The 57,671-nt window shown below is 42.0% G+C and carries 53 protein-coding genes (2 of these 53 running past the window's edge); 32 read left to right on the forward strand and 21 right to left on the reverse strand.

Annotation, left to right across the window (positions count from 1 at the left end; all coding sequences use genetic code 11):
• Positions 1-252, reverse strand: partial view of a murein L,D-transpeptidase catalytic domain family protein gene (locus G460_RS0101670; RefSeq protein WP_026953739.1) — the 5' portion only. Its footprint begins 441 nt before the window's first position; only the first 252 of its 693 coding nucleotides appear in the window; it begins with the start codon at positions 250-252; its stop codon lies beyond the left edge, outside the window.
• A gap of 293 nt (positions 253-545) precedes the next feature.
• On the opposite strand from G460_RS0101670, the gene G460_RS0101675 reads away from it, so the two are divergent.
• Together G460_RS0101675 and folE are read left to right on the forward strand one after the other, a co-directional pair.
• Positions 546-956: a 6-pyruvoyl trahydropterin synthase family protein gene (locus tag G460_RS0101675; RefSeq protein ID WP_026953740.1), complete on the forward strand. Its 411-nt coding sequence runs from the start codon at positions 546-548 to the stop codon at positions 954-956.
• Positions 916-1,620 (forward strand): GTP cyclohydrolase I FolE, encoded by a 705-nt coding sequence (gene folE, locus G460_RS0101680; protein ID WP_026953741.1) that lies wholly within the window; start codon positions 916-918, stop codon positions 1,618-1,620. The genes G460_RS0101675 and folE overlap by 41 nt, the downstream gene beginning before the upstream one ends.
• A gap of 95 nt (positions 1,621-1,715) precedes the next feature.
• On the opposite strand, the gene G460_RS0101685 is transcribed toward folE, so the two are convergent.
• Complete coding sequence (locus tag G460_RS0101685) at positions 1,716-2,207, reverse strand: hypothetical protein (protein ID WP_026953742.1); 492 nt, start codon at positions 2,205-2,207, stop codon at positions 1,716-1,718.
• A gap of 202 nt (positions 2,208-2,409) precedes the next feature.
• On the reverse strand, positions 2,410-2,829 hold the full coding sequence (locus tag G460_RS0101690) for a hypothetical protein (RefSeq protein ID WP_026953743.1): 420 nt from the start codon (positions 2,827-2,829) through the stop codon (positions 2,410-2,412).
• 164 nt (positions 2,830-2,993) lie between these two features.
• On the opposite strand from G460_RS0101690, the gene G460_RS0101695 reads away from it, so the two are divergent.
• Positions 2,994-4,130 (forward strand): hypothetical protein, encoded by a 1,137-nt coding sequence (locus G460_RS0101695; RefSeq protein WP_026953744.1) that lies wholly within the window; start codon positions 2,994-2,996, stop codon positions 4,128-4,130.
• Positions 4,096-5,133, forward strand: coding sequence for a phosphotriesterase family protein (locus G460_RS0101700; protein ID WP_245578683.1), 1,038 nt, complete (start codon positions 4,096-4,098; stop codon positions 5,131-5,133). The genes G460_RS0101695 and G460_RS0101700 overlap by 35 nt, the downstream gene beginning before the upstream one ends.
• A gap of 23 nt (positions 5,134-5,156) precedes the next feature.
• On the opposite strand, the gene G460_RS0101705 is transcribed toward G460_RS0101700, so the two are convergent.
• Positions 5,157-6,872 carry a M28 family peptidase gene (locus tag G460_RS0101705; protein ID WP_026953746.1) on the reverse strand — a complete coding sequence of 572 codons (1,716 nt, stop codon included), beginning with the start codon at positions 6,870-6,872 and terminating at the stop codon, positions 5,157-5,159.
• Positions 6,873-7,175: 303 nt separating this feature from the next.
• On the opposite strand from G460_RS0101705, the gene guaA reads away from it, so the two are divergent.
• The 4 genes from guaA to G460_RS0101730 all read left to right on the forward strand — a co-directional run bounded on the left by guaA (position 7,176) and on the right by G460_RS0101730 (position 12,163).
• Positions 7,176-8,705, forward strand: a complete 1,530-nt coding sequence (gene guaA, locus G460_RS0101715; protein ID WP_026953747.1) for a glutamine-hydrolyzing GMP synthase — start codon at positions 7,176-7,178, stop codon at positions 8,703-8,705.
• A 144-nt stretch (positions 8,706-8,849) separates the two neighbouring features.
• On the forward strand, positions 8,850-10,502 hold the full coding sequence (locus G460_RS0101720; protein ID WP_026953748.1) for a type 1 periplasmic-binding domain-containing protein: 1,653 nt from the start codon (positions 8,850-8,852) through the stop codon (positions 10,500-10,502).
• On the forward strand, positions 10,499-11,791 hold the full coding sequence (hemL, locus tag G460_RS0101725; protein ID WP_026953749.1) for a glutamate-1-semialdehyde 2,1-aminomutase: 1,293 nt from the start codon (positions 10,499-10,501) through the stop codon (positions 11,789-11,791). Before G460_RS0101720 ends, hemL begins: the two co-directional genes overlap by 4 nt.
• Before the next feature lie 18 nt (positions 11,792-11,809).
• A complete protein-coding gene (locus G460_RS0101730) occupies positions 11,810-12,163 on the forward strand; it encodes a Spx/MgsR family RNA polymerase-binding regulatory protein (protein ID WP_026953750.1) in 354 nt (117 codons plus the stop codon).
• Here G460_RS0101730 and G460_RS0101735 read toward each other — a convergent pair.
• From G460_RS0101735 to G460_RS0101760, 5 genes are all read right to left on the reverse strand, one after another.
• Positions 12,160-13,542: a c-type cytochrome domain-containing protein gene (locus G460_RS0101735; protein ID WP_051315870.1), complete on the reverse strand. Its 1,383-nt coding sequence runs from the start codon at positions 13,540-13,542 to the stop codon at positions 12,160-12,162. The genes G460_RS0101730 and G460_RS0101735 overlap by 4 nt on opposite strands.
• Entirely contained in the window at positions 13,535-14,407 is an 873-nt protein-coding gene (locus G460_RS0101740; RefSeq protein WP_026953752.1) for a sugar phosphate isomerase/epimerase family protein, read from the reverse strand. The genes G460_RS0101735 and G460_RS0101740 overlap by 8 nt, the downstream gene beginning before the upstream one ends.
• 1 nt (position 14,408) lies before the next feature.
• Positions 14,409-15,908 (reverse strand): DUF1501 domain-containing protein, encoded by a 1,500-nt coding sequence (locus G460_RS0101745; protein WP_026953753.1) that lies wholly within the window; start codon positions 15,906-15,908, stop codon positions 14,409-14,411.
• A 1-nt stretch (position 15,909) separates the two neighbouring features.
• Positions 15,910-18,648, reverse strand: coding sequence for a DUF1553 domain-containing protein (locus G460_RS0101750; RefSeq protein ID WP_051315871.1), 2,739 nt, complete (start codon positions 18,646-18,648; stop codon positions 15,910-15,912).
• 107 nt (positions 18,649-18,755) lie between these two features.
• Positions 18,756-19,703 (reverse strand): NAD-dependent epimerase/dehydratase family protein, encoded by a 948-nt coding sequence (locus tag G460_RS0101760; RefSeq protein WP_026953755.1) that lies wholly within the window; start codon positions 19,701-19,703, stop codon positions 18,756-18,758.
• 139 nt (positions 19,704-19,842) lie between these two features.
• On the opposite strand from G460_RS0101760, the gene kbl reads away from it, so the two are divergent.
• Positions 19,843-21,039 carry a glycine C-acetyltransferase gene (gene kbl / locus G460_RS0101765; RefSeq protein WP_026953756.1) on the forward strand — a complete coding sequence of 399 codons (1,197 nt, stop codon included), beginning with the start codon at positions 19,843-19,845 and terminating at the stop codon, positions 21,037-21,039.
• 75 nt (positions 21,040-21,114) lie between these two features.
• Here kbl and G460_RS0101770 read toward each other — a convergent pair whose 3' ends face one another.
• From G460_RS0101770 to folP, 3 genes are all read right to left on the reverse strand, one after another.
• Complete coding sequence (locus G460_RS0101770; RefSeq protein WP_051315872.1) at positions 21,115-21,837, reverse strand: DUF5715 family protein; 723 nt, start codon at positions 21,835-21,837, stop codon at positions 21,115-21,117.
• Positions 21,838-22,060: 223 nt separating this feature from the next.
• Positions 22,061-22,942 carry a diadenylate cyclase CdaA gene (cdaA, locus tag G460_RS0101775; protein WP_035463734.1) on the reverse strand — a complete coding sequence of 294 codons (882 nt, stop codon included), beginning with the start codon at positions 22,940-22,942 and terminating at the stop codon, positions 22,061-22,063.
• Positions 22,939-23,823, reverse strand: coding sequence for a dihydropteroate synthase (gene folP, locus G460_RS0101780; RefSeq protein WP_026953759.1), 885 nt, complete (start codon positions 23,821-23,823; stop codon positions 22,939-22,941). Before folP ends, cdaA begins: the two co-directional genes overlap by 4 nt.
• 15 nt (positions 23,824-23,838) lie before the next feature.
• Here folP and G460_RS0101785 point away from each other — a divergent pair, with 15 nt between their 5' ends.
• From G460_RS0101785 to G460_RS0101795, 3 genes are read left to right on the forward strand one after another with little or no spacing between them, the layout of a single operon-like run.
• Positions 23,839-24,384, forward strand: coding sequence for a DUF1599 domain-containing protein (locus G460_RS0101785; RefSeq protein WP_026953760.1), 546 nt, complete (start codon positions 23,839-23,841; stop codon positions 24,382-24,384).
• The gene (locus G460_RS0101790; protein ID WP_026953761.1) at positions 24,377-25,477 is read left to right on the forward strand and encodes a BT_3928 family protein; all 1,101 of its coding nucleotides are present in this window, start codon (positions 24,377-24,379) and stop codon (positions 25,475-25,477) included. The genes G460_RS0101785 and G460_RS0101790 overlap by 8 nt, the downstream gene beginning before the upstream one ends.
• Positions 25,474-26,004: a shikimate kinase gene (locus G460_RS0101795; RefSeq protein ID WP_026953762.1), complete on the forward strand. Its 531-nt coding sequence runs from the start codon at positions 25,474-25,476 to the stop codon at positions 26,002-26,004. The genes G460_RS0101790 and G460_RS0101795 overlap by 4 nt, the downstream gene beginning before the upstream one ends.
• On the opposite strand, the gene G460_RS0101800 is transcribed toward G460_RS0101795, so the two are convergent.
• Entirely contained in the window at positions 25,994-27,508 is a 1,515-nt protein-coding gene (locus G460_RS0101800; protein ID WP_035463736.1) for an OmpP1/FadL family transporter, read from the reverse strand. The two genes, G460_RS0101795 and G460_RS0101800, sit on opposite strands and share 11 nt — an antisense overlap.
• 78 nt (positions 27,509-27,586) lie before the next feature.
• Positions 27,587-28,873, reverse strand: a complete 1,287-nt coding sequence (locus tag G460_RS0101805) for a hypothetical protein (protein ID WP_026953764.1) — start codon at positions 28,871-28,873, stop codon at positions 27,587-27,589.
• A gap of 122 nt (positions 28,874-28,995) precedes the next feature.
• On the opposite strand from G460_RS0101805, the gene proS reads away from it, so the two are divergent.
• From proS to floA, 3 genes are all read left to right on the forward strand, one after another.
• On the forward strand, positions 28,996-30,477 hold the full coding sequence (gene proS / locus G460_RS0101810) for a proline--tRNA ligase (RefSeq protein WP_026953765.1): 1,482 nt from the start codon (positions 28,996-28,998) through the stop codon (positions 30,475-30,477).
• Between the two features lie 93 nt (positions 30,478-30,570).
• Positions 30,571-31,029, forward strand: a complete 459-nt coding sequence (locus tag G460_RS0101815) for an NfeD family protein (RefSeq protein WP_026953766.1) — start codon at positions 30,571-30,573, stop codon at positions 31,027-31,029.
• 5 nt (positions 31,030-31,034) lie between these two features.
• A complete protein-coding gene (gene floA, locus G460_RS0101820) occupies positions 31,035-32,042 on the forward strand; it encodes a flotillin-like protein FloA (RefSeq protein ID WP_026953767.1) in 1,008 nt (335 codons plus the stop codon).
• A 181-nt stretch (positions 32,043-32,223) separates the two neighbouring features.
• Here floA and G460_RS0101825 read toward each other — a convergent pair whose 3' ends face one another.
• Together G460_RS0101825 and hemA are read right to left on the reverse strand one after the other, a co-directional pair.
• Entirely contained in the window at positions 32,224-33,780 is a 1,557-nt protein-coding gene (locus G460_RS0101825; RefSeq protein ID WP_026953768.1) for a WG repeat-containing protein, read from the reverse strand.
• A gap of 82 nt (positions 33,781-33,862) precedes the next feature.
• Entirely contained in the window at positions 33,863-35,131 is a 1,269-nt protein-coding gene (hemA, locus tag G460_RS0101830; protein WP_026953769.1) for a glutamyl-tRNA reductase, read from the reverse strand.
• Between the two features lie 188 nt (positions 35,132-35,319).
• On the opposite strand from hemA, the gene G460_RS0101835 reads away from it, so the two are divergent.
• The 15 genes from G460_RS0101835 (at position 35,320) to G460_RS0101905 (ending at position 50,269) form a co-directional block, all read left to right on the forward strand.
• The gene (locus tag G460_RS0101835; RefSeq protein WP_026953770.1) at positions 35,320-35,994 is read left to right on the forward strand and encodes a ComEA family DNA-binding protein; all 675 of its coding nucleotides are present in this window, start codon (positions 35,320-35,322) and stop codon (positions 35,992-35,994) included.
• Positions 35,995-36,029: 35 nt separating this feature from the next.
• Entirely contained in the window at positions 36,030-36,503 is a 474-nt protein-coding gene (locus G460_RS0101840; RefSeq protein ID WP_026953771.1) for a type I restriction enzyme HsdR N-terminal domain-containing protein, read from the forward strand.
• 70 nt (positions 36,504-36,573) lie between these two features.
• Positions 36,574-37,290, forward strand: a complete 717-nt coding sequence (locus tag G460_RS0101845; protein WP_026953772.1) for a Crp/Fnr family transcriptional regulator — start codon at positions 36,574-36,576, stop codon at positions 37,288-37,290.
• Between the two features lie 36 nt (positions 37,291-37,326).
• Positions 37,327-37,839 (forward strand): rhodanese-like domain-containing protein, encoded by a 513-nt coding sequence (locus G460_RS0101850; protein WP_084421129.1) that lies wholly within the window; start codon positions 37,327-37,329, stop codon positions 37,837-37,839.
• 69 nt (positions 37,840-37,908) lie between these two features.
• Positions 37,909-38,667, forward strand: a complete 759-nt coding sequence (locus G460_RS0101855; RefSeq protein ID WP_026953774.1) for a DUF547 domain-containing protein — start codon at positions 37,909-37,911, stop codon at positions 38,665-38,667.
• Between the two features lie 21 nt (positions 38,668-38,688).
• Positions 38,689-40,041, forward strand: coding sequence for an NAD(P)/FAD-dependent oxidoreductase (locus G460_RS0101860; protein WP_026953775.1), 1,353 nt, complete (start codon positions 38,689-38,691; stop codon positions 40,039-40,041).
• On the forward strand, positions 40,038-41,582 hold the full coding sequence (locus G460_RS0101865) for a 4Fe-4S binding protein (protein WP_026953776.1): 1,545 nt from the start codon (positions 40,038-40,040) through the stop codon (positions 41,580-41,582). Before G460_RS0101860 ends, G460_RS0101865 begins: the two co-directional genes overlap by 4 nt.
• Positions 41,575-43,047: a cellulose synthase family protein gene (locus tag G460_RS0101870; RefSeq protein WP_035463739.1), complete on the forward strand. Its 1,473-nt coding sequence runs from the start codon at positions 41,575-41,577 to the stop codon at positions 43,045-43,047. Before G460_RS0101865 ends, G460_RS0101870 begins: the two co-directional genes overlap by 8 nt.
• Position 43,048: 1 nt before the next feature.
• Positions 43,049-43,738, forward strand: coding sequence for a glycosyltransferase family 2 protein (locus G460_RS0101875; RefSeq protein ID WP_026953778.1), 690 nt, complete (start codon positions 43,049-43,051; stop codon positions 43,736-43,738).
• Positions 43,739-43,776: 38 nt separating this feature from the next.
• Complete coding sequence (locus G460_RS0101880) at positions 43,777-44,661, forward strand: hypothetical protein (RefSeq protein WP_026953779.1); 885 nt, start codon at positions 43,777-43,779, stop codon at positions 44,659-44,661.
• Complete coding sequence (locus G460_RS21245) at positions 44,658-46,004, forward strand: glycosyltransferase family 87 protein (protein ID WP_051315873.1); 1,347 nt, start codon at positions 44,658-44,660, stop codon at positions 46,002-46,004. Before G460_RS0101880 ends, G460_RS21245 begins: the two co-directional genes overlap by 4 nt.
• Entirely contained in the window at positions 46,001-46,720 is a 720-nt protein-coding gene (locus tag G460_RS0101890; protein WP_026953780.1) for a hypothetical protein, read from the forward strand. The genes G460_RS21245 and G460_RS0101890 overlap by 4 nt, the downstream gene beginning before the upstream one ends.
• Positions 46,721-46,733: 13 nt before the next feature.
• Positions 46,734-47,471, forward strand: a complete 738-nt coding sequence (locus tag G460_RS0101895; RefSeq protein ID WP_026953781.1) for a DUF6503 family protein — start codon at positions 46,734-46,736, stop codon at positions 47,469-47,471.
• 112 nt (positions 47,472-47,583) lie between these two features.
• On the forward strand, positions 47,584-48,576 hold the full coding sequence (locus G460_RS0101900; RefSeq protein WP_051315874.1) for a glycoside hydrolase family 113: 993 nt from the start codon (positions 47,584-47,586) through the stop codon (positions 48,574-48,576).
• A 280-nt stretch (positions 48,577-48,856) separates the two neighbouring features.
• Positions 48,857-50,269, forward strand: coding sequence for a Gfo/Idh/MocA family protein (locus tag G460_RS0101905; protein WP_026953783.1), 1,413 nt, complete (start codon positions 48,857-48,859; stop codon positions 50,267-50,269).
• Between the two features lie 73 nt (positions 50,270-50,342).
• Here G460_RS0101905 and G460_RS0101910 read toward each other — a convergent pair whose 3' ends face one another.
• Positions 50,343-51,209, reverse strand: coding sequence for a 3-keto-disaccharide hydrolase (locus G460_RS0101910; protein ID WP_035463741.1), 867 nt, complete (start codon positions 51,207-51,209; stop codon positions 50,343-50,345).
• On the reverse strand, positions 51,206-51,991 hold the full coding sequence (locus G460_RS0101915) for an endonuclease/exonuclease/phosphatase family protein (RefSeq protein WP_035463743.1): 786 nt from the start codon (positions 51,989-51,991) through the stop codon (positions 51,206-51,208). Before G460_RS0101915 ends, G460_RS0101910 begins: the two co-directional genes overlap by 4 nt.
• A 118-nt stretch (positions 51,992-52,109) precedes the next feature.
• Here G460_RS0101915 and G460_RS0101920 point away from each other — a divergent pair, with 118 nt between their 5' ends.
• Both G460_RS0101920 and G460_RS0101925 read left to right on the forward strand, forming a co-directional pair.
• Positions 52,110-53,744, forward strand: a complete 1,635-nt coding sequence (locus tag G460_RS0101920) for an AsmA family protein (RefSeq protein ID WP_026953786.1) — start codon at positions 52,110-52,112, stop codon at positions 53,742-53,744.
• Between the two features lie 59 nt (positions 53,745-53,803).
• Positions 53,804-56,059, forward strand: coding sequence for a helix-turn-helix domain-containing protein (locus tag G460_RS0101925; RefSeq protein ID WP_026953787.1), 2,256 nt, complete (start codon positions 53,804-53,806; stop codon positions 56,057-56,059).
• 52 nt (positions 56,060-56,111) lie between these two features.
• Here G460_RS0101925 and G460_RS21250 read toward each other — a convergent pair whose 3' ends face one another.
• From G460_RS21250 to G460_RS0101940, 3 genes are all read right to left on the reverse strand, one after another.
• The gene (locus tag G460_RS21250) at positions 56,112-56,441 is read right to left on the reverse strand and encodes a DUF6984 family protein (RefSeq protein WP_157366845.1); all 330 of its coding nucleotides are present in this window, start codon (positions 56,439-56,441) and stop codon (positions 56,112-56,114) included.
• A 25-nt stretch (positions 56,442-56,466) separates the two neighbouring features.
• On the reverse strand, positions 56,467-56,961 hold the full coding sequence (locus G460_RS0101935) for a hypothetical protein (protein ID WP_026953788.1): 495 nt from the start codon (positions 56,959-56,961) through the stop codon (positions 56,467-56,469).
• Positions 56,962-57,330: 369 nt separating this feature from the next.
• A protein-coding gene (locus G460_RS0101940; protein ID WP_051315875.1) for a DUF1428 domain-containing protein crosses the window boundary here: on the reverse strand, positions 57,331-57,671 show its 3' portion. It continues 55 nt past the right edge of the window; 341 of the gene's 396 nt are visible here — the last part of the coding sequence; its start codon lies off the right edge, out of view; it ends in the stop codon at positions 57,331-57,333.

Consider the following 57,671-nt stretch of genomic DNA (forward strand, 5'->3'; position numbering starts at 1 on the left):
AGGAAGGCTGAAATCAATGACCGTGAGTACTTTGGATTTTAGATTTTCCTTCATTTTGGTCCATCCCTGGAATGCAAGAGCAAAAACTTCTTTGGATGGAAGCGCTCCGTTTTCACTTTTGAGACCTTCATAGACGGTGGCGACAGGATCGGCAGATACTTTACTGGTAATCTCTGTTTTTTCTTTGAAATCTGAACTTGGAATGATTCCTATAAAAAGGAAGAAGGTAATCGCAATTGTTTGGTACAGCATAGATAAATAGGTGATTTTGCAAATTTAGGAGGATATCCCGTGAGTTCAAACGAACTTAACCTCAGTATCTTATGATTATGATCATAAATCTTGTGAAAATAGGCAGGAACCTATTTTAGAGATTTGTTCGTTGTACCTCAAGCAGGGCATTGTAAATTTTGGAAGCAAATTTTATTCTGTATTTTTGCAATCCGAAAATTAATCCCCTGTTTGTCAGGAAGCTCTCTGTAGTGGAACAGTCAAAACAGAAAATAATTCAAACAAAAACAGAAAAGCGGCTGTTTCAGCATTCCATGAAAGTATCAGTTTATAGAAAAGAACATTTCAACGCGGCGCATAGACTTCATAATCCGGACTGGTCCGATGAGCAAAATCAAGCCGTTTTTGGGAAGTGTAATAATCCTCATTTTCATGGACACAATTACGAGCTGATCGTCAAGTTGCGTGGTGAAATAGATCCACGAACGGGCTACGTATATGATATGAAAGTGCTCAGTGACCTGATCAAGGAGCATGTCTTGAAAAAATTTGACCATAAAAACTTAAATCTTGATACCGATGAATTCAAAGATCTTAACCCAAGCGCTGAAAACATTGCAGTGGTTGTTTGGAATATTTTAAGGGAAAAAATTGATCGAAAATTCGAGTTAACGATTCGACTTTATGAAACAGAAAGAAACTTTGTTGAATACGATGGGAATTAAAATCGCCCGGGCATCTGCTGAGGAAATCGGTGATGAGCATGTAGGAACTTCCCTGGAAACACCTCTTCGAGAGGATGCTTTTGAGATGGACGATGAACTCAAGATCGAGTTGATCGAGAAGCACTTCCGAGAAATCATGCATATCATGGGACTTGATCTGACTGATGATAGTCTCAAAGGCACTCCCCATCGCGTGGCAAAGATGTATATCAAAGAGGTTTTTAGCGGATTGAATCCCTTGAATAAGCCTGTAGCCAAGCTTTTTGACAACAAGTACAAGTACAACGAGATGCTAGTGGAGAAGAACATTACCTTCTTTTCGCATTGTGAGCATCATTTTGTGCCGATTCACGGCAAAGCTCATGTGGCTTACATCTCCAATGGATCGGTCATTGGCCTTTCCAAAATCAATAGAATTGTGCAGTATTTTTCTCAGCGTCCTCAGGTTCAGGAGCGCTTGACGATGCAGATCGGTAATGAACTGGTGGAAGCTCTGGGAACCGACGATGTGGCGGTGATCATGGATGCTGATCACATGTGTGTGAGCTCCAGAGGAGTGAAGGATACAACAAGTAGTACGCTGACATCGTTTTATTCAGGAAAGTTTGAAAAAGACGAGCAGGCCAGAAATGAATTCCTGAATTATATCAGTTTGGAAAGATAATCTTGAAAGCGAAACCAACAGAAACCGAGCTGAGAGGCTCGGTTTTTTTATTTTTAGCTTAAGTGATTTTCTTTTTGGCTACCTTCTGAAGTTAGTTATGGAATGGCTACTGGACTATTTTTCTCTCCCTGACTTACTCTTCTAAAAGAGTTGATCAGCATGTAATAGTAAAAAATCCCTGTGGCTACCATCAAAATCAAGTCAAAAAGACCTTCGGAATAGGGGCTTGCATTTGGATTGATCCCCAAAATTCCCAAAGTGATGCCGGCTGGAATAGCTATAAGCAGGCAGAAAATAAATAAGCGGATTCCCGTAACGAAGGACAGAGCGAGAAATCTTTTGAAAAAATCCTTATTGTCTCCAGATTCATTTACATCAAAGGCTTTTTTGGAGCCTATCACTGTGATCACAATTGTGACGAATACCTGAAATAAAATAATGGAAAAGACTGAGGAATCATCACTTCCTAATAAGGGGAAGATTGAATAGAGAACCAAGTTTCCCAATAAATAATTGAAGATTTCTTTATCGGAAACCAGTCCATTTCTCAGGTTTCTTTCTAGTACTTGAATGTCAAACCAAATCATAAAATTAAAGTTTAAATGTTCAAAAATCAGTTTTTAAAAATTCAATACTGTCTTGATTTAAAGGAGCTTATTTCTGCTAAAATAACTCTTTTATTCTATTGAACTAATTGTTTGGACTTTTTGATCACTACTGAGTCGGATTACATCTTTATAAAAATAAGAAATTGAATTTCAGTTTCTTGAAATCAAAAAGATTTTGGTTTTAGTCAATTTTCACCAACAAATACTGGTCTAGATAGGTGTCAGAATCTTCGGATCTGTAGTCTCGTGAAAACTCCAATTTATTGCCCGTTTTGGTCAGTTCGTAGTCTCCTGAAAGAATTAGGCTCCAGTCAAATTCAGCCGTCCAAGGGCATTCGTTGGCAAAAGTAATGGTAGAGCCATTGATGGAATAAGTGCCTCTGCAAAGCGCAGGATATTTGGTGATATCGCTGGATCCGCTCCATTCATTTCCGTCAAAAACCAAAGTGACTTGAGCTATTTCTCCATCTCCAAAAGCTTGAACTCGTTGAAAAGTACCCGAGAAGGTGCCTTGCTGGAAGTTGCTCTTTAGGGAGTCGTCTTCCGAGCAGCTAAAAAAGCATACAAACAGAAGGAGGGAAATTGATGGGAATGATCGCATATGAGGGATAATAGATATGTATATCTGACGAAAGACTTTTTGAATCTGATACAAGCTTGAGAAATTCAGGTGATTACTTTGTTCTGGACGGTTGAATTAAAATAGTTTTAGTTCAAAATTTCCCTAGAATTTCATAAGTTGATTTAGTTTTTAATTCTCATTTTATGAAAAGTCAACTAGTTCTCATTTTTCTTGTTTTGCTTATTTCTTGTGGACAAAAATCACAAGACTCCGTACCCACAGATTATGTGCCTGAACTAGTGGTGGTGGACAGTTTGGTCATCGACCATATGACCGAATTGGTCATGCTGGATATTAAAAATAAGCAGGAGGCGTATTTGTTTTATGATTTCAAAACAGATGAATTGGTTCATGTGGACTCTCAAGGAGAAATTATCCAAAAAGTCAATTTAGTGAAGGATGGAAAAGATACTTACAAGTCACGATATTTTCTAAGCGCTCACTTTCATGATGATGGAGGTTTTTTGATCATCACAAATTCCAAAGCATATTATTACGATGTTGATTTTAATCTACTTAGATCGTCTGATTTAGACTTTTATTTGGTAACTAGTAGTTTTTTAAAGACGAGTGCGCTAGAGATTTTTAATTCTTACATGTATACTTTTTCGGTAGAACGAGCAGAGACCAAATCTATCTCTGAAGGTGAAAATATGAGTACTTCTTATCCATTTCTGGCAAGCCGGGAGAAGGAAACATTTTCAATAATTGCATCTGCTTTTATTCCCGAAACAAGTAAAATGGCGCTTCATCCAGGGAAGTATTTCGCTTTGGATCCATATGTTGAATTGCGAAATGATAAGCTTCACGTCCTCTTTCCGATGTCTCCTGAGTTGTATGTTTATTCATTTCCGGAGTTGATGTTGGAGAAAACAATTTCTTTAAACCCCAATACAGATCACTACAAACAAGCAATGCCAAACAATCCTGATGTGAATTTTGATGGATATTTTGAAAAATTGGCAAGTTCACATTATTTGACTTTCGGCTATTCCAATGGATACCTACTGACACAATATGATGGTGCTGCTCCGCAAGATGAAGTAGAAGCTTTACCGAAAAATGTGTTGGGAGATGCGTATGCAGGTTTGGAACGAAAGTACAAAAGCAGAAGGTTTTATCAGGTTTTTAAAGATGAGCAAAAGATATGGGAAGGAGAGTGGCCAATCAAACTAGAAAAGCAGGATGGGCTGCTTTATTCATACAATGCCAAAGCTGGTGAGGATCCAAGTGCAATTGAAAAAGATGTACAGACACTTTACTTTTATGAACTACAATGATTTCATCTCGATGAGAGCCATTCTTCTACTCTTCTTTTCATTGTGCATTTCTTGTCGGTCCTCCGTAGATCCAGAAAGACAAATTCACACAGTCTCAGGAATGCTTTCAATAGATTCTCTCGGCCTTACCTTGATCCATGAGCATATGCTGGTGGATTTTATCGGAGCAGATTCTGTGTCTCCTTCCAGGTACAATCAGGATGAGGTGATCGAAAAGGTATTGCCTTACTTAGTGGAGGTGAAGAAGCATGGAGTGAAAACAATTTTTGACTGCACCCCATCTTACTTGGGAAAAGATCCTGTTTTGCTGCAAAAGCTCAGTGAACTGTCCGACATACAGCTGATCACAAATACAGGTTTTTATGGAGCTGTAGGAGGTAAGTATCTACCTGAATACGCTTCCAGCGAATCGGCTGAGCAACTAGCCAAGCGATGGACTGCTGAGTTTGAAGAGGGAATAGACAACACAGGAATCAAGCCTGGATTTGTCAAGATTTCGGTTAATGAGGAAAGTCCCCTTCGGGAGATTGATGCGAAACTCGTCAAAGCTGCCGGACTTACCCATCAGCAAACCGGCTTAACCATCGTTTCGCATACTGGAACTTGGTCCACTGCGAAACAGGAAGTGGAAATTTTGGTGGAAATGGGGGTAAACCCTTTCGCTTTCGTATGGGTGCACGCTCAGGCGGAGCAGGACTTTCAGAATTACTTGGAAGCGGCCAAATTAGGAGTTTGGATCAGTTTGGATGGGATTGGCTGGAGTGTGGATGAATACGTGGACCGATTAGTTTTTGCCAAGGAAAATGGATTTTTGGATCGTGTTCTAATCTCCCATGATGCTGGATGGTACGATCCTTCCAAACCCAATGGGGGAGATTTTCAGCCTTTTACCAATATCTTCGAAAAGCTGATGCCAGCCTTGGCTACGCATGGATTTGAAGAAGCCGATTGGGAGATGCTTCTGAAAGAGAATCCGAGAAGGGCTTTTTCAAATCCTCAATAACTCAACACATACATTTTTCAAACCTACAGAGTAAGTATAATTGACTGATACGCGACTTCCAGCTTTTGCTTTGCCAGCTTAATGGATTGCTGCAGTTCTGGCTCTGAAGAAAGATCAGTTGTTGTCTCCAAGGTTTTCAAATAATAGTCTTTCCAAGTTTCCAAAATCAAGGTTTGCTCTGCTGCATCAGCGCCGTTTGCCAGTTCTTTTTTGCTCAGAATAGCTTCCAACTGCAGTCGGGCGATTGCTTTTCCGAGCAGTTCCTGTACAAGTGCATCGCCTGTTTTCGCATCTGCATTCAACAAGGTAAAGGCAGAAACCAAAGCCGCCGTCCCCACATTAACCATCGTTTCGGCAGATACTTTGTCCAGACGGTCATTATCGGTATGGTAAAATTGGTCTGTGAAGTGCCACAGCAGCAAACCCGGAATATCGGCCTGTAAAAAAGGAGTATGATCTGAGCCACCTTCGAATGGATTGGTTTTGACTACCCAATCGGCATGTTTGCCTTGAGCTTCAAAGTTGCTGATGATAAAATCATTGAGGTAATGAGGCTTCATGTCTTCAACCTTTAGCGGTCTGCCACCCCATTCGCTGTGTTTCTCATCTCCACGCGTCCAGATGGCACTCGGATCAGGCATTTTTTCGATTAGAAAAGTCCCTCCTGTCAAGGTTGTGTTTTCTCCAACCATATCGAGAGAAATCCCCCAATTGATCTCGGCCTCTCTTTTTTCCTTTTCTTGAATGTAGCGGCGGGTAGAAATGATCTCATCTCCCCAGAGGAAAGTCAAGGTTCTTTTCAAGTCCAACTCTCCGTTGCTAACGAGATCAGCCGTAATTTTCGCCATTTCCAACTGAGTGCCGACACCAGTGGCATTGTCATTGGCGCCGGGTTCTTGGATATGGGCGGAAAAGACAAGGCTTTCCAGCGGTAATTCAGAACCTTTGACATTGGCGACTATGGTCAGTTCTTCTGATTCATAGATTTTGGTTTGGACTTTTGCGTTTACTTCGACTTTTCCCTTTGCAAGGGCTGCTTTGAGTTTTTCTTTGGCTTCGAAAGAAAGCGCCATCGCCCAAGTCGGCTGATCCGCATCGTAGCGCAAGCCGCGGAATTGGATAGAGGTGATGTTTTTTTCAGGTTGCAAATAGCCAGGCATATCATATGTCAAAGCCCCCAGAGCGCCTTTCTCTAGAATAGCCGATTGCAAGCTTCTGTACCCGACCTGGTCAGAAAAAAGGATTTTTCCAACCAAATCGACCTTATCCAAGTCTTCCTTGCTTACGATGTAAACGACTTCACCCGTCACCCCTCCGGCAGGAGTGGAGCTCGAATACATATAGATCATGTTGCGATTGGTCTCGGAGGAAAGTAGCAAGCCTTCCGTTCCGACGATTTGTAGGGAGGAAGTCACTGGTTCCCAAGTGGGACGGCTCATCTCTCTGGTTTCGATTCTATAGGTCAATCGATCATTTTCACTGGCATTCTCTTCCAATACATAGCCCGCAGCTTCTAGTTTTTCGGCAATTAGGTGAACCGAATTGTTGAACCCTGTATTGCCAGCTATTCTCCAATATTGCTCCACAAAGGCAACAGTCTCGTAGGCCAAGTCTCCTTTAAATTCTGGACGTACCAGTTCGAAATAGGTGTTGGTCAACTTTTGAACGGGCGATTTTTGAGCAATAGCCTGTTGAAAAGTCAAACTTAAAAGCAGGAGAAGGAGGGATTGGAACTTCATGATCTGGGTTTACTTAGTTGGTTTTATTCCCCTAAATACTTATTTATTTTTTGAAAACGGAAAATTTATGTTGATTGTACCTATTCAATGTACCAAGTCCAAAGTACCAAGGAGCGTGACCTAAAAAGTTTAAAGCTTAGATCTTCAACATATCACGTTCACTCTCGAACTATCATCTTCCAACCTTTGAATCAATCTTCCAATCTTGTAATTTTTCAATCTTACAATTGATCTCGCCAAAGATTCTTCTGTAAAATTTTGCAGATCATTTCCTCAGTTTGCTCAGCCTGCTTACCTTTGCGCATGGCAGAACAAATCCTTATCCTAGATTTCGGTTCTCAGTACACGCAACTCATCGCCCGACGAGTTAGAGAGCTGAATGTTTATTGCGAAATCCACCCCTATAATAAAGTCCCAGAGATCAGTTCCGATATCAAAGGAGTGATTCTTTCAGGCTCTCCATGCTCCGTGCGTGATGCAGATTCTCCTGATTTGGACTTGGATGTTTTCCGTGGAAAACTCCCTCTCTTGGGTGTTTGCTATGGTTCTCAGCTTTTGGCTCAGAAATACGGCGGAGAAGTACTTCCATCTGAAATCAGAGAATACGGTCGTGCCAACCTGAGTCATATCGACAATCATTACGATTTGTTGAAAGAAATGAACCACGGTTCGCAGGTATGGATGTCTCACGGAGATACTATCAAGGATCTTCCATCTAATTTCGAAGTGATCGCCAGTACGGACTCTGTTCGTGTGGCTGCTTTCAAAGTGAAAGAAGAAGAAACCTACGGGATTCAGTTTCACCCGGAAGTGACTCATTCTACAGAAGGCAAAAATCTCTTGAGAAACTTTGTAGTAGGTATCTGTGGATGTGCTCAGGACTGGACTTCTGATGTATTCATTGACGCTACTGTAGCCGATCTCAAAGAGAAAATCGGTGCTGACAAAGTGGTGATGGGACTTTCTGGAGGAGTTGATTCCTCAGTAGCTGCGACTTTGATTCACCGAGCAATTGGCGATCAGTTGACCTGCGTGTTTGTGGACAATGGTTTGCTTCGCAAAAATGAATTCGAAGAAGTTTTGGATTCCTACAAGCACATGGGACTCAATGTGATCGGTGTGGATGCCAAGCAGCGATTCTATGATGCTTTGGCTGGAGTGACGGATCCGGAAGCGAAGAGAAAGGCCATCGGTCGTGTTTTTATTGAGGTTTTTGATGATGAAGCCCACAAAATTGACGGCGTAAAATGGCTGGGACAAGGCACCATCTATCCAGATGTGATCGAGTCAGTGTCTGTCAAAGGTCCTTCTGCTACGATCAAATCTCACCACAATGTGGGTGGTTTGCCTGATTTTATGAAGCTTTCAGTTGTTGAGCCTTTGAATACTTTGTTCAAAGACGAGGTTAGAGAAGTGGGTCGTGCACTAGAAATCGTCGAGACCATCATTGGAAGGCATCCTTTCCCTGGCCCGGGATTGGGAATCCGTATTTTGGGTGATGTCACTGCGGAAAAAGTAAAAACATTGCAGGAGGTGGATCATATTTTCATCAAAGGTCTGAAAGATCATGGTTTGTATGACGATGTGTGGCAAGCAGGAGCGATGCTTCTACCGGTTCAGTCTGTTGGAGTGATGGGAGACGAAAGAACCTACGAACGCGTAGTTGCTTTGAGAGCTGTTGGCTCTGTGGATGGCATGACTGCCGACTGGATTCACTTGCCTTATGAGTTTTTGGGCAAAATCTCCAATGATATCATCAACAAAGTGAAGGGCGTCAACAGAGTGGTGTATGACATTTCTTCCAAGCCACCAGCGACGATCGAGTGGGAATAAGATTTCGAAGTACGAAGTGAAAAATAAAATGAAAGCCCGGAGACTCATCTTCGGGCTTTCTTGTTTGAGTATTTTGGCTCAAACTTTGGGTTTGGAAATAATGGCTTAAATTTGCCTCACTTGTTTGACTCACACCCACGATTGATGAGAAAATTAATTTTCCTGCTTCCGGTTTTTTTGATTTGCTTGGAAGCATGGTCCCAGGCTGTTCCGGAAGGGTATCAAAGAGCCCAGGTTTTGTTGAATTCCGGAAGTCATTGGGAAGCAATGAATGCTTTCAAGGCCTTTTTGGATGCAGATAAATATGGCAATTTGGCTAATTACGCGGCATTTCATGGAGCAGAAGCTGCATTGGCCGCCAATCAGCCCAATCAGGCAGTTGATTTTTTACAACCGCTGACCACTAGAAATTGGAAGGAGAAGGATAAAGCCAAGTACCTTTTGTCAAGCGCCTACTTTCAAAACAGTCAAAATCTTGAAGCACTGAGACTGATTCCCCAGATTGGGGACGAAACACTCCAGAGCCAAGCTCAAGATTTATCCTATGAATACCTTTCCAAGGCCAGTCCTGATTTTTTGATTAAAAATTTGAAGGAATTTGAAGCTCAGCCAGCCTATGTGGCGGCTCTTAGCTCGGTTCTTCGCAGTCAAAATATCCTTTCGTCAGAAGAAAAGGCTTTATACTATGAACTGCAGGGGATCGGAGCGAATGTCGGTTCATCTCAGCAAAAAGATGAAGTTTTAGACGTTGTCGTGATTTTGCCGTTTACTGATTCCAATTCCGGTCAGGTTTCTCCGAGTTCATTTACTTATGAGCTTTTTCAGGGGATACGATTTGCAGTGAACAAGCTGAAAAGAGATGGAGTGAAAGTCAGCTTGACGAGCTTTGATTCGCAGCGAGATTTGAATCACGTGAGAAGTGTCCTGCAAGAGCCTGCAGTGGCAAATGCAGATGTGATTCTGGGACCTATTTATCCTGATGAGTCAGATTTGGTCAGTGCTTTTGCGGAGTCAGCGCAGATACCTTTTATTCATCCTCTATCCAATCTGGGAGAGCGATTTGTGGGCAAGCAGTACAGCTATCTTTTCAGGCCTTCAGCTCAAAACCTCGTAGAAGGAATTGTCAATAATCTGAAAGCCAGAAGGTGGGGGCAGAGAGTGGCTGTAGGATATAGCGGAAGCTCAAGAGATGAGAAAATGGCCATGCTACTAAATGAGCGATTGCCTCAAGAAGGGTTTCGATTGGTAGATATGCAGTCATTGAACTCGCGAAATGCGCCTGAGTTTCTTGCGGATTTGGGAGTGAAGCCAGGTGCCGATAGTGCTTCTTTGGACGTGGATCAAGTGATTATTTTGACCGATGATCCGGCTATTGCGCAGCCTACTTTGGCGCTGATCGAGTCTGTGACTACCAGACTTCCCATCTTGGTGATGGACTCATGGTTAGGTTTTAATTTTGCCAATTATGAAATGCTGGAGTTTCCCAATTTTTATTTCATTTCCAATAATACTCCTGGACTGGACAAAGAAGAAATGAAGGTTTTCAAGACGGAGTTTTATAATCGCAATTTGACCTTCCCAAGCATGAATGCGATGCTGGGTCGCGAATTGGTCTATTGGCTTTCGTCAAATCTCAAATCCACCTTTGCTTTTGATCTTCGTAGAAGTCTGGATCAGCAGGTCTTCCAGCCAGGAAAACTTACTTGGGGATTCAACTTCCAAAACAGTAATTCAAATCAGTATGTACCTGTTTTCTCAGTGGAAACAGGAGAATTGAAACCTCTCATAAATCAATGAATATTTCAGTAAGCAAGCGGCTATTTGCCCATGCCCAGAATTTTATCCCAGGTGGAGTCAACTCACCCGTTCGAGCATTTCGGGCGGTAGGTGGAGATCCGATTTTTATCAAAAGAGCGGATGGAGCCTATATCTTCGATGAAGATGACAACCGATACATCGAGCTGATCAATAGTTGGGGACCGATGATCATCGGGCATAATCATACTTTGATTCGTGAAGCAGTCATTCAGGCAATGGAAAATGGGACTTCCTTTGGAGCACCCACTGCCCGTGAGATAGAAATAGCAGAATTGATCATCAATATGGTGCCGTCTGTCGAAAAAGTCAGAATGGTCAACTCTGGAACTGAAGCTACTATGTCGGCAATTCGTGTCGCCAGAGGCTATACCGGAAGGGATAAATTCATTAAAATGGAAGGTCACTATCATGGACATGGAGACTCATTCCTGATTGCTGCGGGGTCCGGGGCCATTACGATGGGGAATCCTGATTCACCAGGGGTGACCAAGGGCACTGCGAAAGATACACTTTTGGCTCCTTACAATTCTTTGCAAGCGATTGAGGAATTGGTGAAAGCCAATAAAGGTGAGATTGCTGCCTTGATTTTGGAGCCTGTTCCTGGCAATATGGGTTTGGTTTTACCAAAGCCTGGATATTTGGAAGGATTGAGAGAAATCTGTACCCGAGAAGGGATTGTCTTGATTTTTGATGAAGTCATGACCGGCTTTAGATTAGCTCCTGGAGGTGCTCAGGAGTTGTTTGGAGTGACTCCTGATATGACTACACTCGGTAAGATCATCGGAGGAGGTATGCCTGTGGGAGCCTATGGTGGTAAAAAGGAAATCATGGATCATGTCTCTCCAGCTGGACCTGTATATCAGGCAGGGACGCTGTCTGGCAACCCGATTGCCATGGCAGCGGGATTGGCGATGTTGAGACATCTGAATGCACAAAATGGAGTTTATCTAAAGCTCAACGAAATAGGAGCCAAGCTTTCTGAAGGGATCAAGCAGATCAATCAAGAATTGGGCTTTCAATATACTGTCACACACTTGGGAAGTATGTATTGTCTCTACTTTACGGATCAGGAGGTGATTGATTTTGAAACAGCCAAAAAATCCGATACGGTTTTGTTTGGGAAGTACTTTCAGGCTATGCTTCGAAGAGGTGTATATCTGGCTCCAAGTCAGTTTGAAAGTTTGTTTCTTTCTACAGCATTGAAAGACGAATTGATCGACAAAATCCTGCTAGCTCACCGAGAAAGTATGGTAGAAATTCATTCTTAAAATAGAAAAAGAGTAATCATGTCAGTAAAAGTTTACGGGATCAAAAACTGTAATACCATGAAAAAGGCCTTCACTTTTTTGGAAGAAAAAGGAGTGGCCTATGATTTTATCGATTATAAAAAGCAAAAGCCAAGCGAGGAATTATTGGAAGGGTTTCTGGAAAAAGTTCCTTTGGAAAAATTGGTCAACAAAAAAGGAATGACATACCGAAAGATGGATGAGGCACAACGAGAAGCTTTGGAATCCAAACAGTCGGCTCTTCCCATTTTGGTAGAAAACTCCAGTATGATCAAAAGGCCAGTGATCGTTTATGGCGATGGAAGTATTACGCTTGGTTTTGATGAAAGCGAGATCGAAAGTCAGCTTTCTTAATATACGATTGTATCTGTAGCCAATTTGGGAAGCAGGTAGTTTCCTCTTTCCAAATAAAAGCTGAATTCTCCGGCCAGTTCATTTCCGGAAGCTGGAGTATCAAAAACAAAAACCTTTTCTAAGCCCGGGTGATTTCGAAGCGATTCCAAGTGCTCCAATGTCACCTGGGTTTTGTTTAAATAGAGATTTTTTAGGTTTTCATTTTTCAACAGCTTTTCCAAACCCTCTCCAGAGATTCCAGTTTCGTTTAATTTCAATACCGTCAAATTAGGAAATCCGACAAGCTCATCGAGACTCTGATCTGTAATTTGAGTTCTTGACAGGTCCAAAAATGCCAATTGCTCCTTTACAGGATTTAGTTTTTCCCAATCTGCATCTGAGAAAGACGATAAGTTGATACAGGAAATCATGATCCAATTGGACTCTTCAGATATTGGTTCGGCGAAAAATCCTGATTCTTTCAAGACATTGAGATTATCCTCCGGCACAGAGCTGACGGCTGTAGTAGGATAGAAAGGAGTTTCCTCTTTCTTGATGAAAGGCTCCAAAAGTTCCGGCTCAATACCGGCATCACCTAGTTTTGATTCGGTAGTGCCTCCTAATGAGATCCAATGTTTGATCAGCTCAATCTCTTCCGAATGCAACTGGCGTTTTTCTTTGGGAGGCATGTGGTCATCATCTTCCTTTGGCAATACGAGTCGTGTGAAGAGTGAACTTTGTTCGGGATTTCCCCCTGTCAATACCAATCCATCTTCTCCACCTTTCAGCAGTGCATTGTATTCGGAGAGATCCAGATTCCCTTTTTTATTCCGTGAATTATGGCAACTACTGCAGTTTTGATTGAGGATAGGTTGGACTACATCTTCGTAATAGACCAGCTCCTCCCAGCCAATTTCCGGGATTTCCAGGCCTTTGTTGGCTGTAGTTTCATAGCCCAAGAAATTTTGGACTTCAGCAGGAAGCGGTTCTATCAAATAAGTTTCACCATGAGTGATATTTCCTCCGAGATGACCGGTGAAAAGCATTAACGCGAAGAGAGCCCCTGACTTTAATTTATAGAATGAGGTAATGGAATTGTACTTGTTGATTTCATAAAAAAGGTAGAAAGAGAAAAGTGCCGTAGTACATCCAAAATAGAAATGAAACTGCACAGATTCCCAGCTGAATCCTTCATACTGATACTGGAGAAAACCTGAAATGGACGACAAAACAGCCGCAATTGCCCCCAGCAAATATGCCAGTCGAATAGAGTCAAGGTGCTTGTTTTCTCCTTTTTTACTCAAGAATACCAAGATGATCCCAAAGGCCAAAAAGCCAATCGGAAGGTGGACCAGGATAGGATGAAACCTTCCAAAAAGGGGAAATACAAAATCAATCATTCAAACTCGCTTTGATCAGATCCTTGATGTAAACATTGGCTGCCCATTGGTCTGCAATCGGAACATTGGAAAACGGCACTGTCGGTAAATAGGGAGGGGGACCAAACTCCGTCGTGATGGTAAAGACATCTCCGGGGTAATTTTGGATGATTTCTTTCCAAATGTCTACATGTACAGCCACCGCCCGATTCCATTCCGGAGCAGCTGGATTGTTGACCTGAGGGCCTTCTGCAAACCCTACTCTAGCGTGAATGTGATCGACCTGTGGGAGAATAGGTTGGAGAAAGGGATCGTTTTTCTGTAGTAGTCTTTCATGGACCACCATCCAATGACTGATATCTAAAGTGAGTTTTAGTTCTGGAAATGCTTCCAACATTTCCAGCGTAGCCGGAAGCGAATAGGAAAATCTTGCTCTATGCGTCTCATGGATCAGCGGAATTCCTGCTTCATCTGCTATTTTCTGACCAGCTTGGAGGAAAGCTAAATTTTGCTCCAAAGTCCAGAAATCATTGCCGGTATGACTATTTACTTTTACAGGATTCCAAGTATGGATGTATTTCAATCCATCTTCATAGGCCTTCAACGCCTCTTCAAATGGAAGACCTTTGTTGGTTCCGTGAAGAAAAATTATTTTTAGATCATATTTTTCTAGACCTGCTTTTAGTTTTTGTCTGGCTTCATCCGAGCCTGGCATCCATACTTCAATACCATCATAACCGGCTGTTTTTGTTTTTGCTAGAAAATCGTCAATCGGAAGCTCATTTCCCCAATCGGTTTGGAAAAAGAGTATTTGCTTTTGAGCAATTGAATTGAATGAAATGGTAATGAAAGTGAATGCTAAAAGCAAAAAGGGTATTCTGGGCATATTAAGCGATGATTTTTCTAATTAATTCTCCTTCTACGTCAGTCAGTCTGAATGGTCGGCCTTGGAAATCATAGGTGAACTTCTCATGGTCAAAGCCCATCAGATGAAGGATCGTGGCATGAATGTCATGGACAGAAACGCGCTCATCAATTCCAGAAAAACCAAAGTCATCTGTGATACCGTAGCTTGCACCTTTCTTTATGCCACCTCCGGCCATCCACATGGTAAAAGCATCTCCATGATGATCTCTTCCCAAGAAACTCTGTTGTTTTCCCTCCCGATTTTCCTGCATGGGTGTTCTTCCAAATTCACCACCCCAAACTACGAGCGTGTCTTCCAAAAGACCTCTTTGTTTCAAATCAAGGAGTAAAGCCGTCATCGGTCTGTCGATCTCCCGGCATTTATTTCTAAGGCCCATATCTACAGAGCCATCATGATCTGTTCCATGTGAGTCCCAGCCCCAATCATACAACTGAACTACTCGGACGCCTTTTTCGACTAGTTTTCGAGCCAAAAGACAGTTGTTGGCAAATGATTCTTTTCCGGGCTGAGTGCCATAGAGTTCATGAATGTATTCAGGTTCATCATTGATGTCCATCACTTCAGGCACCTCGATCTGCATCCTGTAGGCCATTTCATATTGATTGATTCTGGCCAGAATCTCAGGATCTCCGTATTGATTGAATTCTTCCTTGTTGACATCATTGATGGCCGAGATCAGATTTTTCTTCATGTCTCGGGACATACCATCAGGATCTTGGAGATATAGCACTGGATCGCCTTTGGACCTACACTGCACACCTTGATAAACGGATGGCAGGAATCCACTTCCCCAAACACTTTTCCCAGCATCTGGGGTTTTGCCTCCGGAGGTCAACACGACAAAGCCTGGAAGATTTTGGTTTTCTGTACCCAATCCATAAGTCACCCAACTCCCCAAACTAGGGCGTCCCAGTCTTGGACTTCCTGTTTGCATAAAGAGCTGAGCAGGTCCATGGTTGAATTGATCGGTGTGGACAGCTTTGAGGAATGCTACATCATCGATCACTTGGGAGAAGTGAGGTAAGAAATCAGAAACCCAAGCGCCTGATTCACCTTTTTGGGTGAAGTTTGCCTGAGGCCCCAGGAGATTGGGAACTCCACGGATAAAGGCAAAAGTTTTCCCTTCCAACAGTGATTCTGGACAGGGTTGATTATGGTATTTTGCCAGTTCAGGCTTGTAATCAAACAACTCCAGCTGAGAAGGTGCACCGGCCATGTGCAAATAGATGATGGATTTGGCTTTGCCACGGAAAGGAGGTGGGAGAGGAGCCAAAGGATTCAAATCCCGTTGACTCAATTCCAGTCCTTTGGGCTTGGAGTCCAATCCACATCCAAACATCAAGGGAGCTAAAGCCAGACCACCCATTTTGCTGACACAATCCATTAGAAAATGTCTTCTCGTCTTCTTTTCTAGCTGTTGCTGGGAAAGTTCTTGAATTAATTTATCTAAATGCTTCATGTCAAGGTTTCGTTAGGAATTCGTCCAGGTTCAAAAGTGCGTTGGCCACCACCGTCATAGATGCCAATTCCGGATTGATTTTCTCAAAATTGGCTGTCATAAACTCCTGCATGGATTTTGGATTTTGCTCAAATTCTTTCTTGGACACTTGATACAAGTCCTCTAATGCTTCAAGTTTCTTTGCTGAAATCTGGGTTAGCATCAGTTTTTGATAGCCATTAGCAATTCCTTTTTGAGGGTTGGAATCTGATTCGATCATCCATTTCCCTAATCGAGCCGCAGCTTCCAGATAGACTGGATCATTCAAAGTGACTAGGGCCTGTAAAGGAGTGTTGGTTACAATTCTATTGCTCAGGCAAACCTCCCGACTTCCTGCATCAAATGAGATGAAAGAAGGATAAGGGCTGGTTCTCTTTAGGAAAGTATAAATGCCTCTTCTGTACCGATCTTCACCTTGTGATTCATTCCAGGATTCGCCATTGTATACTGTTTGCCAAATTCCTTCTGGCTGAGGAGGCTTGACACCGGGTCCGTACATTTTGCTACTCAAAAGTCCAGAAACCGCCAGGGCCTGATCTCTGATTTGCTCGGCACTTAGTCTGATTCTTGGGCCACGAGCGTACCATTTGTTTTGTGGGTCTTGGCTGTACAATGCTGGCGAAACCGATGAGTTTTGCTTGTAAGTTTCGGAAGTGACGATCGTTTTGATGAGCTTTTTCAAACTCCATTCGTAGTCATTCATCGTCGTCCAAGCCAAATAATTCAGCAATTCTGGATGTGATGGAGGGTCTGACTGGGTTCCCATGTCTTCTATGGAACTCACAATTCCTCTTCCGAAAAGTTGTGACCAGACTCTGTTGACCAAAGTCCTCGAAGTCAAAGGATTTTCTTTGGAAGTCAGCCAATAAGCAAAACCAAGACGGTTTCTAGGCCAATCTGGATCCCAATCATTCAACTCAGAAGGAATGTCAGGGTCGACTTCTTGACCAAGCATCATCCAATTGCCTCTTTCAAAAACCTTGGTTTCCCGTTTCATATAATCAGGATTCTCGATCAAGATCGGAAGCTTGGTTCCATTGTAGGTGAGCAAGGATTCCCATGAGTTTTTTATTTCAGAAAATCCAGCTTGATCTTTCCCCGGCAGACTTGGAACAAAAGCAAACCAAACCAAAGCTGAAGTATTTTGTTGTGGCTTTGCATTGGGACTCACAGCAGAGATGAAAAGATCATTTCTGCCTTGAATTTCTTTGATAGGGAAGGTGTGAATTTCATCACCCCGAGTTTTATTCAAGGTGAATTTGGTCAGGATTTCTCCCTCAGGCCCTCCGATTCGGATGGTAATTTGCGTTCCATTCAAGCCACTGCGATAGTTGAGTAGCATCTGATCTGATCCCTGAGTATCGATATTTCGGAAATAGGCTGATCCTCCATTCCAGAGTCCTAGCCATTTGGTGTCGATCAGTTCGGCTTTATCAAAATCTGTGGCAATGTGCGATTCATACTTCGGTTCGTAGAAAGTCAGGAAGTCTTCTCTCTTTCTAGCAGCTGCTTGACTCTCATTTTCCGCTACCCAATTGACAATTTTGGAGACTTCTGCTTCTCCTTTTACGTCGTAAAATCTCAGTCTCGGCTCTTCGTCGTGGGTATCTTCATCCCGGGTATTGTTGAAAAAGGCCAAGGATTCATAATATTCCTCAAAGCGTATCGGATCATAAGGATGACTATGACACTGAACACAAGCCATCGTCGTACTTTGCCAAACCTCGTAAGTCGTGTTAACACGATCCAAAACAGCCGCTACGCGAAACTCCTCGTCCTGCGTTCCGCCTTCATCATTGTTCATGGTATTGCGGTGGAAAGCCGTAGCTGTGAGTTGCTCCTGAGTAGGGTTTGGGAGTAAATCTCCGGCTAATTGCTCAATAGTAAATACATCAAAGGGTTTGTCCTTATTCAAAGACTGAATTACGTAGTCTCGATATGGCCAGACTGTACGAGATACATCCCGCTCGTATCCCTTAGTATCAGCGTACCTAGCCAGATCTAGCCACCAAGAGGCCCAGTTTTCACCATAGCTTGGCTGTTCTAGAAGATAGTCAACGGCTTCATTGTAGCTGATTTTTTGGTTTTGGTAAAGGTTTACTAACGAATCAGAAGGTGGAAGTCCTGTAATATCCAGCGCTGCTCTTCTCAAAAGTTTATTAGGGTCTTCTTGTGGTGAAAAACTCAGCCCTTGTTCATCCAGTTTTTCGGCAACGTAAAAATCAATAGGGTTTGGAGAGGTTGGAGCTTCATCAGAAGAAAGTCCAGCCTCTAGGATAGAGCTCTGTTGTTCGTGTTTTTGCACTTGTTCATAAGCCCAATGTTTGCCCCAGTTTGCTCCTTGATTGATCCAGTCCTTCAAAAGGTCGATTTCTTCTTTGGAAAGTGCCGGCTTACCATAGGGCATTCTCAGTTCCGGGTCTGGATCTGAAAGCCGCTTGATCATCTCACTATTAGTGGCGTCACCAGGGATAATGGACGGATGTCCCGATTCTGTCACGGCCAGAGCCTCTTCTTCGAAAAGCAGGCTAAATCCACCACTTTTTTTGACTCCTCCATGACAGGAAATACAATGCTTATTGAGAATAGGCTTGATCTCAGTACTGTAATCGACCTTCTTTTCGGGAGCTAGTAGGTAGGCCGCTACTACTCCCAAGATCACCAGTCCAGTCGTAAAGGCTATGGTATTATTTTGGGTCATAAAGATGGATTCTCTTTTCAGGGAACCGAAAAATAGGCAAATTGCCCTAAGTCAAAAAGCTTTTTCAACAAAAAAGCCCGAATTGGTGTTTTCGGGCTTCGTTGCTTTTAAAATTTAAAGTTGGGTAGATTTTCCAAAATATCTTTGGTCATCTCGTCCAGATCAAAATCCGGCTTCCAGCCCCAATCCTTTCTTGCGCAGCTGTCATCGATGCTATCAGGCCAGCTGTCTGCGATACCCTGACGGAAATCAGGTTGGTATTCTATCTCAAAATCAGGATGGAATTTCAAGATGCTTTCATAGATCGCCTTTGGATCAAAGCTCATACCTGAAAGATTATAACTGGATCTGATTTTCACTGATTCTGATGGAGCATGCATCAGATCCAATGTAGCTTTGATAGCATCTGGCATGTACATCATCGGTAGAGAACTGTCTTCCCTTAGAAAGCAGGTGAATTTCTCTCCAGCCAAAGCTTTGTGATAGATGTCTACCGCATAATCGGTCGTGCCACCACCTGGTAGAGATTTGTATCCGATCAGCCCTGGATAGCGAAGGCTTCGCACATCTACACCATATTTTTGGAAATAGTATTCACACCACCTTTCTCCTGCTTGCTTTGAAATGCCATACACGGTATTGGGCTCTTTGACGCAATACTGAGGCGTATTGATTTTGGGTGTATTGGGACCAAATACTGCAATAGAAGAAGGCCAGTAGACTTTTTCCATTTTAAACTCTCTTGCCATTTCCAGCACAAAGAGCAAGCTATCCATGTTGAGGTCCCAAGCGAAAAGTGGTTTTTTCTCTCCCACTGCTGAAAGTACAGCCGCTAGGTGATATACCTGCTTGATCCCTTCTTTTTGGATCAATTCTTTGGCTTTCGCTTGATCCATAATATCCAAAGCCTCAAATCTGCAGTAATCAAATTTTGATCTGGCGGATTCGTGGAGATCTGTGGCAATCACCTGATCCCCACCGTAGATATCACTCAATGATTTTGTCAATTCTGATCCAAGCTGACCAGCCGCACCGATTACCAGTATTTTTTCCATCGAAGGGAGATTAAATAGCCCGACATCCTTCCCGGGCTTTTGTTTATATTTGGATTTGCTTGCGCAAAAGTATAAAAAATCAGAGGGTCAAAAAGTCTTTTGATCTATGGAAACCGAAATTAATTAACCTCTTTTTATCATGTACGATCAGATCAAACCCAAATTGGAAGCAGAAATCCAATCCATCAAAGACGCAGGTCTTTTTAAAAATGAGCGGGTTATCACATCTCCCCAAGCTGCAGAAATCACCATTACAGGCGGTAAATCCGTGTTGAATTTCTGTGCCAATAATTACCTAGGCCTGTCTTCCCATCCCAAGGTGATAGAAGCAGCCAAGGCTGCGATTGACACGCATGGATTTGGAATGTCTTCGGTTCGGTTTATCTGTGGTACTCAGGATATTCACAAGCAATTGGAGCAGAAGATTTCCGAGTTTTTGGGTACAGAAGATACCATTCTATATGCTGCTGCCTTCGATGCGAATGGGGGTGTATTTGAACCCCTATTGGGACCAGAAGATGCGATCATTTCTGATGCTCTGAATCATGCTTCCATCATCGATGGAGTGAGGCTTTGCAAGGCCATGAGATTTCGCTATGAGCATAATAACATGGAGGATCTGGAGACGCAGCTGAAAGACGCAGTTGCCAAAGGAGCCAAGCAAAAAATTATCGTTACGGATGGTGTATTTTCTATGGATGGTACCATCGCGCAATTGGATAAAATCGTAGCTCTCGCCGAAAAATACGAAGCTTTGGTGATGTCAGATGAGTGTCACTCCACGGGATTCATGGGTAAAACCGGTCGTGGTGTACATGAGCATTGTGATGTGATGGGTAAGATGGATATCATCACGGGTACTTTGGGGAAAGCTCTGGGAGGTGCTTCAGGTGGATTTACTTCTGGCAAGAAGGAGATTATCGAATTGCTTCGTCAGCGATCTAGACCTTATCTATTTTCCAATACGCTAGCGCCTTCTATCACTGGGGCCTCAATTGCTGTTTTTGATCTGTTGACAGAGACGACTGAGTTAAGAGATAAGCTGGAGGAAAATACACTTTACTTCAGAGAAAAAATGACTGCTGCCGGTTTCGATATCAAGCCAGGTACGCATCCTATCGTGCCGGTAATGCTCTACGATGCAGTATTGTCACAGCAAATGGCTGAAAAACTATTGGAAAAAGGAATCTATGTGATTGGTTTCTACTATCCTGTAGTCCCAAAAGGACAGGCTAGAATTCGGGTTCAGATTTCTGCAGGACATGACAGAGGACATTTGGATCAGGCAATAGAAGCCTTTACTGAAGTTGGAAAAGAGTTGGGTGTGATTAGTTAAACTCTCAATTGAAGAACATCAAAAAAGCCGGAATTCATTGACTTGAATTCCGGCTTTTTTTGTGAAACTTGAGTACTATCGAACAGTGACGTGATAGCAGCTTTGCTTTCTTTCTTTGATGAAAAAGATTTTATCTTCTTTTTCAAATTCTTTTAGTATGGTTTCCAGCTTGCGCTGTTTTTTGCCATTCCAACTTTTCTTTCCGTTGAATCGAATGTAAGAGATGTCAAAGGAAACTCCATAAGAATGCGAACTGACACCTGATGTGGCGTTTCTATTTCTTTTCCGAAGACTGGATTGCTGCTCAGGAGTACGCGTGACTGAAGTAATGGTGAAATAACTGTCGCCATCGGTTAAAGTCTGGAAGGCTATGCCTAATTCCTCTAAAATTACTTTGGAGTATGGGGTGATGTAAGGATGGCTATGTGTCAGAGGCATTACTTCGTAACCTGTACCTTTGTCTACCAAGACCAGTTTCTCTTCTTCGATCAGGTTTTTGAAATGATTGTTGTCCTCGATTAATCCAAATCCATTATGTTCGGCAGCATACAAGTGCTTGTCATATTCTTTAGTAATCAGATTTTTAGGGATAGGAGGGACGACTCGAGGCATCGGAACTTCTATCTCGATCGGTTGGATTTTTTCTGGCTTTACAGGTGCTTCTGTGACAGAGGTAAGGGTAGAATAGGTTTCTTTCAGTTGTTTTTTCAACTCCGGCATATAGGCTTGGGTGGCCCAAGCTCCGGCTGAAAAGAGTACTACGAATGCTGTAATTTGAATGAAAGGAGGTCTTTTCATTGATTAGTTGAAATCCTAATTATTATTTAGTCAATGATTTTCTGTGTGAAGCAAAGATTAATCCAGACTAGCAATGAGGGATGAAATAGCTGAGAAAAATCCAACTCTCTACAAATAAGAAACGATAACTTGACCTTTTTCTGAGTCAATTCCCAAAAAAAATATCCTTGGGGTCAAAAGATTATATGGGAGGTAAGATAGGGAAGAGGCCTATCTTGTTTAATTAGGAAGTGGGTTTGGTAGTCATGGCCATCTTTCTCCTTTTGTTCATTTCGTAATCAGAAAGATTTTCAAAGCGTGGATCCACATCTACCGTGTTGAGATAATCATTGAGGATTTCCCGAACTTCCTGAAAGGACATATTATGCAGGACTTTTCCATTTTTTGCCATGGAAATCTGGCCAGTTTCTTCGGAAACTATCAAAATAATGGCATCTGTCGCCTCAGACATACCGATACCAGCGCGATGTCGCAATCCAAACTGCGCTGGAACTTCTCGCTCTGTCACAGGGAGGATACATCTGGCTGCTTTGATCTTGCCGTTGTGAATGATCACTGCGCCATCATGAAGGGGACTATACTTATTGAAAATGGAAACCAAAAGCCGCTTGGAAAGCTCGGCATCCAAAATATCCCCACTTTCTGCATAGAACTTCAGCTCTGTGCTTTTTGATATGACCATCAACGCCCCTGTATTGGATCCTGCCAAGGTTTTAGACGCATCGATTATGGGACTGATATTGAATGATTCGTTATCTTTTTTTCTCCAGAAAAACAGAATATCTCTCCAGACATTGTCATCAGACAAAAAGGAGGATCTTCCTATCAGGAGTAAAAACTTGCGAATCTCAGGTGCAAAAATGATAATCGCTGCAATCACCCCTACACCCATGAATTCCCCCAAAATATTGGAGAGGAGCTCCATTCTCAGAGCTCTAACTAATAAATAAATCAGGTAGATGGATAGAAATCCCAAAAAGATCTTGATGGCGACACTTCCCTTCAGCAACTTGTACACCTGATACAATAGGAATGACACCAACGCAATATCGATCATATTGACGATGGATATCTCCAAGAATCCTATTTTAAAAAGTAATGTCAAGCGTAAAGTTGTTTATATAATTTCAGGGTTTCGTTTGCTTCTTTAACGTCATGTACTCTCAGGATGTTAGCTCCTTGGGTGAGCGCCACCATATTGAGGGCGGTAGTACCATTCAGAGCTGCCGTAGGATCGCAATCCAAAAGCTTATAAATCATGGATTTTCTCGAAAGTCCGGCCAAAATCGGAAAACCGAGAGCTTTGAAAATATTTAGATTTTTTAGCAGAAAGTAATTCTGTTCCAGATTTTTTGAAAAACCAAAACCTGGGTCAATAATTACATCTTTGATGCCAAACTTTCTTATTACATCCAGTTTTTCTGCGAAATAGTTCAAAATTTCAGGTAGAAAATCAGAATATTCTGTTTTCGTCTGCATAGTTTGAGGATTTCCTCTCATATGCATCAAGATATATGGCACGTCCAGTTCTGCTACGGTTTCCAACATCTTTGTGTCCATTTGGGCGCCGGAAATATCATTGACCAAATGAGCTCCTGCTTGCACAGCCTGTCGAGCCACCTCAGAGCGAAATGTATCTACAGAGATCAAAACGTTAGGAAATGCCTCCTGAATCCACTCAATAGGTCGGACCACCCGCTCTAACTCTTCCTTTTCACTCACCACGTCGGCTCCTGGCCTACTGCTGTATCCGCCGATATCTAAAATAGATGCCCCATCTTCTATCAGTTTGGATGCCTTTGTCAAGATATTTTCCTGCGAAGGAAGAATTCTACTTTGGTCAAAAAATGAATCCGGGGTGGTGTTTACTATCCCCATTATCTGCGGTTCTTCCCAAACTATCAGCCTTCCCTTGATTTGAAGTGTATATTTTTGAGGAAATAATTTATCTTCGATCACAGAAGAAATGCCGCCGGCGCTGAACATTAAATTAAACTTAGATTGGAAACCAAAACCAGTAACGAATATACGGAAGTTATAGCCCGTTGTAAAGAACTATTTCGCAAGAAAACTATAGATTATGGTACAGCTTGGAGGATTTTGAGACTTTCCTCGATTACAGATCAGGTTTTTATCAAAGCTCAAAGGATTCGTTCTATTCAGGAGAAAGGCAGCCAAAAAGTAGGGGATCCAATAGTGGACGAATTTGTAGGGATCATCAATTACTGTCTGATTGCTCTGCTTCAGATCAGTTTTGCTGAAGATGAAAGGATGGAAATTTCTTTTGAAGATTTGGAGCCAGTTTATGATCGCTGGGTGAAAGATACCAAGGCGCTTTTGGAAAATAAAAATCATGACTACGGTGAAGCCTGGAGAGAGATGCGTGTCAGTTCTATGACCGATATAGTCTTGATGAAGCTTTTGAGAGTGAAGCAAATTGAAGACAATCAAGGAAAAACCTTAGTGTCCGAAGGCATTGAGGCCAACTATCAGGACATGATCAACTACTCCGTATTCTGTCTTATCAAACTCGATTATCATGGTTAAGCAAGTCATCTTATGGATTCTTCGATTGCTAGTCGGGGGATTATTTATTTTTTCTGGACTTATCAAAGTCAATGATCCAGTAGGTGCCGCGATTAAGTTGGAAGAATATTTCGATGTGTTTTCCAACGACATTGCGGGTTTCTTTTACTATCTGAAGCCGTTTGCACTTTACATCGGTGTTTTTTTGGTGGTAGTAGAAGTTGTGTTGGGTTTGATGCTGATATTAGGAGTTCGAAGCAAGCTGACCACTTGGGCATTGGGCTTGATGATCCTGTTTTTTACTTTCTTGACATTTTATTCGGCTTATTTCAACAAAGTGACAGATTGCGGTTGTTTCGGTGATGCTATTAAATTGACTCCTTGGGAGTCTTTCTATAAAGATGTCATTTTGATGATTATGATCGCAGGGATTTTTGTCTTGAGAGACTCTCTCCCAAAATCTTCCCCAACATGGGCAAAATATACAGTAAGGGCGGTCGGGATTATTTGCTTTGCGCTATCTCTTACAGCTATCCGTAATCTTCCTTTTATAGACTTTAGAGCCTACAAAGTAGGTGTAAACATCCCTGAAAACATGCAGCCGTCTGCGCCTCTTCAATATTCCTATGTGATGAAAAAGGATGGCCAAGAGGTGATTTTGGATCAATATCCCACGGACGAAAGTTATGAGTTTGTAGAGATGAATCTGAAAAATCCGGAAAACCTTCCCAAAATCTCTGACTTTGCTGTCTGGAACTCAGAGGGTGATTTTTCTCAGGAAGTTTTTACCGGTAATAAATTACTCATTTTGGTCAGTAACTATGGCAAAATGAGTGATTCTCATCTGGCTGAAATTGATGAATTGGTACAAAGCCTCCATGCTACTCCGATTCAGGTAGTGCTGGCAGCAGCTGCGTCGGAAGACGAGATTCAGCAGTTGATTAGCTCCAGAGGCTGGGATATCTTGGCTCTGCAAGCTGATGCCACCGTCGTGAAGACAATGATCCGGTCCAATCCTGGTATCATGCTGCTAAAGGATGGTACTGTTTTGGCTAAATTCCATCACAACAATACACCGGATGCTTCAGAGGTCTTAGATTTATATATTCCATGACAAAGCAATTGAAGGTGGTACTGGTAGGCTTGCCTGGTTCTGGTAAAAGTACCTTTGGAAAGCAATTAGCAGCAAACTTGGATCTTCCATTTTATGACTTGGATACGTTGATTGAGCAGAGTCATCAAATGAAAATCCCAGATATTTTTTCAAAAATGGGAGAGGGGAAGTTTCGCGAAATCGAAACCGAAACTTTGACCCAGGTCCTGTCTTGGGATCGTTCGTTTGTCCTCGCTTCAGGCGGTGGTTGTCCATGCTTCAATGACAATATGGACCAAATTAACGAACATGGGGTTTCGGTGTATTTGGACGTGCCATTGGAAGAAATCAAAGAAAGACTAGAAGGAGCTCGGGTCCAAAATCGACCAATGTTTCAAGGAATGGAAGGGGGGGAGATTATTCTCAAATTAAAAAGCTTGTTGGCTGACCGGGAGAGTTTTTACAACCAGTCAAAAATAAAGCTCAGCGGATCTGATTTTTCCACTGAGCTTTTGGTTTCCGAGTTGATTCACTTACTTAAAAGCTAAAGCCTAAAGTCAAAACTCCATTGATGATGTTGTTTTGAAGCTCTGTCACAGGACCGATATTGTTGTCTTGGCCATCCAGTACTTGGTAGGAAGTGTAGAGGCCATTGTATTTTTGATTGACTAGGGCAAAATCCGCTGAGAAATTATTCATTTTGAAGCCCAGTCCACCGCTGATTTGTTGGGTACTTCTGTCAAAATCAGAATCAGCATAAGGATCGCCAAAATTCGCATATCCACCTCGAATCCTAAAGGCATTTACCCTGAATTCAGCACCTACGCGATAGTTTACAGTACTGGTGTAATAGGATCGAATCGCCAGGTTGTCTGGACCTTCATCAAAATCATTAGAATTAATTCTCGCTGCACTATAATCTACCCAGTCTACATCAGCTGAGATGAATCCATTTTTTCCCAAAAAGAAAGTAGCACCACCTCCAAGTCTGAGAGGACTGTTTAAATTGTATCGGCCAAGGATAAAGTCCGAGAGAGCTTCTACTCTTCCCAAATTGACATCCTCTTCTTCGAAATAGTAATTGTCATAATTGGCTACCATAGAGGCTTCGTATTCTTCATTCAAAGCATACCAAGTAGGCGTTTGGAAAGTGAATCCCAAATTGACATAGTCGATTGGCTTGTAGATCAACCCTAGGTTTAAATTGAAACCAGCGCCGTTTATAAAGAGATTCTCAGCGACTGTTGAATTAATCAATGGTCCATCTGGGAATTCTTCATTGTATACCTTCATTGATGAAAAGTTCAATGATCTGATTCCTGCGGATCCACCTATGAATAGCTTATGATTGAAATTAGCTCCATAGGAGAAAGTCATTTGACTGGAGGATCCCTCTTGCGTGATGTTTTCATCTTGGAAAGGAAAACCTGTCACGAAGGAATCGTAGGTGTCAGGATTAGGGATAGCGTTTCCATTCTCATCAAAGGCGATAGGGTTGATCTGGTAGGTCAAGTAAGCTAGACCCGTCAGTCCAAATGATTCTATCTGTGATTCTGGAATACCAAAGGCATCCTGCAAATAGAAATCGATGATGGAGGTCTGTCCCAGTTCATCGGAATAAAATCCATACTCTGTATTGAAGTTGGCGATTCTTTGAATGCTGATACCAAAGGAACCTCCTTTGAATGCCCCTCTTTCTAAATCTCCTTTAGGGTTTGCAAATACAACGGATACATTTGGAAGACTGAAGTTGGATGTGTTGTATTGGCCTTTTTGACCTAGATAATAGGTGTCTACACCCCAATCAGAATATCCCAGCGTCACACTGGCTTCAGAATTTCTGAAAAAGCCTAGTCCGGCAGGGTTTCCCGCTATGTTGGATACATCTCCTCCTAAAGACCATTGCGTACCTCCTATGCCCATGATTCTAGCCGAACCTGCTGGCATGCTCTGACTAAATCTCAATGCATCCTCAAAGTATCCGCTTTGTGAATAGCCTATAGTGGAGACCATCATACCCGCTAGGAGTAAAATTGAATTTTTAATTCTCATTAACAAATTGAATTTGATTGCCTATTATAACGATGAAAAAAGGCTGTCAGGTTATTTTTTTGACAAAAAAAAGGGGGATTAGTTCCCCCTTCCTCCTCGTGATCCTGAGGATGAGCTCCTTGAGACTCCGCTACTACCCGAACTTCTGCTTGGAGTGCTGACACTTCCTGAGGAGCTTCTGCTCGGTGTATATGTTCTTGTATTTGGAGTGCTACTTCTATTATAGCTTGGACTGGTTCTGTTGGTCGGAACAGTACTTCTATTATATGAAGGTGAAGTAGATCTTCTGTATGATGGAGACGAAGTAGACCTTCTGTAAGTATCGATGCTTCTTGTATTAGTAGCACCTCTTGTGGTCCTTACACTGGAGTTAGAAGGCATTGCACTTCTAGTTCTCACAGAAGAAGATCTATCCATTGCTGGAGAATTAGTGTTTCTAGAAGATCTTGAAGTCGCAATTCTTGATCTATTAGAATTGTAATAATCATTTTGGCTTGTACCAAAGTCTCTTGAGCTTGTTTGTGCTCTATCAGTTGATACTAGGCTTCTATTTCTAGACGCAGCTACATCTCTTCTAGCCTGAGCTCTAGCGGTGCTTGGCAAAGCGGCAGTTCTAACTGATTTACTACCTGCACTAGCAAGTCCAGCTCCTCTGGTAGGACGGGCGCCGGTTACCACTCTTCTATCGCCATATTCTCCGCCAGGTAATACATAGATTGGATTTCCAGGGTAATAACCCGGATAGTATCCAGGATAATAACCTCCACCCCAAGCATAGCTAGGATAGAATCCACCCCAACCGAATCCAGGTCTCATGAAAGGATTGCCCCATCCGAAACCTAGACCAATGTTGATGCTGAATCCAGGTCTGAAGCCCCAGCTAGGTCCATAAAACGGTGAGTAGAATGGATCATAATATCCAAAACCCCACGGACTAAAACCATACATGAATCCCATGTTGAATGCAAAGGATGGATTTGCCCAAGAATTGGAACCAGAACCTCCGACATAGTAATTATTGTAAACGTCGATATCTGGATCACCATCTGCTACCTCAGATGTTTCGTCAAAATAAACTACTTCATCCCCAGCATCTACATTGTCTGCTTGATATCTGGAGATGTAGTCTGGATTGACATTTCTGCTGGAGAAACTCTCGCCAGATACATCGTTTACAGATGTAAATTCTTGAAAGGTGTCTGGATTATTGTTTTGAACAGCGTATTCCGTAGTTAATTTGGCATCGGAAGCCATGAAATACATGTTATCCTCGGCTCCATTGCTCGCAATTTGCGAAGAACTACAGGAGGCGAGTACAAATGTACCAAGAACTGCCGGTGTGAGTATGATTGATAATTTCTTCATGGTCGAAGTGTGAGTTGATACTTAGTTATACGTCGGTCAGGGTGCAGGGTTATATTTTTACCTTATATTTGCCACGCTCAATTTAGTAAAAATAAAGACATTTCATTTTCAATCAAAATCTAATGAGTAAAGGACTACCTAAACGAAGTGAGGATTACTCTCTTTGGTACAATGAGTTGGTGAAAAAAGCTGATTTGGCGGAAAACTCCGCAGTCAGAGGCTGTATGGTGATCAAACCTTATGGCTTTTCCATATGGGAAAAAATGCAGGCTGAACTAGACCGAATGTTTAAGGAAACAGGTCATACGAATGCCTATTTTCCGCTGTTTATTCCCAAGTCCTATCTTAGCAAAGAAGCCTCACACGTTGAGGGATTTGCGAAGGAATGTGCGGTCGTGACGCACTACAGATTGAAGAATGCAGAAGATGGGTCAGGGGTAGTAGTAGATCCCGAAGCAAAGCTAGAAGAAGAGCTGATCGTAAGACCTACTTCTGAAACCGTAATTTGGAGTACCTATAAAAACTGGATTCAGTCTTATAGAGATTTGCCTTTGCTGGTAAATCAATGGGCAAATGTGGTTCGTTGGGAAATGAGAACTCGTCTATTCCTAAGAACAGCAGAGTTTTTATGGCAAGAAGGTCACACGGCTCATGCTACCAAGGAAGAAGCGATGGATGAAACCGTGCAAATGATGAATGTCTATGCACAGTTTGCTGAAGAATTCATGGCCGTGCCTGTAGTGAAGGGAAGAAAAACTGAAAACGAGAGATTTGCTGGAGCTGATGAGACATTCTGTATTGAAGCAATGATGCAGGACGGTAAAGCACTTCAAGCTGGAACATCTCACTTCTTGGGACAAAATTTTGCGAAAGCTTTTGATGTAAAATTTGCAACCAAAGAAGGTGGCTTGGATCACGTCTGGGGTACTTCATGGGGAGTGAGTACACGATTGATGGGAGCTTTGATCATGGCGCATTCTGATGATAATGGCTTGGTACTTCCTCCGAAATTGGCACCGATCCAAGTTGTGATCGTACCTATTTATAAAGGAGAAGAGCAATTGAATGCTATTTCAGAGAAAGCGCATGAAATGATGGCGGCCTTGAGAAAAGTAGGGGTTTCTGTGAAGTTTGATGATAGAGATACGCACAAGCCGGGTTGGAAATTTGCTGAGTATGAATTGAAGGGAGTTCCTTTGAGAATCGCTATAGGACCAAGAGATCTGGAAAATGGTACAATCGAATTGGCTAGAAGAGACAATCTGACCAAATCAAGCTTTGATCTTTCTTCCGAGCCAATTGAAGTAATGATTCCAAGATTGCTTGACGAAATTCAGCAAGGGATTTATGAAAAAGCCTTGAATTTCAGAACTGAAAAAACTACTGAGGTGAATTCTTGGGAAGATTTCCAGGAAGTTTTGGAAAATAAAGGTGGCTTCGTTTCAGCGCATTGGGATGGAACTTCAGAGACAGAAGATAAAATCAAAGAATTGACCAAGGCTACAATTCGCTGTATTCCTTTGGATCAAAAAGAAGAAGAGGGCGCTTGCATTTTGACAGGTAAGCCTTCCAAAGGTCGAGTCTATTTTGCGAAAGCATATTAAAAACTAAAACCCTGAGAAATCAGGGTTTTTTTATTTCTATAGTTCTCGGTTGATTGCTTTCTTGTATTTTAGGAATCTAATCCCAAAGCCCAGATGACGATACTTATTCTTTCCAGTCTGTTACTCATAGGTTTGATCCTGCTATTAGCAGAGACTCTATTTATTCCGGGTACTACTGTAGTAGGCATTTTGGGACTATTGATCAGCTTAGCTGGTGTTGCGTATGCTTTCATGACTTTTCCATCTTCTGTTGCTTGGTGGATTACGGGAGTAGCGGCAGCATTGAATGTAGCGGCAGTTATATATAGTTTTCAATCTGGAGTTTGGAATAAGCTCACTTTAAAAAATGCCTTGGAAGGAGGTGTGTTTGATGGAAGAACCAAGGGATTAGAAAAAGGAATGGAAGGAAAAGCTATTTCAGATCTAAAACCAATTGGAAAAGGGTTATTTGGAGACTCTATTTTTGAAGTTAAATCAGAATCCGGTTTTATTTCAGTAGATTCGATCATCACAATAATGAAAATTGAAAACAATCAAATTTTAGTTAAGTAAATATTATGGACCCTTCAAGCCCTGTCTTTTTATTGATAATTGCATTTGGAGCAATTTTGGTCATCTGGCTTTTTCTTTACTTTATTCCTGTTGGATTATGGTTCACGGCACTTTTTGCTAAAGTGAAAGTGACAATTGGAGAATTGTTTGGAATGAGGATTAGAAAAGTTCCCCCAAGTGTGATTGTAAACTCTTTAATTACAGCAACAAAAGCAGGTTTGCAATTGACTACAAATGAATTGGAAACTCATTACTTAGCAGGAGGGAATGTCCCAAATGTTATTCGAGCTTTGATTTCTGCGGATAAAGCAAACATTAATTTGTCCTTTAAGCAAGCTACTGCTATTGATTTGGCAGGTAGAGATGTGTTTGAAGCGGTTCAGATTTCTGTAAATCCAAAAGTGATAAATACTCCTAATGTTGCTGCAGTTGCTGCTGATGGGATCCAATTAGTAGCAAAAGCCAGAGTGACAGTTCGTGCAAATATTGCTCAATTGGTAGGTGGTGCTGGAGAAGATACCATTTTGGCAAGGGTAGGGGAAGGGATTGTAACGTCCATCGGTTCTGCAGAGACTCATAAAAGCGTTTTAGAAAACCCTGATAAAATCTCCAAACTGGTTTTGCAAAGAGGTTTGGATGCTGGGACAGCTTTCGAAATTCTTTCGATTGATATTGCAGATATTGATGTAGGAACGAACATCGGCGCGAAGTTGCAAATCGATCAGGCATCTGCTGATTTGAAAGTAGCTGAAGCAAAAGCAGAGGAAAGAAGAGCGATGGCTGTGGCTTTAGAGCAAGAAATGAAAGCGAAAAATGTAGAGATGCGTGCGAAGGTAGTAGAAGCTGAAGCTGAAGTTCCTAAAGCCTTAGCAGAAGCTTTTAGATCTGGTCAACTCGGAGTGATGGATTATTACAGAATGGAGAATATCAAGTCTGACACTTCCATGAGAGATTCCATAGCGAAGTCAGATTCCGATGGAAGAGATTCTAAATCTAAGGGTGATAAAAAGTAACCTATCCTTTGATCCATCATTCTGATTTTCTTTAATAATGGTGGTCAAAGAGGAAAGTAGGAGTTTGGAGGACTGAATCCTCATGACTCCCTTTTAGCCTAGAGCATATAAACATATAAATAGGTGAGATTTAGATAATCTGAAGAGAAGATTCGAGAATTATAGAAGTAGAAAAAGGGGCTTATTGGCCCCTTTTCTTTTTCTTGCCGGTTGTCTCAGGTTCGATGACTAGTACCGGTTCATAGTTACTCTTTACCAGAATTTGACGATTCTGATTGTCCACAATGATCTCTTCATAATCAAAAGGAAGAATGACTTCGCCATCTTCTTGGATCAGTCCGCTTTTCTTGTCTTTGATCGCCAAGACCCAATTGCTTCTCTCGTGTTTCAAGAAGTCATATTCAGGATTGAGAATAACATCTCCATCTGTTCCGAGAAGCCCCACTTTCTCATTGGATTCTACTAAAAACTGACCTGATTCGGTTCTGCAGATTTTAGAGTAGCCTTCTTGGTTTTTGATCTCGCCGACTGTATTGATAAGAAATAATTTATTGTCTTTTTTTCCAACTCCCCAGCCATTTTGAAAAGCCTTAATCTCATCCCATTCTGGATTTAAAAGAATTTGTCCAGAAGCATTGATCAATCCGGAATAAAGTCCAGACTTGATGCTGGCAAGATTTTCGGAAAAAGTCCCAGCATCCTCATACGATGGCTTGATCAACCAATTTCCATCTTTGTCTACATAGCCAAAAGCGCCGTTCTTTTTCGCCGCAAAATAGCCTTGTGCGCCATCATTGATCCATTCCAAACTATCAGTCGGCTGCACAATCCAGCCCTTTTTGCCTAACAGCCCCAGCTTTCCGTCCCGGAATTTGATCTGGTAGAGATCTCTTTCTACCCGATTGACTTCTGTCATCCCTACAGCATCCAGCAAGATCCCATCCTCTTCCATGACTCTACGAAGTTTGCCATGGATGTATTCCAGCATCAGGTCATTTTCGTAGGTGATCTTGTGAAATGAATTGTACCGAATATTTGCTCGAATAGGATCCCCTTCGATTAGCAAGTATTGATCTTGGTCATAGCCATAGTAGAAATTACCTCTGGTATGGGTCAGCTCATCGATGACAGGCTCTAGCACCAGTGTTCCTTCCATATTGATCAGACCAAATCCGGTAGGTGTTTTGGCCAAAATATATTCCCCTTCATTTCCTTCTAGGTACTCAAATGTTTGATCAGGATCTTCTCCCAATGGTAAAAAGTATTCGTTGTTTTTTTGAGCGATTACTTGGCCCACATTGGTGATCTCAGCGGATTGCAATTCTCCCAGATATGTTGTGGTGCCTTTACCGCGTTGGTATAGCCAGTACTCGGAGTCTTTACGAGCCAAAAGAAAATTGAAATAAGTATCTATCTCATCATATTCAAGTTCCAATACTTTTTGTCCGTATTCATGAAAAGCACCTATTCCATTGGGACCTTTGACCAAGATCCATGGTTCTAAAAAGCGATGCACTTCCTGTCCTTCCAGATTGACTGCAGGTTTGAAATCATTGGAAAGAAGGAACAACCCTTCTTCATTTTTGCCGATTTTGACTGATTCGCTGAGAAGTGAGATGGATTGATAGACCAGTCTGGTCTTGAGATTCATCTCATAGTCATAGACCTCGTAGGTTTGGGCTTGGACTAGTGAGGAAATTACAAAGAGGAGTACTAGTAATGGGCTTTTTCGAAACATCGATAATCTTATTAAAGCCCGAATATAAAATGCCCAAAATAGGAATTCCTCTTTTGGGCATTAAAAATCTTTAGAAGGGCCTTTATTTTTCCTCTTGAATCTTATCCAGATCAAAAAGATCCGAAATGAATTCGATCATTTCTTCGGCCTCATCTCGTTTGCATGCAGCTTTGAGTTGGACGACAGGAACTTTGAGGACTTTCTGCATCATGCTTTTGGTGATTTTATCGATCACCTCTATTTCTTTTTCCGAAGCATTTTTCAGAAATCTCGCCAACTCTTCCTGTCTGATTTGCTCGAGTGATTGCTTGAGCTTATTGATGGTAGGGGAGACCATCATTTCTTTTTTCCAGCCGGCAAATTCGACAATTGTCTCCTCGATGATCTGCTCGACTTGAGGGATAGCAGCTAGCCTCTTTTCAAGAGCTTCAGTTGCCTTGCTGGTGATATTGTCTACATTATAAAGTACGACACCCGGGATTTCCTCTACAGATGTCTCAATGGATCTCGGGACAGAAAGATCAACCAACAATTTATAAGATTGAATTTCAAACTGGCTGATGAGTTCTTTTGTGATGAAAGGCTCAGATCGTCTGATCGAGCTTACGATCACATCTGCTTCTTGCATTGCTTGGTGACATTCCTGAAAAGGAACCACCTCAAAGCCCATTTCAGCTGCGATTAGTTCAGCTTTAGATTGAGTTCTGTTAGTGATTTTTACTTTGGCTTCCGGTAGATGCACCATGTTTTTGGCTACATCTTCCCCGATTTCACCTACCCCGATCAACAAAATTCTAGGTTGATAGGTATTGGCAGTGAGGCTTTCGATAAGCTCAATGGCCGCATAGGAAAGGGAGGCTGCACCATCGCGGAACGCAGTTTCCTGAACGATTCGCTTGTTGGTGAAAAAGACCGTATGCATCAATCGATGTAGGAATGGCCCAGCCATATCCAAATCTGCCGAAGCCTGATAAGATCTTTTGACCTGATTGGAGATCTGAATATCTCCCACTACCTGAGCTTCGAGTCCCATCGCTACTCTGAAGAGTCTAAGAATAGCTTCTTGGTCTTTGTCGAAAATCTCGAAATATTCAGAGTAGTTGACTACATCTACAATGCCTTTTTCCAGTCCGATCAATTTGATGATTTCGGCACTCAAGTCTAGCTCATGTCGATAATAGACTTCTGTCCTATTGCAGGTAGATAGGATCAAAGCATCCTGAAGACTAAAAAATTCTTTGAGTTTCAGGAGTATACTATGGATTGACTGATCGTCTAAGGCGATCAATTCCCGGATTTGGACGGGAGCAGTTTTATGAGATAAACTTAGGGCTCTAAACTTGTCTAGCATCATGTTTATTCTTGCAATGCAAATTTAATAGACTATGCACTGGAATAGGCGTTTTGGTCTTGACTTCAGGAAATTTAGAATTTATCTAAATAATCAAGGTCTTATTTTATGCTACAAAGGTGGCCAGAATTGCGTTTCAGTGCCAATATTCTTAATTTATAGCGTATAGTTTTTATCTATTGTTTGCTATGAGAAAGCTCCATCGATTTTTTTATAAGTTGAAGCAAGAGGTAGGGCTTTCCTACCAAGAATCCCGGGGATTTATGGTATTGATTCCAGTTTTGTTCTTATTGCTAATGGGGCAGCTATGGGTGAAAAGTAATGCTTCGCAAAAAAGCTCAATTTCATCCGTGCAATTGGATTATTTGATTGATTCGTTAAATAAGGCAGGTTTTCAACCAATAACTTCACCGCTCCCATTCAACGAAGTCAGGGATACCACTCGTTCCAAGTCTAAGTCAGCACTTCAGAAAATACCATTCTCTCAATCAGATTCTGTGACCTTGCAGATTGTACCGGGAATAGGTCCAGCTTTGGCATCCCGAATTATTAAGTATCGTGAAAGTATAGGTGGTTTTTTTGCACCTAGCCAATTACTGGAGGTGTATGGAATTAGCGCGGAGGTGGAGCAGCGAATGTGGGAGTACTTTGTTTTTGATGCTGTGATCTCCAAGAGATTGAGGATAAATGAACTCGAGACAGCAGATCTCGCAAAACATCCCTATATCGGCTATGGCGAAGCCAAAGTAATAGTAGCATACCGTCAGCAGCATGGACCCTACCTGAAAGCGGAAGATTTGCTACACATCAAAATTTTCACTGAAGAGTGGGTAAAGAAAATAGCACCTTACTTAGAGTTTTGATGGGAGTTTTTTCAAAATACTGAGATATTTGCAGCATGAATTCATCAGATGCAGGAATCAAGCTGCCGCTATTACAACTCCCCGAAATCACACCCACACTCAGCCAAAAAGATGGTAAGGTTTGGATTTTTGACGCTTTGCGAAAAAAAGATTTGGTGTTGACACCGGAGGAGTGGGTCAGACAGCATTGGATTTCTTTTCTGATTCAGCACCAGAGTTTCCCCAAGGGCTTGGTGGGGCTAGAGAAAGGTTTGAAGTACAATCAGCTTCAAAAGCGAACAGATCTGCTGGTCTATGATCAAGAGGGGAAACCCTACTTACTAATCGAGTGTAAGGCACCTCAAGTCAAACTGAGCCAGAGCACGGTGGAGCAGGCTTGCCTGTATCACAGCAGACTCCAAACACGCTTTTTAGTGCTGTCAAATGGCCTGAAACACATTTGCCTTGAATGGGACTCTGAAGTCAACTCATTTAAGCAACTTAAAACTTTCCCTCCAGCCCCAAATTAGTCGTTGATATTTATGATTTTAAGCAGTCATTTTTTAACTTAAAAAAATCGAAAACACTTCTCCTAAACTCATGTCATCGTCCCATTCTAATACACCTTGTGAGCTTTGTGCCAGTAGAAAATATTCGCTAATGGCGGGATTGAGCGACACTCAAATCTGCACCATTTCTGATCATAAAAATTTGATTTCACACCGCAAAGGGCAGGTGCTCTATTATGAAAATACCAAGCCGTTGGGGATTTTTTGTATCAATTCAGGCGTGGTCAAGGTCTATAAAACAGCTTCCAATGGGAAAGAGCAGATTGTACATCTTGCTCAAAAGGGAGATTTTTTGGGTTATGCGGCATTGTTGGGCGAGGAAAACTATACCAATTCTGCGATGATCGTAGAGGATGCGAAGATTTGCTTTATTCCCAAAGAAGCTTTTCTCACCACCTTGATGACTAATTCTGAATTTTTTAAAAGAGTGACTAAGCAGATCTCTCATGAACTCGGTGTCATGGAAGAAAAGCTGACCGATGCCACCCAAAAAAGCGTGAGAGAGCGCTTGGCGTATGTGTTGCTCCATTTGGCGAGCTGCTATGGGATCGAAGGTGGAGAAAGTCAAAAAATCGATTTGATTTTGAGTAGAGAGGAAATTGCGGGAATAGTGGGGACGGCCACAGAATCTGTTATTCGCTTACTTTCTGAATTTAAAAAAGACGACTTGATCGAGTTTGACGGGAAAAAGATCATCATCAAGGATAAGAGAGGCTTGGCAAGACTTTCTGATTTTTATGCAGCCTGAGTAGAACACTCCTAGGTGTATTACAGTTTTCCTTTTATGCTAAAGAATAATCTAGCCCTGTTTACCTCCAAGATCTCCCTGGTGGTACCAATTCTGTTTTTGATTTATTCGGGATTGGCAGCCCAATCTATTCCTTATCAAGCCATGCTCTCTGTACTGTATGAGGATGATTTTCCTGTGATCAAACCAGAAGAAATCAAAGATTTAGGGCAATTTCAGGTATTGGATACGCGAGAAAGGGAGGAATATGAAGTCAGCCATTTGAAAAATGCAACTTGGGTGGGATATGAGACATTTCCAGAATTTGATTCTCAGATCTTGGATAGGTCCAAACCGATCTTGGTGTATTGTACGGTAGGAGCTCGATCTCAGGATATTGGTCAAAAGCTTCAGCAAGAGGGTTTTGAGGTTTACAATCTTTATGGAGGGATTATCCACTGGGTCAATGAAAATCACCCCGTATTTCAAAATTCTTCAGAGACTCGACAAGTTCACACGTATTCACAAGCTTGGGGGATTTGGCTCAGCAAGGGAGAAAAAGTCTATTGATTCAGGTTTTTTTCCCGGATCTCTGCATCTTCATCTGGTTTTCTGCGTAGGTATCAACTATTCAATTTCATGCGTCACCTCTTTTTTTACTTTCTATTTCTGCTTATTGTCTGCTCTTGCCAGGGTCAATCTCTGGGGACAGCCGGCAGTACTCCACCCAATCATTCACTTTGGGATCAGTTGCTTTCTAAGCATGTCAAACCTGGAGGAAGAGTAGATTATGCCGGTTTTATTCGTGACAAAGAGCAATTGGAATCCTACCTGAAGAGTTTGTCAGAAAATGCCCCAGATCGGAAAACCTGGTCCAGAGAGGATCAACTGGCTTATTGGATCAATGCTTACAATGCCTTTACTGTCAAATTGATCGTGGATCATTATCCAATAGAAAGTATTCGAGACTTGGGACCAAAGCTGAAGATTCCGTTGGTCAACGACGTGTGGCATTACAAATTTTTTGAAATCGGCGGAAAAGAAACCGATCTAGATGAAATTGAGCATGGAATTTTGAGGAAGGAATTTGAGGAACCCCGTATTCATTTTGCCATTAATTGTGCCTCCGTATCCTGTCCTCCATTACAGCCTTTTGCTTTTACAGCTGATCAGCTGGAAGCTCAACTGGAGGCTGTAGCCAAAGAATTTGTCAATGATCCATCTCGCAACCAAATCCAGAAGGATGAAGTGCAGGTATCAGCTATTTTCAATTGGTTTTCCGGGGATTTTACGAGGGACGGTTCTTTGATTGATTTTCTCAACAGCTATAGCAAAATCCGAATTGACTCGGATGCTAAAGTCACTTATCTGGATTACAATTGGAGTCTGAATGATTAGTCTTAATTTGAAAAGGAATTGATGGACTCTACAAGACATATCTTGATCATCGGAAATGGAATAGCCGGTGTGACTTTGGCCCGGCACATTCGGAAGCGCGATGAGCAGGTCCGAATCACTCTGGTGTCAGGTGAGAGTAAATACTTTTTTTCTCGTACAGCTTTGATGTATGTCTTCATGGGACATATGAAATTTGAGCATACACAGCCCTATGAGAATTTTTTTTGGGAAAAGAATAGAATCAACCTCAAGGAAGGCTGGGTAGAATCAGTGGATTTTGATCGCAAGCAACTGTCGTTAAAATCTGGGGAATCTTTGTCCTACAATCAATTGGTCATTGCCACGGGGTCCAAACCGAATAAGTTTGGCTGGCCGGGACAAGAGCTACAGGGAGTGCAAGGTTTGTATTCCAAGCAGGATTTGGAGCTGATGGAAGCCAATACGACATATGTAAAGAGAGCGGTAATCGTAGGAGGCGGACTGATCGGGATCGAAATGGCCGAGATGTTAGCCTACAAAAATATTCCAGTTACATTTTTGGTGAGGGAAAAAGGATTCTGGAGAAATGTCTTACCACAGGAAGAGTCAGAGTTGATCAGTGAACATGTGAAGGAGCATCATATTGATTTGAGGTTGGAGACTGAGCTATCAGAAATCCTGGACGATGGAAATGGCAGAGTAAGAGCCATCAAAACAAATCAGGGAGAAGAAATCCCCTGCGAATTTGTGGGATTGACTGCCGGTGTGAAGCCAAACGTGGATTTTCTCAAAAATTCCAAATTGGAAGTGAATCGTGGAGTCATGGTTAATTCAAGATTTGAAACCAACATCCCTGATGTTTATGCAATTGGTGACTGTGCTGAATTTCAAGAAAAGCCTGCTGCAGATCGGAAAAATATAGAGCAGGTCTGGTACACCGGGAGGATGCATGGAGAGACATTGGCTTTAACCCTAACTGGTCAAATCACAGAATATCAGCCTGGTGTTTGGTTTAATTCAGCCAAATTCCTAGACGTGGAATATCAAACCTATGGAATAGTTCCCGCTGATTGGAATGAGGATGATTTTAAAAATTTTTACTGGCAACACCCGCAAAAAAAGGTAGCCTTTAGAATGCTGATGGATACAGGGGGCAAACTGATAGGTGTTAATAATTTTGGTTTTCGATTGAGCCATGAGTTTTTTGATCGTGCGATCAAGGAAGGCTGGTCTGGACAGAAAGTAATTGCTCAGTTGAGCAAGGCGAATTTTGACCCGGAGTTTTTCGCTCCTTTCTATATCGAGATTCAGAAGGAATTTTTGAAACAAATCGGAGGAGATTTCAAGCCAGCCAAACGGACTTTAATTCAAAAGCTATTGGGAGCGAGCGTATGAAAGTGATTCAGAAAATAGGGTTGTCTTTGTTTTTGATCGGATTAGTGGTCTTTACGGCAATTCCATTCCTAGGCAGCTACCAGCTGAGTCAGGAAATGGTCGAGGTCAATACCAAAGAGCTCCATCTGGAAAAGATGCAGGAGATCCTGAGTCCGATTTATGATGAGGTTTACTCTTCCAATTTTCAATTTTTAGGTGCATTCAATCAAGAGTTTGGAGCCTATAATGATGCATTGAAAGCAGAAGGAAAGTGGGATGAGGTTATCTGGGATGATTATAGTTTTCCTCTTGCAAAAGCCGCCTTGAGCAGCCCGGTGAAAGCAAATCCGTGGTTGTGGATGTCTCTATCTATAGGGTTGGCGGTGCTGGGAGGTCTGGCATACAATCTTCCCAAGTACCAAGGAGAACCAGAAGGAGTCAAAAACAATGGAATTTTCCATTCTAAAATGAAAAATCGAGGTTGGTTGGGGATTTTGACAGGGACCTATCTGATTCTATTTTATGTGATTCTGTATTGGTTTCCAGCCTACCTGGTCAATCTGGTTGCGATGGTGGATCCTCTGAGTAGGATTTTATCTGGCAATCCCGCAAGTCAGTGGTTTTTGTATGGATTTGTATACACGCTAGCCATTTTGGTGATGGGTATTCGGATGTTTAGAAAATACCGAGGCAATAAATATCAGCAACTTCGAACGGCTTCCGTGATGTTTTTCCAAACCGCTTTTGCCTTTTTGATTCCGGAAATCTTGGTTTTGCTGAATCAGCCCTATTTTGATTTCAAAAACATCTGGCCACTGGATTACGATTTTTTCTATTCTTATCAGTTGGATACCTTCCTTTCCAATGGTTCGGTGGGGATGTTTATGTTGATTTGGGGGATTATGTTGATAATTATTGGCGTACCTCTTTTCACGTACTTCTATGGTAAAAGATGGTATTGTAGCTGGGTATGTGGATGTGGTGGACTGGCCGAAACTGTCGGCGACCCTTATCGTCAGCTTTCTGACAAGAGTCTCAAATCCTGGAAAATAGAAAGATATTTGATCCACGGAGTTTTGGTTTTGGCTGTGGTCATGACTGTGTTGACGATTGCCAATTATTTCTCAGATTTTTGGTTGCTGGGCGATGTGACCAATCAGCTGCACTCATTTTATGGCTTTGCCATAGGTTCGGCGTTTGCCGGAGTGGTCGGAACGGGGTTTTATCCATTTATGGGGAATCGGGTTTGGTGCCGATTTGGCTGTCCATTGGCTGCTTATCTGGGGATAGTTCAGCGATTTAAGTCTCGCTTTAGAATCACCACCAATGGAGGACAGTGTATTTCCTGTGGCAATTGCTCTACCTATTGTGAGATGGGGATCGATGTCAGATGGTATGCTCAAAGAGGTCAAAATATTGTAAGATCCTCCTGCGTGGGTTGCGGGGTATGCGCTTCGGTCTGTCCGCGTGGTGTATTGAAACTAGAAAATGGTCCAGAAGAAGGCCGCATCAATGAAATGCCGGTGATCATCGGAAATGATTCTGTGAAAATCAATGCCTGAATTCATCGCATATCTTTTACTGGGAGTTTACCTTCTGGGAATGACTTTTATATTCATCTATAGTCTGGCCCAAGGACATTTATTGCTTCATTTTCTGAAAGCAAAGAAGAAAAAATCTGATCTGAGGACCCTCAAAAATGATTTCCCGAAGGTGACTGTTCAGCTCCCAATATTCAATGAGTTGTTTGTAGTGGAGAGACTGATTGATTCGGTGGCGAAACTGAATTATCCCTCTGAAATGCTTGAAATTCAGATTTTGGATGACAGTACTGATGAGACAGTCCAGATCATTCAGGAAAAAATCAAAGAATATCCGCAGCTTAATTTTCAATACATTCACCGTAGCAATCGACAAGGATTCAAAGCTGGTGCCTTGAGAGAAGGATTGGACAAAGCTTCTGGGGAGTTTATAGCGATATTTGATGCGGATTTCATTCCCGAGCCGGATTTTTTACTTCATACGTTGCCTTATTTTAAAGAAGAAAATGTGGGAATGGTACAGTCTCGCTGGACTCATTTGAATGAAAAATATTCGCTGCTCACCAGACTTCAGGCTTTTGCCTTGGATGCTCATTTTTTGATCGAGCAGATTGGAAGAAATCACCAAGGAGCATTTATCAATTTCAATGGAACTGGGGGGATTTGGAGGAAGCAATGCATCATGGATGCTGGCAACTGGCATGACGATACCTTGACTGAAGATTTGGATTTGAGCTATAGAGCTCAGAGAAAAGGGTGGGAGTTTGTATATCGACCGGAAATCAAATCTCCAGCCGAATTGCCACCCGTCATGTCTGCTATCAAATCTCAGCAATTTAGATGGACCAAAGGGGGAGCGGAGTGTGCGGCTAAGCATGCCTCTAAGGTATTGTCTGAAAGTCATTCCTTTACGGTGAAGTTTCACGCCATGGCCCATTTGTTCAATAGTACCATTTTCATAGCGGTGCTGCTGGTCAGTTTGAGTAGTTTGGGAGTCTGGTGGATGGGCTATCAGGGGCTTTTGCCTGAAGTAGGATTAAGAGTTGCAGGTGTGTTTTTGGTTGGTTTTGCATTGATTGCCTTGGTGTATTTGTTTTCTTACCTCTATCGGGAGGAAAGGAAATCGAAGAGTTTCTTGCAGGCCTTGTTTCTGCTCCCCTTATTTCTATCCGTGTCGATGGGACTAGGGCTTCACAATGCACAGGCAGTTTGGGAAGGTCTTTCAGGGAAGAAATCACCCTTTGTGAGAACTCCCAAATTCAACCTTGAGGGAGGAAAAAGCAAGTTGAAAAACAACCTCTATCTTACTTTTAAAATGCCTATAACTACTTGGTTTGAAGGTCTTCTATCGCTTGTATTTACAGCGATGGTAGTGATGGCATTTTTCCATCACCATTACCTCTTTTTGCCTTTTCATCTGATGTTGGCAATAGGCTATTCCCTTGTATTTATCACATCATTCAAATCCTACGCATTAGGTCGATAATATGTCCCAAGCAATCGTAGACGTCATTATTCCTGCTTTCAATGAGGAGAAATCCCTTCCCAAAGTTATTCGGGATATTCCTGCCTTTGTCCGCAATGTGGTGGTGGCAAATAATAATTCCACTGATCAGACAGCTGCTGTCGCGAAGCAGTCCGGAGCGGTGGTGGTATTTGAGGCGCAGAAAGGGTATGGTAAAGCCTGCCTTACCGCGATGGATTGGGTTAAAAGTCAAGAAATTCAGCCTGATATTATCGTTTTTTTGGATGGGGATTACAGCGATTATCCCGAAGAAATGACCGGTTTGGTTCGGCCGATTATGGAAGGTAGAGCTGATATAGTCATTGGCTCCAGAGCTTTGGGTCAAAGAGAAAGTGGATCGATGACTGTTCCGCAGGTATTTGGGAACTGGCTGGCGACGACCATGATGAAATACATTCAAGGAGCCAAATTTTCGGATTTAGGCCCATTTAGAGCGATTGATTGGCAAAAGCTCCTGAGTCTGAATATGGTGGATCAAAACTTTGGATGGACTATAGAAATGCAGATCAAAGCTCATCAGGCTGGATTGAAATATATGGAAGTACCTGTCAAGTATAGAAAGCGCATCGGTGTCTCCAAGGTCAGCGGCACGGTGAAAGGTGTCTTTGGTGCAGGATATAAGATCATTTTGACGATTTTCAAGTATTGGTAAATTTGTCCAACTTAGACAGAAACTCTAAAAGCTCATTCATGAAAAGGTTTTCCTTTGTTCTTCTGATCAGTTTTTCACTTTTGCTGGCTTCCTGCGCACCTCAAAGCAGGGAAGGTGTTGATCTGGACCAGTTTGCAGGATATTGGTTTCAAGGCAAAGCCGAAATCAATGTCTTTGATCTCCAGCAAAGTCGGTATGGGGAAGTGAGAGAGGGAAATGCAGTCATGATCTTCGTAACGGAGGATTTTTCTAGAAGAAAGCAAGTGAAACTGGATGATCCCGCTGGTGTGGGAGCTGATGCCCGAAAAGTACTCAAGCTAAATATGACAAGGGAATTTGTGACTGGAGTTTATCCATATCACACGATGCTTTCTGTTTTTACGCCAGTAAATGATGAAACGAACTCTTATAAATTGGCAGCCTCTGTCACAGAATGGTGCGGACAGGCTTTTACCCAGATGAACTGGAAAAATTCAAAGTATAAGATTCAGTCTTTTTCGTATTTCGAGTCTGAAGGTGATCAGGAATTGACCATAGAAGCTCAAGCAGAAGATGAATTGTTTAATTTGATTCGAATCAATCCAGATTTGATTGCAGAAGGAGATGCCCGACTGATTCCCAGTCTGATCTATCAGCGATTTTCACATGTGGAAATGAACGATTACCGAGCAAAAATTTCTAAGTCTGATCTAGGGGATAATACCTCCGAACTAGTCGTGTTTTATCCGACTCTGAATAGATCACTTAAGATACAATACAAAGCATTTTTCCCCTTTGAAATCCTAGCATGGGAGGAAATCCAAATCAAAGGAAATGGTGATCAGGAAGTCACCAAAGCAGTTCGAAAAAAATTGGAATTGTCAGATTATTGGAATAAGAACGAAAAGCTATTTGAACCGCTGCGAAAGGATCTTGGACTTTGAAATCCTGGATCACCAAAACTGGGCTGCTAGCCGGAACTGTTGCTTTAGTCATTGCTATTTATTGGCTAGGTTATCACGTACTTAGAGAGGAGTTTTTCTCTTTGTTTTTGGGCTTTGTTGTCGCGTTTTCAGGAATGCTTGCGATCTATTTTTCGTATTCAAAAGCTGATACATCTTGGAAAAAAATCTTTTGGATTGGGTTGGGGCTGAGGCTGTGCTTGTTGTTTTCTGTGCCTAATTTATCTGAAGACTATGTGAGGTTTTTATGGGATGGCGAGTTGGTTCGATTGGGAGAAGACCCGTATCGACTCAAGCCTTCGGAATGGATGGAAGAAACAGGAAATGCCTCGGCTCTTCAGGCTCAGCTTTTTGATGCAATGAATTCCCCGGATTATTATTCCGTTTACCCGCCATTGAATCAATTGGTGTTTTGGATTGCAGCAGAAGCCATGTATGGATTTGTCTGGAATGGATATTACACTCTGAGATTGCTTCTTTTGTTCTTTGAAACTTTCACTTTTTTTGCGCTCCTGAAACTTTCGAAGCGATTTCTACTACCGATCCGCCAGCTCATCTTGTACTGGCTCAACCCCTTTGTAATCATGGAAATCTCGGGCAATCTTCATTTTGAAGGAATTGTTCTCGTATTTCTTTTATATGCCTTGATCGCTTATTCCAAAAATAAAAAGTTCCTGTCGGGCATGAGTTGGGGGCTAGCGATCGGGATGAAGTTATTGCCGTTTATTCTTTTTCCAGCGTGGTTTTTCTTTCGAAAAATCAAAGAAAGTCCGTTTTTCTGGATTGGTTCGCTAGTGGCATTGGTTGTTTCATTTGTTCCACTGGTGTGGGACGATGCCTGGGTCAAGTTCTTCGAAAGTCTGAAACTGTATCAAGGCAAGTTTGAATTCAATGCCTCGGTGTACTACTTGCTCCGTGAGCTTGGATACTGGATAGAAGGCTATAATACAATTGGTTATCTGACCAAAATATTAGGAATTGTTCTGATTGTAGGAGTTTGGTATGGAGCCTGGAGATCCAAGCCTCAATCCTTGTCCAAGTTGATAGAACTGTGGATCGGTATTTATTTGTTTTACCTGCTGCTCCAACCGGTTATGCACCCTTGGTATTTGATCCCTGGATTGGGACTGAGTGTGATTTCTGGAAGGGTCACATTTGTGATTTGGAGTTTTACATCAATTTTTTCCTATCAGGCCTATGGAAATGCGGATAACTTTGAACAACCCATATTTCTGATTTTGGAATACAGTTTGGTAGGGATAGGCATCTTGTGGGATTACCGTCCACAGTCATTTAATTTCATGAAAAATTCAGTTTCTATATGAGAGTTACTTCATACATGTTGCTCCTTCTGATTACTTTCTTTGCCTGTAAACCCAAAGAAGAGCGAGAGGCGATCGATCTATTGGGAAAAGCAATTGAAGCGCACGGAGGAGAGAAAGCTTTTGAAGATATGAGTGAGATCCAATTTAGAAAATGGACGCAATTGCTGGACGAAAATGGAGATGTCGAATCAGAGACCGACCAATTGATTCAGTTTCAACTGAAGCCATCCTTAACAGGAAAAATCTCCTGGGAAAAGGATAGCATCAAGCATGTGATTGAGTTTGACGGAGAGCAGACTAGCTATAAGATGGGGGAGAATTCAGTTCAAAATTCAGGTTTTCTTCAAGCAAAAAGAAAGGAGTTTGATGCGGCCTATTATGTAGTCATGCAGCCATTGATGCTGCTGCAGGAAGAAAACGTGAAGCTTGTTTATGAGGGAGTACGGACGGTTTTTGAAAAGGAAGTGCAAGTCATTCGCGCAGAATATGGTCCCGATGAAGATGTTTGGTGGTATTATTTTGACTCGAAAACCAACCTAATGGCCGGAAATGAAGTACAACTCAAGGATCATAGAAGTCAAATCGAGAATTTGAGTTTTAGCCAAGCCGGAAATCTGAAGTTTTATGGTCAAAGAGAAAGCTATCGGGTAGATGAAAATGGAAACCGGAAGTTTCTTCGGGCCATTTATAGTTATTCTGATTTTCAATTGAAATAAGTAACAGAAGCTAATGAGGTATTTAGTAGGATTTGTATTGAGTGTATTTCTGATTTCTTGTGAAAGTAAATCTGAAGCTGATAAAATTGTGGATTTGGCTATTGAAGCGCATGGTGGAGATACTTATGCGAGTTCTCAAATTGAGTTTGACTTCAGAGATATCCACTACACCATAGAGAAAACTCCAGCTGGTTTTGAATATTCTCGGGAATTTTCCGACTCAACTGGCCTGGTCAAAGATGTACTTACTAATCAAGGCTTTGTCAGGACTGTCAATCAAGTGGCCATCGATACGCTCACGGAAGAGAGAGTTGGAGCTTTTTCCCGCTCAGTCAATTCTGTCGCTTACTTTGCCTATTTACCATACGGGTTGAATGACGCTGCAGCGATCAAAACTTACCTTGGCCGTACTGATATCAATGGGGAATCGTATGATTTGATCAAAGTGACTTTTCAGCAAGATGGAGGAGGAGAAGATTTTGATGATGAGTTTTTGTATTGGATCGGTACGGAGGATCATTTGGTGGATTTTATGGCCTATAGCTACCACACAGATGGAGGAGGCGTACGGATGCGGGAAGTGAGTCAGGTGCAAGAAGTAGGCGGTATTCGCTTTCAAAATTACCTCAATCTCAAGCCGGAGGATAAAAATACTCCTGTGGAAAAGATGCAAGAACTCTACGAAAAAGGTAAATTGGAATTGCTCTCAGAGATCAATCTTGAAAATATTCAGGTGAGACCATTGGACTAGCTTAGCAAAAGTTTGCAATGGGATAGATGTCTGAATCATAACAATAGCCCATTCAGTTTTGCGAAAAATTCAAGTAAGATATTTATTTAGTTCTGTAACCTTCATCTTTTTGATGATGAGTTTTTTGTGGCTTTTTCCTGAAAGTGAAATACCAGTCTGGACGCAGAAACTAAAAGGGGTATGCTGGGTAGGAAGCAGAAATCCACTTGCCGGCGGGGAATTTTTAGCCCTGAAATCCACAGGTGCCAATGCGATTTCGCAAACGCCATTTGGTTGGCAACAAAGTACCGATAGTCCAGACATCCGATGGGAAATAGAAGGAGATAGACAGTGGTGGGGAGAGTCGGGTAAAGGCATTCAAGTGACCTTGGATTCTGCTAATTCTCACCAAATTTCTTCCATGTTGAAGCCACACATTTGGGTGAGAGGGAGTTGGCCAGGTGAAATAGAAATGAAATCTGAGGAAGAATGGCAGCTTTGGTTTGAAAGTTACAGGGACTTTATTTTAGATTATGCTCGTCTTGCAGACCGACTTTCAATTCCTTACCTATGCATCGGTACAGAGCTGGAGAAAGCTTCCGGCAGAGAGCAGGATTGGAGGAAGCTCATCGCTGCCGTCAGAAAAGTGTACTCAGGAAAGCTAGTCTACGCCGCTAATTTTACTGAATTTGAGCAAATTCAATTTTGGGATGCCTTGGATTTTATCGGTATTCAGGCCTATTTTCCTTTGTCAGAAAAGGAAAAGCCAAGTTTGGCTCAAATGAATCAGGCTTGGAAATCGCATGTGAAAGAAATCGAATCCGTGGTCAAGAATTTTCAAAAGCCTGTCATTTTTACTGAAATAGGCTACTGCAATACCCATGATGCAGCTAAGGAACCTTGGGTTTGGCCCAATGAGAGAAAAGAGGCTCAAATTACGGAGGAGATTCAAGCATTATGTTATCAGTCATTTTTCGAAAGTGTATGGGATAAAACTTGGATGGCTGGAGCTTATTTTTGGAAATGGTATCCCGAAGGCAAGCGCCGAGATCCGGATTTCAGTCCTCAGGGATTGAAGGCGGAAGCAGTGATGACACAGTATTTTTTGAATGCGCCAAATCCATAGGAGACACAATATGCGCCATACCTCGGCTTGACCTCTGGTCAATAGTGATAAGTTGAATAATTATTCAAAATAATTTCTCTTGATTGATCAGATAATCAAAAGTGAATGAAAAGGAGGATTTGAGAAAATTGAGGCGGTTTTTAGACTTGTTGACTTAGGTCTTTTGCACTAGAAATCGAATTTAAAGTGGGAGGAAGCCTTTCCGAAATAATCTTTTACATGCCTGACTTCTTTGAAAATTTTGGTAAACTAGAGGCTCCAAATTCAACAATATTTTAAAATGAAGAACAACCCAAGAAGAGAGTTTTTAAAATCCACAGGTCTGATGGGACTGGGGATTTTTGGAGCTGGAGCAGCAAGTGCCAGCGAATCAGGTATTTTGCCTTTTGAAGCTAAATATGGAGCTAGCCGCGTCCAACACTTCAATATGTCTGGTTTTGCAGCACCCAAATTAGAAACTGTCAGAGTGGGGATAGTTGGATTGGGAATGAGAGGTCCCGGAGCTGTCAATCGCCTCAGTAAAATAGAAGGTGTAGAGATCAAGGCTTTGTGTGATTTGCTTCCAGAGAGAGTGGAAAAGCAAAAGGAATTGCTTGCCAAAGATACAGCACACCGCCCAGAGGGATATTCTGGATCTGTGTATGCTTGGAAAGAGATGGTTGATCGAGAAGATCTAGATCTGATCTACATAGCTACCCCTTGGGAGTGGCATACTCCGATGGCAGTCTACGCTATGGAAGCTGGAAAACATGCGGCTGTGGAAGTTCCTGCAGCACGCACTTTGGATGAGTGCTGGCAGCTGGTGGAGACATCAGAGCGCACCAAAAAGCACTGCATGCAATTGGAGAATTGCTGCTATGACTTCTTTGAATTGATGACTTTGAAAATGGCTCGGGATGGATATTTTGGAGAGATTCTGCATACAGAAGGAGCATACATTCATGACTTGCTCAGCTTGAATTTCAACAAAGAAGGCTACCAAGGCATGTGGAGATTGAAAGAAAACTACAGAGATGGCAACTTGTATCCTACCCATGGTTTGGGCCCGATTTGCCAGATCATGAATATCAACAGAGGAGATCAGATGGATTATTTGACATCGTTGAGCTCCAATGATTTCCAGATGAAGATGAAAGCGCAGGAGCTGGCAGAAGCTGACAACTTCTTCGGTGAATTTGCTTCCAAAAATTATCGTGGAAATATGAATACGACATTGGTGAAAACCAAGCATGGAAAATCTATCATGATTCAACATGATGTGACTTCACCTCGTCCTTATAGCCGACTTCATGTCGTGAGTGGTACAGAAGGATATGCTCAGAAATACCCTAAACCTGGTGTAGCCAAAGGCCATGGCTGGTTGAAAGAAGAAGAGATGAAGGAGCTAGAAAAGAAATATACGCCGGAAATTGTCTTGAAAGTAGGGGAGTTGGCCAAGCAAGTGGGCGGTCATGGAGGAATGGACTTTATGATGGACTGGAGACTGATCGATTGCTTGAGAAATGGACTTCCTTTGGATCAAGATGTCTATGATGCGGCATTGTGGAGCTGTATATCGCCTTTGAGTGAGTGGTCTGTAGCTAATAGATCTAATTCGATTGATGTACCTGACTTCACTGGTGGTAGCTGGAAAACTAATACTCCGGTACCAACGACTTTGGCTGGAGGCGGCACAACTAAGGTAAATGTATAAAGCTTAAAAAGTCAATAATTAAAAAGGGGACGATGATCTATCATTGTCCCCTTTTTATTTGAAAGAAATACAATCACTTCATCTTTGTAGAAGAAAAAGCTTCCTCAACGATTTCCTTCATTTTAGCGGGGTCATTTTTGTAGGTACTGAGATCAACTACGGCTACTTTTCTGAAATCTACTGGATGGCTTTCGCTCTGAAGGGAGATATATCCAGAGTCGAGTAGCTTTCCGTCTATTTTCACTTTTTCATCAAATGGATCTACACTTCCTCCTCCTATTTGAGGCTGATTGTAGCTGAATACTGTGTCTGTACCTACCAAGTGATGTATCGCCTCGTCACCTAAAACGATGAAATTAGCCTGCACCCACTGATCTCCATGATAGGTTTCCGAACTCGAATTGATGCAATGAGGTGTAAAAAGAGTATCTGCCAAAACCACATTGGTCCCCGGAGTACAGAGATTGCAAGTCGAGCGCTTATCTGTGCCATTTCCTCCCAGAAATTGAGCCTCTACTGAGATCGGGAAGTTTTGATCCTTGAGCATGGTGCTAGGATCTTGAGAATGAAGCATAGCTCCACTATTTCTCCAAGCCCATCCTTCACCTTCTGGAGCTTGCTCTCCTGTGAATCTGTATTCTACCTGAAGGAGGTAATAAGAAAATGGTTCATTGTAGAAAATATGTCCGTACTGCTGATCAAAGGCTTCATAACCATCATATCGGACTTTCATTAGCCCATCTTCTACACGGAAAGTATTGGCATAATTGTCTCCTAGATCATGCTTTCGGATCTTTATGGTCCAGTCATTCATGTCTTCCCCGTTGAATAATTGGATCCAATCCACTGCTACTGGTTCGGAGCTTTCTTGTTCGGTAGTGTTTTTTTGGCAAGAGGAAAATGCCACTAGCAAAATGGCAAAAATAGCGCTGTACTTCATGGTTTTAATTTTTCTAATGTGACTAGTACTGGGAAATGGTCTGAATAGGGTACATCCAAAACTTCATAACTGACAAGTTTGAAATCTTTGCTCGAATACCAAACATAATCTATTCGATCGGCAAATGTCTCTGACCGATAGGTAGGTTGCTCATTTTTCGCTGCTACTGCAGCATCCGTATAAGCGTCTTTGATTAAAGTATACTCGGGATCATTGGGACCAAAATTTAAGTCGCCCATCCAAATCACCGGTTTTTGCTGCTTCTGGATAGCCTCATCGATTGCCTTAACTTGTGCTTTTCGGTTTTCTTCAAATTGATGACAAAGGTGTGTTCCTCCGATTAGAATTTGATCCGCTGTTTCGGCCCAGGCGACTGATCTCGGTTCACCACCTACAGGTGTCGGTAGCAGTTGCGTGGAAAAAGTAGGAGAACCTTTGACGAGTAATCCTTCACCATAACCTCCCTCAGCATAATCCATCGCTTTGGCAAAGTAAGCCGCCATGTCTGTTTGCTTTCCGATTTCTTTTACCAAGTCCACTTTTTCGCCATATACCCGAGCTGTACGGGTAGTCATACTATCGACTTCCTGAAAAGCGACGATATCTGGATCTAATTGCTTGATGAGTGAAATGACCTGGTCTAGGTTGGGGCGATTGGACTGATAAGGGTCTTCGCCATGATAGATATTGTAGCTGAGGATCTTGATGGTTTGACTTTGGCTCCAACATACGCTAGAGAGCAGACAAAGTAATCCGATAGCCAGTGATTTTTTAAAAAACATAGGGTAGATTGAAAATTTAATCTCCGAAGATAAAAGTATTCGATAAAATCGACCTAAGAATTTATCCGGTAGGTTTGAATTTTATAAAGTTGACTATCTTTCCTTAAAATCTGCTTTTATGAAGAAAATAGTCGGGATTGTTTTGGGGGTACTTCTGTTGGGCTTTGTCTTGGCCATCGGTGCTGAAAAGTGGATCAGTCACAAGCTTGAGAGTTCCATCAATACGAGAGATACCCGCAATTACGATTTACTTTTTGAGGAAGTGGATGTCAAATTGTTTCAGGGAAGGGTAGATCTCAATCATATCAGGCTGGTGCCGCTCAAAGAGGATCTCCCAGTACAGATCAATGGATCTCTTGACAGGATGAAACTCAGTCGGGTCAATCTCTTTGGTTTTATTTTTAACAAGGAAATTGAAATAGGGGAATTGAGACTGGTGAAGCCTTCTTTCAGAATGATCAAAAAAGATTCTTCTGCCCACAATAAGGAAGGATCCAAGGAATTTCAAAACCTTTTCGGTGATCTGGTCAGTCGTGGTATTATTCACAACTTTGTCATTGAGGATGGGACTGCTGAGTTGCTGGTTCAGGAAGATAGCCTTCGTAGGTTTGGTACGTTTACGGATCTGAATATCTACGCCGAAGGTGTGCAGACAGATTCTGTGATAGTGAGTCATGTAGTTCCTTTCCAACTGGATCAGATCATGACCGGTATCAAAAATCTGAAAATGGAGCTTTCCGCAGGTCATAAATTGGAAGTTGCTTCGATCAATTTCAATCTTCGCGAACAGTATCTTTCCTTACAAGGCATCAGTATGAATTATGATCAGGATTTGGTGGAGAAATCATTTGATGAAACCTATCAGACCGATTTGATCGAGCTGGATCTCAAGGAGCTGCGATTTGAAAACCTAGATGCGCGAAGCGACCTCTATGGCAATTGGTCTGTGATTTCTCAGATGATGATTGTCGATAGTTTGGTCATGAATGACGTGCGTAACAAAAACAGACCTCGACCGGAGGAACCCATCAAGCCTATGTTTGGAGGTATGCTAGCGCAAGTCCCTTTTCCTCTGGACGTCGATACGCTGCTGGTGAAAAACACGATCATTTCCTACCTGGAGATACCAGAAGGGCAGAGAAAAGGTGGGGAAATCCGATTTGAAAATATGGAGGCGAAAATTCTGGGGCTGATCACCGTGGACTCACTTCAGCAATCTCAAGAACTCACGATTGATGTGACGACTAGCTTGCTCGGCAAGGCACCGATCGAAGCAAAATTCAGAATTCCATATCATGACGATTTCTTTTCCTTGGATTTGACGATTGGTGAAATGAACCTGGAGCAACTCAATCCGCTTTTGCTGCCTTTGGCACAGATTACTTTGGAGTCTGGAACATTGCATAAGTTGCACCTGAAAATGGAGGCCCATGAAAGGATGGCTTCCGCTCAATTGATTTTTGATTATGAAAATTTGAAACTGGAAGTACATAAAGGCGCCAATTCAGGGCAAGTCAAAGGTGGTGCCTCCATGCTCGCTAATATGGCTATCCGTTCCGAAAACTTGCCTTCCAAGAAGAACTACCGGACTGCCAACTATCATACAGCAAGGAATATGTATCGCAGTCCTTTCAACTATATCTGGCTGACGACCAAGTCAGGCCTGATGGAAATCGCCCCTGGCGGCTTGGTAAAGCTACTTTCTCAAAATGACATTGAAGCAGGCGTCAGTAAAAAAGCAGGAGAGGAATAGGGGGATTGCCAGAGGGTTTTTAGTTTTGTGCTTGTATTTTTTTCAAGGAATAATTGAAGATGGAAGTAGAAACAGATAAACTTAAACTCGCCGCACAATTTGTCAACAGCACCTCAGCCCCGATTTTTTTGACGGGGAAAGCGGGAACTGGTAAGACTACTTTTTTGCGAAAGCTGGCCAATGAGACACATAAAAACTACGTCGTACTAGCCCCAACCGGGATAGCTGCGCTACATGCCAGAGGAGTGACGATACATTCACAGTTTCTATTGCCTCTTGGAAGTTTCCTGCCGGTACGTGAGCCTGAGGGCAATTATACGGATCAGCATGGTTTTTATACGCAGCATACCCTAAGCCGAAGGCATCCCTTGAATAAGGTCAGAAAGTCGGTTTTGAGAGCTATCGAACTGCTAGTCATCGATGAGGTGAGTATGCTGAGGGCAGATGTGCTGGATGCAATAGACTTCCGGATGAAAAGTGTCAAAGGGAATTTCAATGAGCCTTTTGGAGGGGTGCAGGTTTTGCTGATTGGTGATCTGTATCAGCTGCCACCAATCGTAAGGGATCAGGAGTGGGGAGTTTTGAATCGGTTTTATTCAAGTATTCATTTTTTCGAGGCCAAAGCCCTTCAAAACTCCGGCTTGGTCTATTTGGAACTGGATAAGATTTTCAGACAGCAAGACTCCGTTTTTATTGATTTGCTCAATAATCTTCGGGATAATCAACTGACGGATGAGGACATTCGACTGTTGAATAGCTATTATAAAAGTAGCGCCGAGATCAAAGAAGAAAAGGAATGCATCACGATTACGACACACAACTACAAAGCTGATCAAATCAATCAGAGCGAGTTGGAAAGTCTGAAAGGAAAAGCTTATAGCTACAGAGCGGAGATCGAAGGAGACTTTCCTGATTCTCTCCACCCTTTACCCGAAACTTTGGAATTGAGAGAAGGGGCGCAGATCATGTTTGTCAAAAATGACAGCTCTGGGATGGCTTCTTATTTCAATGGAAAATTGGCTACGGTAACCGAGCTATCCAAAGACTCCATCACCGTGGTGATGAAAGATGAGGAGCGGGATTATGTTTTGCGCAAAGAAGTCTGGGAAAATAAAAAGTACCTACTAAATCCAACTACCAAGGAGCTGGATGAAGAAGTTGTGGGCACCTATTCCCACTTTCCAGTGAAGCTAGCTTGGGCAGTGACCGTGCACAAAAGTCAGGGTTTGACTTTTGACAAGGCAATCATCGATGTGGGACAGGCATTTGCTCCAGGTCAGGTGTATGTGGCTTTGAGTAGGTTGAGGAGCTTGGATGGCTTGATACTTCGCAGTAGGATTCAATCCAACTTAGTCCATTCCGATCAGCAGGTTGTGAGTTTTTCCCAAAACTCTAAGGCTCATCAGAAACTGGGGGAGCTCCTTCAGCTACACCAAAAGCGCTACCTCCATCATATGCTAGAGGGTACCTTTGATTTTTCTCAAGTGATGCGGGAACTGGCTCAGCATACCCAGAGCCAAGAGGGGACCATGGAATTTGAAGATGAGGAAATGCAGGCTGTCATGCCAAAGATGCTGGAAAAATTCAGAGGTGAGTCAGAGGTGACTGAGAAGTTTCGAAGGCAATTGCTTCATCTGCTTCATGCTGGAGATTTTGAAAAGTTGGAAGAAAGACTGGAAAAAGGAGGAGAATATTTTAGAAATTTTTTGGCCAATAGACTTCAGGAATTAGCGCTTCAGCTGACTATGATTTCGAGTTTTACGAAAACTCAAAAAATCCAAGAAGAGCTAGAGGCTATAGAAGAGTTGGTGATTCGAAAATACCTGGATATCAGTAAAATAAGAAGTATAGTTTTTGCCGTTAGCAAGGGAGAAGTACCTGGGAAAATGCCTAAAGTAGACTATGCCATTCAGGATTTGAGGAAGCAATTTTTTCTTCATGCCAAAGAAGTAGCCGCTGAGAAACTCAAGACTATCAAATCCAAAACGGGAAAGAGAAAGAAAGGAAGTTTGTCGCCGAAAAGACAAAAAGGAGATTCTCAGGAAGTCACTTTTCAACTGTTTGAATCTGGCAAAAATGTGGAGGTGATCGCTCTGGAAAGAGGCTTGGCCTCATCGACTATCAAAAGTCACATGGCAGAAGGTATAGCCTCAGGTAGATTTGAGCTGGAAGATTGTCTTCCTCAGGAGGTGATTATTGAGATTATGGCAAGTTTGGAAAAGTTTAAGACCGTAAAAGAACTTCGGGAACATTTCAAGGATAAGTATGACTACGGAACCTTAAAGATGGTTTTTGCGGGCAATAGGGATGTTTAAGCACCTAGTTACCACTCCCAATAACACTAAAAAAACGCAAAGGTTTGTGTCTTTACAAATCTCCAGAATAAGTAATTTCTATTTCATTCTCTTCCGGGAAAGAGACTAATTGGCTAAAGTCAACTTTCCAAAAATCAAGTTCGAATAAGTTCCCATGGAGATCCATTGTTAACTCGAAATCAACTAAGATTCCATCATCATCAATAAAATTTCCTGCAACAATCCTTTCAGACCTTGATTGATTCTGAGTTAAGTCAAATGAAGTTGAACCCATTTTTCCATCTTTCAATTGGATTACCATTTCAGGAATTTCAACTTTTAAGCCAGATAGCTTTAAAAGGACCATCAAGAACCGCTTTTCAGAATTCGAAATTTTTCTCATAGGTTATAGTCAGTCTAAATCGCCACTATTGATTAGAAATATTATTTAGGCCGATTTTCAACCCTTTGATTCCTGTATTTTCTATTTCAATCAAGTTTTCGGATTGAATAAGGAATTGATTGGAAGATTTACCATTGTAAAATGTTGACCCCGGGGAGTTGCTTAGGATTAGTGTATCTCCATGAATAGTATAAGTTCCATTGAAATCTAGCTCTCTGGGAGAGTTGCCAAATTCCCAAGTTGAATCCTGATATAAACCAAGCCAATAACCACCAATAGGAGCCTCCCTGTATGCCGACAATACGAGATCATCCAATTTAGGATTTGGAGGAAATAGGATTACCTCATGAACAAGAATAATTAAAATAACAACAACTCCAGAAATCAGGAAACTATAAATGCACTTTTTCCAATATTTAGATTTTCGCTTGGTAATTGCAATTATGATGAAGGCAAGTGTTACAAAAATCCCAACAACCCCAACGAGCAAAATTATCAAACTAAAAAGAAATGAAGTCATTTTATAATATTTGGAATCCCATCACTTTAGTTCAATAATATATTCTTACCTCAAAAAAACACCTCCAATTTTTCCTCTACAAATTTACCATCTTTGATGGAAACGAAGTAACTGCTATGCTTTTCGTCGAGGGGAATAGGGATATATAAGTTGCATGTAACCACTCCCAAACAGTAAGCATTTAAAAGCACTATCCTGAATATCGATATTTCAGCTTAGAACTGAAATGTTTTAGCCATTTACTGAAGTGTTTCACCTCTGAGTTGGAGTATTTGACTTCTGAGGTGAAGTGTTTTGGCTTTTAGCTGGTTTGTTTCAGAATTGAGCAATTCCTTTTTCCATTTCTTATTCAACGTACAAAAGTCTCACTTACCCGACTTTTCCTGTATTCGATTGAACAAGTGGTTGAAATCCACCATACACCATTCTTTCAGCATCAAAAATCAATCTTTGGGGGTTTATCAATGGAGCAACTAAATCGGTCATTCTTAAATCAGCAGGAACCTCTTTGTTTGCTCGATCTCGAACTTCTTTTGAAGGGAAAACAACCCAGCCAAAAACAACTACTTCATCTTCTTTTAAATCCACCAATTCAATGAAAGAGCGAGTACCCTCCAATTTTAAGTCATCTCCGACATACTCAAAGTAGTCAAGGGCCCCATGTTCTTTCCAGATTTCCGCTACTTTTTCAGCGACACTCTTGTATTCAT

This window comes from Algoriphagus vanfongensis DSM 17529, from assembly GCF_000429465.1.
Lineage (GTDB): Bacteria > Bacteroidota > Bacteroidia > Cytophagales > Cyclobacteriaceae > Algoriphagus > Algoriphagus vanfongensis.

Coding starts and splice junctions, on each gene's coding strand:
- G460_RS0101730 (WP_026953750.1), top strand. CDS start 11,810: ATGTCAGTAAAAGTTTACGGGATCAAAAACTGTAATACCATGAAAAAG.
- G460_RS0101900 (WP_051315874.1), top strand. CDS start 47,584: ATGATGAGTTTTTTGTGGCTTTTTCCTGAAAGTGAAATACCAGTCTGG.
- folE (WP_026953741.1), top strand. CDS start 916: ATGAAACAGAAAGAAACTTTGTTGAATACGATGGGAATTAAAATCGCC.
- G460_RS0101690 (WP_026953743.1), bottom strand. CDS start 2,829: ATGCGATCATTCCCATCAATTTCCCTCCTTCTGTTTGTATGCTTTTTT.
- G460_RS0101750 (WP_051315871.1), bottom strand. CDS start 18,648: ATGACCCAAAATAATACCATAGCCTTTACGACTGGACTGGTGATCTTG.
- G460_RS0101875 (WP_026953778.1), top strand. CDS start 43,049: ATGTCCCAAGCAATCGTAGACGTCATTATTCCTGCTTTCAATGAGGAG.
- G460_RS0101795 (WP_026953762.1), top strand. CDS start 25,474: ATGACAAAGCAATTGAAGGTGGTACTGGTAGGCTTGCCTGGTTCTGGT.
- G460_RS0101925 (WP_026953787.1), top strand. CDS start 53,804: ATGGAAGTAGAAACAGATAAACTTAAACTCGCCGCACAATTTGTCAAC.
- G460_RS0101840 (WP_026953771.1), top strand. CDS start 36,030: ATGAATTCATCAGATGCAGGAATCAAGCTGCCGCTATTACAACTCCCC.
- G460_RS0101910 (WP_035463741.1), bottom strand. CDS start 51,209: ATGAAGTACAGCGCTATTTTTGCCATTTTGCTAGTGGCATTTTCCTCT.
- G460_RS0101745 (WP_026953753.1), bottom strand. CDS start 15,908: ATGAAGCATTTAGATAAATTAATTCAAGAACTTTCCCAGCAACAGCTA.
- G460_RS0101835 (WP_026953770.1), top strand. CDS start 35,320: ATGAGAAAGCTCCATCGATTTTTTTATAAGTTGAAGCAAGAGGTAGGG.
- G460_RS0101905 (WP_026953783.1), top strand. CDS start 48,857: ATGAAGAACAACCCAAGAAGAGAGTTTTTAAAATCCACAGGTCTGATG.
- G460_RS0101935 (WP_026953788.1), bottom strand. CDS start 56,961: ATGACTTCATTTCTTTTTAGTTTGATAATTTTGCTCGTTGGGGTTGTT.
- hemA (WP_026953769.1), bottom strand. CDS start 35,131: ATGCTAGACAAGTTTAGAGCCCTAAGTTTATCTCATAAAACTGCTCCC.
- floA (WP_026953767.1), top strand. CDS start 31,035: ATGGACCCTTCAAGCCCTGTCTTTTTATTGATAATTGCATTTGGAGCA.
- G460_RS0101800 (WP_035463736.1), bottom strand. CDS start 27,508: ATGAGAATTAAAAATTCAATTTTACTCCTAGCGGGTATGATGGTCTCC.
- proS (WP_026953765.1), top strand. CDS start 28,996: ATGAGTAAAGGACTACCTAAACGAAGTGAGGATTACTCTCTTTGGTAC.
- G460_RS0101790 (WP_026953761.1), top strand. CDS start 24,377: ATGGTTAAGCAAGTCATCTTATGGATTCTTCGATTGCTAGTCGGGGGA.
- G460_RS0101855 (WP_026953774.1), top strand. CDS start 37,909: ATGCGTCACCTCTTTTTTTACTTTCTATTTCTGCTTATTGTCTGCTCT.
- G460_RS0101890 (WP_026953780.1), top strand. CDS start 46,001: ATGAGAGTTACTTCATACATGTTGCTCCTTCTGATTACTTTCTTTGCC.
- G460_RS0101805 (WP_026953764.1), bottom strand. CDS start 28,873: ATGAAGAAATTATCAATCATACTCACACCGGCAGTTCTTGGTACATTT.
- G460_RS0101685 (WP_026953742.1), bottom strand. CDS start 2,207: ATGATTTGGTTTGACATTCAAGTACTAGAAAGAAACCTGAGAAATGGA.
- kbl (WP_026953756.1), top strand. CDS start 19,843: ATGTACGATCAGATCAAACCCAAATTGGAAGCAGAAATCCAATCCATC.
- G460_RS0101760 (WP_026953755.1), bottom strand. CDS start 19,703: ATGGAAAAAATACTGGTAATCGGTGCGGCTGGTCAGCTTGGATCAGAA.
- G460_RS0101825 (WP_026953768.1), bottom strand. CDS start 33,780: ATGTTTCGAAAAAGCCCATTACTAGTACTCCTCTTTGTAATTTCCTCA.
- G460_RS0101865 (WP_026953776.1), top strand. CDS start 40,038: ATGAAAGTGATTCAGAAAATAGGGTTGTCTTTGTTTTTGATCGGATTA.
- G460_RS0101815 (WP_026953766.1), top strand. CDS start 30,571: ATGACGATACTTATTCTTTCCAGTCTGTTACTCATAGGTTTGATCCTG.
- G460_RS0101705 (WP_026953746.1), bottom strand. CDS start 6,872: ATGAAGTTCCAATCCCTCCTTCTCCTGCTTTTAAGTTTGACTTTTCAA.
- folP (WP_026953759.1), bottom strand. CDS start 23,823: ATGTTCAGCGCCGGCGGCATTTCTTCTGTGATCGAAGATAAATTATTT.
- guaA (WP_026953747.1), top strand. CDS start 7,176: ATGGCAGAACAAATCCTTATCCTAGATTTCGGTTCTCAGTACACGCAA.
- G460_RS0101740 (WP_026953752.1), bottom strand. CDS start 14,407: ATGCCCAGAATACCCTTTTTGCTTTTAGCATTCACTTTCATTACCATT.
- G460_RS0101880 (WP_026953779.1), top strand. CDS start 43,777: ATGAAAAGGTTTTCCTTTGTTCTTCTGATCAGTTTTTCACTTTTGCTG.
- G460_RS0101720 (WP_026953748.1), top strand. CDS start 8,850: ATGAGAAAATTAATTTTCCTGCTTCCGGTTTTTTTGATTTGCTTGGAA.
- G460_RS0101850 (WP_084421129.1), top strand. CDS start 37,327: ATGCTAAAGAATAATCTAGCCCTGTTTACCTCCAAGATCTCCCTGGTG.
- G460_RS0101915 (WP_035463743.1), bottom strand. CDS start 51,991: ATGTTTTTTAAAAAATCACTGGCTATCGGATTACTTTGTCTGCTCTCT.
- G460_RS0101870 (WP_035463739.1), top strand. CDS start 41,575: ATGCCTGAATTCATCGCATATCTTTTACTGGGAGTTTACCTTCTGGGA.
- G460_RS0101700 (WP_245578683.1), top strand. CDS start 4,096: ATGTACAGACACTTTACTTTTATGAACTACAATGATTTCATCTCGATG.
- G460_RS0101920 (WP_026953786.1), top strand. CDS start 52,110: ATGAAGAAAATAGTCGGGATTGTTTTGGGGGTACTTCTGTTGGGCTTT.
- G460_RS0101770 (WP_051315872.1), bottom strand. CDS start 21,837: ATGAAAAGACCTCCTTTCATTCAAATTACAGCATTCGTAGTACTCTTT.
- G460_RS0101735 (WP_051315870.1), bottom strand. CDS start 13,542: ATGATTGATTTTGTATTTCCCCTTTTTGGAAGGTTTCATCCTATCCTG.
- G460_RS21250 (WP_157366845.1), bottom strand. CDS start 56,441: ATGAGAAAAATTTCGAATTCTGAAAAGCGGTTCTTGATGGTCCTTTTA.
- G460_RS0101895 (WP_026953781.1), top strand. CDS start 46,734: ATGAGGTATTTAGTAGGATTTGTATTGAGTGTATTTCTGATTTCTTGT.
- G460_RS0101845 (WP_026953772.1), top strand. CDS start 36,574: ATGTCATCGTCCCATTCTAATACACCTTGTGAGCTTTGTGCCAGTAGA.
- G460_RS0101695 (WP_026953744.1), top strand. CDS start 2,994: ATGAAAAGTCAACTAGTTCTCATTTTTCTTGTTTTGCTTATTTCTTGT.
- G460_RS0101675 (WP_026953740.1), top strand. CDS start 546: ATGAAAGTATCAGTTTATAGAAAAGAACATTTCAACGCGGCGCATAGA.
- hemL (WP_026953749.1), top strand. CDS start 10,499: ATGAATATTTCAGTAAGCAAGCGGCTATTTGCCCATGCCCAGAATTTT.
- G460_RS0101860 (WP_026953775.1), top strand. CDS start 38,689: ATGGACTCTACAAGACATATCTTGATCATCGGAAATGGAATAGCCGGT.